The sequence below is a fragment of the Agromyces sp. GQ35 genome, from assembly GCF_059758475.1.
This window is the reverse complement of the sequence record NZ_JCAXEO010000003.1, coordinates 1-54412: the sequence shown is the minus strand read 5'-3', so window position 1 is coordinate 54412 and position 54412 is coordinate 1. Positions and strand designations below refer to the sequence as shown.

Annotated in this window: 58 protein-coding genes, 1 tRNA gene and 1 riboswitch (1 of these 60 cut by a window edge); of the genes, 18 read left to right on the top strand and 41 right to left on the bottom strand. The window is 70.1% G+C overall.

What is annotated here, in order from left to right:
* Positions 1-308, top strand: partial view of an RNase H family protein gene (locus tag AC6CH0_RS15355; protein ID WP_498102404.1) — the 3' portion only. Its footprint begins 385 nt before the window's first position; 308 of the gene's 693 nt are visible here — the last part of the coding sequence; its start codon lies off the left edge, out of view; the stop codon is at positions 306-308.
* Between the two features lie 30 nt (positions 309-338).
* Here the strand turns inward: AC6CH0_RS15355 and pth are convergent, their stop codons facing one another.
* Entirely contained in the window at positions 339-923 is a 585-nt protein-coding gene (gene pth / locus AC6CH0_RS15350; RefSeq protein ID WP_498103280.1) for an aminoacyl-tRNA hydrolase, read from the bottom strand.
* A gap of 164 nt (positions 924-1087) precedes the next feature.
* Positions 1088-1723, bottom strand: coding sequence for a 50S ribosomal protein L25/general stress protein Ctc (locus tag AC6CH0_RS15345; RefSeq protein WP_498102402.1), 636 nt, complete (start codon positions 1721-1723; stop codon positions 1088-1090).
* 363 nt (positions 1724-2086) lie between these two features.
* Here AC6CH0_RS15345 and gnd point away from each other — a divergent pair, with 363 nt between their 5' ends.
* From gnd to AC6CH0_RS15325, 4 genes are read left to right on the top strand one after another with little or no spacing between them, the layout of a single operon-like run.
* Positions 2087-3547, top strand: a complete 1461-nt coding sequence (gene gnd / locus AC6CH0_RS15340) for an NADP-dependent phosphogluconate dehydrogenase (RefSeq protein ID WP_498102400.1) — start codon at positions 2087-2089, stop codon at positions 3545-3547.
* Positions 3548-3574: 27 nt separating this feature from the next.
* The gene (locus AC6CH0_RS15335) at positions 3575-3928 is read left to right on the top strand and encodes a YidH family protein (RefSeq protein ID WP_498102398.1); all 354 of its coding nucleotides are present in this window, start codon (positions 3575-3577) and stop codon (positions 3926-3928) included.
* The gene (locus tag AC6CH0_RS15330) at positions 3925-4263 is read left to right on the top strand and encodes a DUF202 domain-containing protein (RefSeq protein ID WP_498102396.1); all 339 of its coding nucleotides are present in this window, start codon (positions 3925-3927) and stop codon (positions 4261-4263) included. Before AC6CH0_RS15335 ends, AC6CH0_RS15330 begins: the two co-directional genes overlap by 4 nt.
* Positions 4260-4628 (top strand): hypothetical protein, encoded by a 369-nt coding sequence (locus AC6CH0_RS15325; protein WP_498102394.1) that lies wholly within the window; start codon positions 4260-4262, stop codon positions 4626-4628. Before AC6CH0_RS15330 ends, AC6CH0_RS15325 begins: the two co-directional genes overlap by 4 nt.
* Positions 4629-4663: 35 nt before the next feature.
* On the opposite strand, the gene AC6CH0_RS15320 is transcribed toward AC6CH0_RS15325, so the two are convergent.
* The 5 genes from AC6CH0_RS15320 to AC6CH0_RS15300 form a co-directional block, all read right to left on the bottom strand.
* Positions 4664-5164, bottom strand: coding sequence for a hypothetical protein (locus tag AC6CH0_RS15320; RefSeq protein WP_498102392.1), 501 nt, complete (start codon positions 5162-5164; stop codon positions 4664-4666).
* A 10-nt stretch (positions 5165-5174) separates the two neighbouring features.
* Positions 5175-6875 carry a long-chain-fatty-acid--CoA ligase gene (locus AC6CH0_RS15315; RefSeq protein WP_498102390.1) on the bottom strand — a complete coding sequence of 567 codons (1701 nt, stop codon included), beginning with the start codon at positions 6873-6875 and terminating at the stop codon, positions 5175-5177.
* 13 nt (positions 6876-6888) lie between these two features.
* Positions 6889-7866, bottom strand: coding sequence for a ribose-phosphate diphosphokinase (locus tag AC6CH0_RS15310; RefSeq protein WP_498102388.1), 978 nt, complete (start codon positions 7864-7866; stop codon positions 6889-6891).
* A gap of 32 nt (positions 7867-7898) precedes the next feature.
* Complete coding sequence (gene glmU, locus AC6CH0_RS15305) at positions 7899-9344, bottom strand: bifunctional UDP-N-acetylglucosamine diphosphorylase/glucosamine-1-phosphate N-acetyltransferase GlmU (RefSeq protein ID WP_498102386.1); 1446 nt, start codon at positions 9342-9344, stop codon at positions 7899-7901.
* A 53-nt stretch (positions 9345-9397) separates the two neighbouring features.
* Positions 9398-9469: transfer RNA gene (locus AC6CH0_RS15300), tRNA-Gln, on the bottom strand.
* A gap of 107 nt (positions 9470-9576) precedes the next feature.
* On the opposite strand from AC6CH0_RS15300, the gene AC6CH0_RS15295 reads away from it, so the two are divergent.
* A complete protein-coding gene (locus tag AC6CH0_RS15295; RefSeq protein WP_498102384.1) occupies positions 9577-10068 on the top strand; it encodes a MarR family winged helix-turn-helix transcriptional regulator in 492 nt (163 codons plus the stop codon).
* Between the two features lie 56 nt (positions 10069-10124).
* Here AC6CH0_RS15295 and aztD read toward each other — a convergent pair whose 3' ends face one another.
* From aztD to aztB, 4 genes are read right to left on the bottom strand one after another with little or no spacing between them, the layout of a single operon-like run.
* Positions 10125-11354 (bottom strand): zinc metallochaperone AztD, encoded by a 1230-nt coding sequence (aztD, locus tag AC6CH0_RS15290; protein WP_498102382.1) that lies wholly within the window; start codon positions 11352-11354, stop codon positions 10125-10127.
* Between the two features lie 26 nt (positions 11355-11380).
* Positions 11381-12322, bottom strand: coding sequence for a zinc ABC transporter substrate-binding protein AztC (gene aztC, locus AC6CH0_RS15285; protein ID WP_498102380.1), 942 nt, complete (start codon positions 12320-12322; stop codon positions 11381-11383).
* Positions 12319-13557, bottom strand: coding sequence for a hypothetical protein (locus AC6CH0_RS15280; protein WP_498102378.1), 1239 nt, complete (start codon positions 13555-13557; stop codon positions 12319-12321). The genes aztC and AC6CH0_RS15280 overlap by 4 nt, the downstream gene beginning before the upstream one ends.
* 9 nt (positions 13558-13566) lie before the next feature.
* Complete coding sequence (gene aztB / locus AC6CH0_RS15275; protein ID WP_498102376.1) at positions 13567-14484, bottom strand: zinc ABC transporter permease AztB; 918 nt, start codon at positions 14482-14484, stop codon at positions 13567-13569.
* Between the two features lie 54 nt (positions 14485-14538).
* On the opposite strand from aztB, the gene aztA reads away from it, so the two are divergent.
* Entirely contained in the window at positions 14539-15213 is a 675-nt protein-coding gene (gene aztA, locus AC6CH0_RS15270) for a zinc ABC transporter ATP-binding protein AztA (RefSeq protein WP_498102374.1), read from the top strand.
* A gap of 28 nt (positions 15214-15241) precedes the next feature.
* Here the strand turns inward: aztA and AC6CH0_RS15265 are convergent, their stop codons facing one another.
* The 5 genes from AC6CH0_RS15265 to AC6CH0_RS15245 all read right to left on the bottom strand — a co-directional run bounded on the left by AC6CH0_RS15265 (position 15242) and on the right by AC6CH0_RS15245 (position 20626).
* On the bottom strand, positions 15242-15901 hold the full coding sequence (locus tag AC6CH0_RS15265) for a methionine ABC transporter permease (protein WP_498102372.1): 660 nt from the start codon (positions 15899-15901) through the stop codon (positions 15242-15244).
* Entirely contained in the window at positions 15901-16929 is a 1029-nt protein-coding gene (locus tag AC6CH0_RS15260) for a methionine ABC transporter ATP-binding protein (protein WP_498102370.1), read from the bottom strand. Before AC6CH0_RS15260 ends, AC6CH0_RS15265 begins: the two co-directional genes overlap by 1 nt.
* A gap of 122 nt (positions 16930-17051) precedes the next feature.
* Positions 17052-17966 carry a MetQ/NlpA family ABC transporter substrate-binding protein gene (locus AC6CH0_RS15255; RefSeq protein WP_498102368.1) on the bottom strand — a complete coding sequence of 305 codons (915 nt, stop codon included), beginning with the start codon at positions 17964-17966 and terminating at the stop codon, positions 17052-17054.
* 184 nt (positions 17967-18150) lie between these two features.
* The gene (locus AC6CH0_RS15250; RefSeq protein WP_498102366.1) at positions 18151-20004 is read right to left on the bottom strand and encodes an ABC-F family ATP-binding cassette domain-containing protein; all 1854 of its coding nucleotides are present in this window, start codon (positions 20002-20004) and stop codon (positions 18151-18153) included.
* 46 nt (positions 20005-20050) lie between these two features.
* Positions 20051-20626, bottom strand: a complete 576-nt coding sequence (locus AC6CH0_RS15245) for an ArsR/SmtB family transcription factor (RefSeq protein ID WP_498102364.1) — start codon at positions 20624-20626, stop codon at positions 20051-20053.
* Positions 20627-20693: 67 nt separating this feature from the next.
* On the opposite strand from AC6CH0_RS15245, the gene AC6CH0_RS15240 reads away from it, so the two are divergent.
* On the top strand, positions 20694-21764 hold the full coding sequence (locus AC6CH0_RS15240; RefSeq protein WP_498102362.1) for an aldo/keto reductase: 1071 nt from the start codon (positions 20694-20696) through the stop codon (positions 21762-21764).
* 62 nt (positions 21765-21826) lie between these two features.
* Here the strand turns inward: AC6CH0_RS15240 and AC6CH0_RS15235 are convergent, their stop codons facing one another.
* The 6 genes from AC6CH0_RS15235 to rsmI form a co-directional block, all read right to left on the bottom strand.
* Complete coding sequence (locus AC6CH0_RS15235) at positions 21827-22759, bottom strand: 4-(cytidine 5'-diphospho)-2-C-methyl-D-erythritol kinase (protein ID WP_498102360.1); 933 nt, start codon at positions 22757-22759, stop codon at positions 21827-21829.
* Between the two features lie 9 nt (positions 22760-22768).
* Complete coding sequence (rsmA, locus tag AC6CH0_RS15230) at positions 22769-23653, bottom strand: 16S rRNA (adenine(1518)-N(6)/adenine(1519)-N(6))-dimethyltransferase RsmA (RefSeq protein WP_498102358.1); 885 nt, start codon at positions 23651-23653, stop codon at positions 22769-22771.
* Positions 23650-24591: a TatD family hydrolase gene (locus AC6CH0_RS15225; protein WP_498102356.1), complete on the bottom strand. Its 942-nt coding sequence runs from the start codon at positions 24589-24591 to the stop codon at positions 23650-23652. The genes rsmA and AC6CH0_RS15225 overlap by 4 nt, the downstream gene beginning before the upstream one ends.
* Positions 24592-24613: 22 nt before the next feature.
* Complete coding sequence (gene metG / locus AC6CH0_RS15220) at positions 24614-26173, bottom strand: methionine--tRNA ligase (protein ID WP_498102354.1); 1560 nt, start codon at positions 26171-26173, stop codon at positions 24614-24616.
* Between the two features lie 9 nt (positions 26174-26182).
* The gene (locus tag AC6CH0_RS15215) at positions 26183-27295 is read right to left on the bottom strand and encodes an NADP-dependent oxidoreductase (protein ID WP_498102352.1); all 1113 of its coding nucleotides are present in this window, start codon (positions 27293-27295) and stop codon (positions 26183-26185) included.
* A gap of 102 nt (positions 27296-27397) precedes the next feature.
* On the bottom strand, positions 27398-28222 hold the full coding sequence (rsmI, locus tag AC6CH0_RS15210; RefSeq protein ID WP_498102350.1) for a 16S rRNA (cytidine(1402)-2'-O)-methyltransferase: 825 nt from the start codon (positions 28220-28222) through the stop codon (positions 27398-27400).
* Between the two features lie 52 nt (positions 28223-28274).
* Here rsmI and AC6CH0_RS15205 point away from each other — a divergent pair, with 52 nt between their 5' ends.
* Together AC6CH0_RS15205 and AC6CH0_RS15200 are read left to right on the top strand one after the other, a co-directional pair.
* The gene (locus AC6CH0_RS15205) at positions 28275-29969 is read left to right on the top strand and encodes a dolichyl-phosphate-mannose--protein mannosyltransferase (protein ID WP_498102348.1); all 1695 of its coding nucleotides are present in this window, start codon (positions 28275-28277) and stop codon (positions 29967-29969) included.
* A 9-nt stretch (positions 29970-29978) separates the two neighbouring features.
* Positions 29979-30959 carry a YeiH family protein gene (locus AC6CH0_RS15200; RefSeq protein ID WP_498102346.1) on the top strand — a complete coding sequence of 327 codons (981 nt, stop codon included), beginning with the start codon at positions 29979-29981 and terminating at the stop codon, positions 30957-30959.
* Here AC6CH0_RS15200 and AC6CH0_RS15195 read toward each other — a convergent pair.
* The 7 genes from AC6CH0_RS15195 to AC6CH0_RS15165 all read right to left on the bottom strand — a co-directional run bounded on the left by AC6CH0_RS15195 (position 30935) and on the right by AC6CH0_RS15165 (position 35670).
* Positions 30935-31933: an NAD(P)-dependent alcohol dehydrogenase gene (locus AC6CH0_RS15195; RefSeq protein ID WP_498102344.1), complete on the bottom strand. Its 999-nt coding sequence runs from the start codon at positions 31931-31933 to the stop codon at positions 30935-30937. The genes AC6CH0_RS15200 and AC6CH0_RS15195 overlap by 25 nt on opposite strands.
* Positions 31930-32928: an NAD(P)-dependent alcohol dehydrogenase gene (locus AC6CH0_RS15190; protein WP_498102343.1), complete on the bottom strand. Its 999-nt coding sequence runs from the start codon at positions 32926-32928 to the stop codon at positions 31930-31932. The genes AC6CH0_RS15195 and AC6CH0_RS15190 overlap by 4 nt, the downstream gene beginning before the upstream one ends.
* The gene (locus AC6CH0_RS15185; protein ID WP_498102341.1) at positions 32925-33167 is read right to left on the bottom strand and encodes a helix-turn-helix transcriptional regulator; all 243 of its coding nucleotides are present in this window, start codon (positions 33165-33167) and stop codon (positions 32925-32927) included. The genes AC6CH0_RS15190 and AC6CH0_RS15185 overlap by 4 nt, the downstream gene beginning before the upstream one ends.
* Positions 33161-33592 carry a hypothetical protein gene (locus AC6CH0_RS15180; protein ID WP_498102339.1) on the bottom strand — a complete coding sequence of 144 codons (432 nt, stop codon included), beginning with the start codon at positions 33590-33592 and terminating at the stop codon, positions 33161-33163. The genes AC6CH0_RS15185 and AC6CH0_RS15180 overlap by 7 nt, the downstream gene beginning before the upstream one ends.
* A gap of 137 nt (positions 33593-33729) precedes the next feature.
* Entirely contained in the window at positions 33730-34059 is a 330-nt protein-coding gene (locus tag AC6CH0_RS15175) for a DMT family transporter (RefSeq protein ID WP_498102337.1), read from the bottom strand.
* Positions 34060-34073: 14 nt separating this feature from the next.
* Positions 34074-34139, bottom strand: a riboswitch (guanidine-III (ykkC-III) riboswitch).
* Positions 34140-34196: 57 nt separating this feature from the next.
* Positions 34197-35357 (bottom strand): FAD-dependent oxidoreductase, encoded by a 1161-nt coding sequence (locus AC6CH0_RS15170; protein WP_498102335.1) that lies wholly within the window; start codon positions 35355-35357, stop codon positions 34197-34199.
* 10 nt (positions 35358-35367) lie between these two features.
* Positions 35368-35670: an antibiotic biosynthesis monooxygenase family protein gene (locus AC6CH0_RS15165; RefSeq protein ID WP_498102333.1), complete on the bottom strand. Its 303-nt coding sequence runs from the start codon at positions 35668-35670 to the stop codon at positions 35368-35370.
* 113 nt (positions 35671-35783) lie between these two features.
* Between AC6CH0_RS15165 and AC6CH0_RS15160 the strand changes: the two genes are divergently transcribed.
* Positions 35784-37079 carry an O-acetylhomoserine aminocarboxypropyltransferase/cysteine synthase family protein gene (locus AC6CH0_RS15160; RefSeq protein WP_498102331.1) on the top strand — a complete coding sequence of 432 codons (1296 nt, stop codon included), beginning with the start codon at positions 35784-35786 and terminating at the stop codon, positions 37077-37079.
* The gene (locus tag AC6CH0_RS15155) at positions 37076-37687 is read left to right on the top strand and encodes a CoA-binding protein (RefSeq protein ID WP_498102329.1); all 612 of its coding nucleotides are present in this window, start codon (positions 37076-37078) and stop codon (positions 37685-37687) included. The genes AC6CH0_RS15160 and AC6CH0_RS15155 overlap by 4 nt, the downstream gene beginning before the upstream one ends.
* 15 nt (positions 37688-37702) lie before the next feature.
* Here the strand turns inward: AC6CH0_RS15155 and AC6CH0_RS15150 are convergent, their stop codons facing one another.
* Genes AC6CH0_RS15150 through AC6CH0_RS15135 form a run of 4 tightly spaced genes read right to left on the bottom strand, consistent with a single transcriptional unit; the run spans position 37703 to position 40206 of the window.
* Positions 37703-38548, bottom strand: coding sequence for an ABC transporter permease (locus tag AC6CH0_RS15150; RefSeq protein WP_498102327.1), 846 nt, complete (start codon positions 38546-38548; stop codon positions 37703-37705).
* Positions 38545-39459 (bottom strand): ABC transporter ATP-binding protein, encoded by a 915-nt coding sequence (locus tag AC6CH0_RS15145; RefSeq protein WP_498102325.1) that lies wholly within the window; start codon positions 39457-39459, stop codon positions 38545-38547. Before AC6CH0_RS15145 ends, AC6CH0_RS15150 begins: the two co-directional genes overlap by 4 nt.
* A 29-nt stretch (positions 39460-39488) precedes the next feature.
* Complete coding sequence (locus AC6CH0_RS15140) at positions 39489-39977, bottom strand: Clp protease N-terminal domain-containing protein (protein WP_498102323.1); 489 nt, start codon at positions 39975-39977, stop codon at positions 39489-39491.
* On the bottom strand, positions 39970-40206 hold the full coding sequence (locus AC6CH0_RS15135; RefSeq protein ID WP_498102321.1) for a helix-turn-helix domain-containing protein: 237 nt from the start codon (positions 40204-40206) through the stop codon (positions 39970-39972). Before AC6CH0_RS15135 ends, AC6CH0_RS15140 begins: the two co-directional genes overlap by 8 nt.
* Positions 40207-40330: 124 nt before the next feature.
* Between AC6CH0_RS15135 and AC6CH0_RS15130 the strand changes: the two genes are divergently transcribed.
* Positions 40331-40786 (top strand): GNAT family N-acetyltransferase, encoded by a 456-nt coding sequence (locus AC6CH0_RS15130; protein WP_498102319.1) that lies wholly within the window; start codon positions 40331-40333, stop codon positions 40784-40786.
* An 18-nt stretch (positions 40787-40804) separates the two neighbouring features.
* On the opposite strand, the gene AC6CH0_RS15125 is transcribed toward AC6CH0_RS15130, so the two are convergent.
* Positions 40805-41875 (bottom strand): GNAT family N-acetyltransferase, encoded by a 1071-nt coding sequence (locus AC6CH0_RS15125; protein ID WP_498102317.1) that lies wholly within the window; start codon positions 41873-41875, stop codon positions 40805-40807.
* Between the two features lie 192 nt (positions 41876-42067).
* Here AC6CH0_RS15125 and AC6CH0_RS15120 point away from each other — a divergent pair, with 192 nt between their 5' ends.
* The gene (locus tag AC6CH0_RS15120) at positions 42068-43453 is read left to right on the top strand and encodes an L-serine ammonia-lyase (protein WP_498102315.1); all 1386 of its coding nucleotides are present in this window, start codon (positions 42068-42070) and stop codon (positions 43451-43453) included.
* 122 nt (positions 43454-43575) lie between these two features.
* Positions 43576-43770 (top strand): hypothetical protein, encoded by a 195-nt coding sequence (locus AC6CH0_RS15115; protein WP_498102313.1) that lies wholly within the window; start codon positions 43576-43578, stop codon positions 43768-43770.
* 80 nt (positions 43771-43850) lie between these two features.
* Here the strand turns inward: AC6CH0_RS15115 and AC6CH0_RS15110 are convergent, their stop codons facing one another.
* Positions 43851-44378 carry a rhodanese-like domain-containing protein gene (locus AC6CH0_RS15110; RefSeq protein ID WP_498102311.1) on the bottom strand — a complete coding sequence of 176 codons (528 nt, stop codon included), beginning with the start codon at positions 44376-44378 and terminating at the stop codon, positions 43851-43853.
* A 124-nt stretch (positions 44379-44502) separates the two neighbouring features.
* On the opposite strand from AC6CH0_RS15110, the gene AC6CH0_RS15105 reads away from it, so the two are divergent.
* Positions 44503-46167, top strand: coding sequence for a cation:proton antiporter (locus tag AC6CH0_RS15105; RefSeq protein ID WP_498102309.1), 1665 nt, complete (start codon positions 44503-44505; stop codon positions 46165-46167).
* Between the two features lie 52 nt (positions 46168-46219).
* On the opposite strand, the gene AC6CH0_RS15100 is transcribed toward AC6CH0_RS15105, so the two are convergent.
* Together AC6CH0_RS15100 and AC6CH0_RS15095 are read right to left on the bottom strand one after the other, a co-directional pair.
* Positions 46220-47494: a M18 family aminopeptidase gene (locus tag AC6CH0_RS15100; protein ID WP_498102307.1), complete on the bottom strand. Its 1275-nt coding sequence runs from the start codon at positions 47492-47494 to the stop codon at positions 46220-46222.
* A 27-nt stretch (positions 47495-47521) separates the two neighbouring features.
* Positions 47522-48454 carry a DnaJ domain-containing protein gene (locus AC6CH0_RS15095; RefSeq protein ID WP_498102305.1) on the bottom strand — a complete coding sequence of 311 codons (933 nt, stop codon included), beginning with the start codon at positions 48452-48454 and terminating at the stop codon, positions 47522-47524.
* A 161-nt stretch (positions 48455-48615) separates the two neighbouring features.
* On the opposite strand from AC6CH0_RS15095, the gene AC6CH0_RS15090 reads away from it, so the two are divergent.
* Positions 48616-49047 carry a DUF1761 domain-containing protein gene (locus AC6CH0_RS15090; protein WP_498102303.1) on the top strand — a complete coding sequence of 144 codons (432 nt, stop codon included), beginning with the start codon at positions 48616-48618 and terminating at the stop codon, positions 49045-49047.
* Positions 49048-49101: 54 nt separating this feature from the next.
* Here AC6CH0_RS15090 and AC6CH0_RS15085 read toward each other — a convergent pair whose 3' ends face one another.
* Positions 49102-50673 carry a DUF7059 domain-containing protein gene (locus AC6CH0_RS15085; protein ID WP_498103278.1) on the bottom strand — a complete coding sequence of 524 codons (1572 nt, stop codon included), beginning with the start codon at positions 50671-50673 and terminating at the stop codon, positions 49102-49104.
* A gap of 245 nt (positions 50674-50918) precedes the next feature.
* Here AC6CH0_RS15085 and AC6CH0_RS15080 point away from each other — a divergent pair, with 245 nt between their 5' ends.
* Positions 50919-51251 (top strand): hypothetical protein, encoded by a 333-nt coding sequence (locus tag AC6CH0_RS15080; protein WP_498102301.1) that lies wholly within the window; start codon positions 50919-50921, stop codon positions 51249-51251.
* On the opposite strand, the gene pnuC is transcribed toward AC6CH0_RS15080, so the two are convergent.
* Genes pnuC through AC6CH0_RS15065 form a run of 3 tightly spaced genes read right to left on the bottom strand, consistent with a single transcriptional unit; the run spans position 51202 to position 54247 of the window.
* Complete coding sequence (gene pnuC, locus AC6CH0_RS15075; protein WP_498102299.1) at positions 51202-51885, bottom strand: nicotinamide riboside transporter PnuC; 684 nt, start codon at positions 51883-51885, stop codon at positions 51202-51204. The two genes, AC6CH0_RS15080 and pnuC, sit on opposite strands and share 50 nt — an antisense overlap.
* The gene (locus AC6CH0_RS15070; protein WP_498102297.1) at positions 51882-52298 is read right to left on the bottom strand and encodes a DUF3054 domain-containing protein; all 417 of its coding nucleotides are present in this window, start codon (positions 52296-52298) and stop codon (positions 51882-51884) included. Before AC6CH0_RS15070 ends, pnuC begins: the two co-directional genes overlap by 4 nt.
* Positions 52299-52354: 56 nt before the next feature.
* A complete protein-coding gene (locus tag AC6CH0_RS15065; RefSeq protein WP_498102295.1) occupies positions 52355-54247 on the bottom strand; it encodes a thioredoxin domain-containing protein in 1893 nt (630 codons plus the stop codon).
* Positions 54248-54412 lie beyond the last annotated feature (165 nt).

The following is a 54412-nucleotide window of genomic DNA, read 5'->3' as shown; positions in this document are numbered from 1 at the left end:
ACGTGCGTGCCCGAGCGGTCGCCGAGGCGTATCAGCGGGGTACCGCGATTCCCAGCGGGCCTGGCTGGCACGGTCGGGCGGAGTCCGGCACCGCGGCATCCGCTGCCCCGGAGACGACGGTGCTCGAGCCTGAACTCGGCGCGAGTGCGCCCGAGGTCGACGACGATGCCCTGTTCAGTCTCGACGAGGACGCCGAGGCGTGGCACAGCATCACCCTCGAGCTCTCGACCGAAGAGCTCGATCGGCTCCGGCTTCGGGCCCAGGCCGAGGGCGTGTCGCCCGAAGACCTCCTCCGCGGCCTGATCTGACTCGCTCGCGCGGTCGGCCGCTTCGTCGGTTCAGTTCGGCGCGTGGAACCGCTGCTGCGCTGCGACGAGACCGTCGCTCGCGACGGTCTCGACCGCGTCCGCGGCATCCGACAGCAGGTTCGGCAGTGCGGCACGCTCGGTGCCGGTGAAGTCTTTGAGCACGAAGTCGGCCGGATCCTGACGGCCGGGTGGTCGGCCGATGCCGACCCGCACGCGCAGGAACGGCGCCGCATCCGTCGCCTTCTGGATGTCGCGGAGCCCGTTGTGGCCGCCATGACCGCCGCCCTGCTTCAGTCGCACCGTGTCGAAGGGCAGGTCGAGTTCGTCGTGCACGACGATGAGTCGCTCGGCGTCGAGGGAGTAGAACTTGAGCAGCGCCGACACCGGTCCGCCCGAAGTGTTCATGTAGCCGTTGGGCTTCGCGATGACGAGCTTCGGGCCGCCGGGGCGGAGGAATCCCTCGGCGACCCGAGACGGCGTCTTGTGGCTCTTGAACGAGGCTCCGATGCGCGCCGCGAGCTCGTCGGCAACCATCTGGCCCACGTTGTGGCGGTTGCCGGCGTACTGCGCGCCGGGATTGCCGAGGCCGACGACGAGCCAGGTGTTCTCGGCCATCGCGGTGTCCTTCCGGCGGGGGTGCAGCAGGTCGAGGAGTCCCATGCGACCTCCGTCTGAGATGGTGGAACGAGCTCGGGGGTGAAAACGGTCAGAGCCCCGCACCCCGCATTCCGAGCGTACCCGGATGCAGGGGGCGAGGCCCCGACGCGGTGGTGCGAGTGCTACTCGGCCGACTCTGCTTCAGCTTCGGCGGCGGCTGCGTCTTCGGCGGTCTCGCCCTCGGCGGCCTCTGCGGCGGCCTCTTCGCCCAGGTCGACCTTCTGCGGCGTGTGCACGTTGATGACGAGCGCCTCGGGGTCGGAGAGGAGGGTCGAGCCCTTGGGCAGCTCGACGGCGCCCGCAAGGATCTGCGTGCCCTCTTCGAGGCCCTCGACGTTGATGATGACGCGCTCGGGGATGTGCGTGGCCTCGGCCTCGAGCGACAGCGTGTGCTGGTCGACGTCGGCGATCGTGCCGGGAGCGGTCTCGCCCTCGACGTGCACGGGCACCTCGACCTGGACCTTCTCGCCCTTGCGGATCACGATGAGGTCGAGGTGCTCGATGACCTGGTGCACGGGGTCCTTCTGCACGTCCTTCACGAGGGCGAGCTGGCTCTTGCCGTCGATCTGCAGGTCGAGCACGGCGTTCGCCTTGCGCAGGATCAGGCCGATCTGGTGCGCGGGCAGCGCGATGTGCTGGGGGTCCGTGCCGTGGCCGTAGACGACCGCGGGGATCTTGCCGGTCGCGCGGAGCTTGCGGGCAGCGCCCTTGCCGAACGACTCGCGCGTGTCGGCGACGACCTTGTTGTCTTCATCCATGATGTCTCTCCTTGCGGGCTCGCGGCCCAGATCGTGTGTCTGTTGTTTTCGACTCGAACGCGCGCAGCCGATGTGCGCAGAAGCGTGAGGAAAAGCCGTGGAGCCTGCTCCTACCGCGTCGATCACGGATGCCCTCGCGCCCGCTCTCGCGGACGAACCCGGGCTTCCCTCGCCGAAGTTCACGACCATCGCCCCCCGGAGGGAACAGATGACCGACCATGAAGTCTACCAGCCCCACTCCGGCATGACGTGCAGGGCACCGGCACACGGAACGCACGGCGGCTCACAGCAACAACGCGCAACGGTGAGGGCGGCTCACACTACGCTGGAGGACGAACCCCACCCCTTGTCGAGGAGATATTCGTGCCTGTCACCCCTTCAGCAAACATCGGCGTCGTCGGCCTCGCGGTCATGGGGTCGAACCTCGCGCGAAACCTCGCGAGTCGCGAGGGCAACACGGTCGCCGTGTTCAACCGCTCGCCCGAGCGCACCACGACGCTGACCTCCGAGCACCCCGAGGCCGGGTTCGTCGCCTCCGAGAGCTACGACGACTTCGTCGCCTCGCTCGCCAAGCCCCGCACGGCGATCATCATGGTGCAGGCCGGCAAGGGCACCGACGCGGTCATCTCCGAGCTCGTCTCCCGCTTCGAGCCGGGCGACATCATCGTCGACGGCGGCAATGCGAACTTCCACGACACGATCCGCCGTGAATCCGAGATCAGCGGCACCGGCATCCACTTCGTCGGCACCGGCATCTCCGGCGGCGAAGAGGGTGCGCTGAACGGCCCGTCGATCATGCCCGGTGGCAGCGTCGAGTCCTATGAGACGCTCGGCCCGATCCTCGCCTCGATCGCCGCGGTCGCCGAGGGCGAGCCGTGCGTGACGCACGTCGGCACCGATGGCGCCGGCCACTTCGTGAAGATGGTGCACAACGGCATCGAGTACGCCGACATGCAGCTCATCGCCGAGGCCTACGACCTCATCCGCCAGGGCACCGGCAAGAGCCCGTCCGAGATCGCCGACATCTTCGCCGAGTGGAACACCGGCGAACTCGAGAGCTACCTCATCGAGATCACGGCCGAGGTGCTGCGCCAGACGGATGCCGCGACCGGCCAGCCGCTCGTCGACGTCATCCTCGACGAGGCGGGCGCCAAGGGCACCGGCGCATGGACCGTGCAGAACGCCCTCGAGCTCGGAGTTCCGACCTCGGGCATCGCCGAGGCGGTCTTCGCGCGCAGCCTCTCCTCGAAGCGCGCACAGCGCGAGGCGGCATCCGACCTGCCCGGCCCCTCGACCGAGTGGAAGGTCGCCGACGCCGACGCCGACGCCTTCATCGAAGACGTGCGCCGCGCACTCTACGCGTCGAAGATCATCGCCTACTCGCAGGGCTTCGACGAGATCGTCGCCGGCGCGGAGCAGTTCGGGTGGGACGTCAAGAAGGGTGACATCGCCAAGATCTGGCGTGCCGGCTGCATCATCCGCGCCCGCTTCCTGAACCGCATCGCCGACGCCTACGCCGACGACCCGGCGCTCGTCGCCCTCGTCACGGCGCCCTACTTCCGCGATGCCGTCGCCGGCGCGCAGGAGAGCTGGCGCCGCGTCGTCGCGATCGCCGCCCAGGCCGGCATCCCGACGCCCGCGTTCTCCTCGTCGCTCGCCTACTACGACGGCCTCCGCGCGCCGCGGCTCCCCGCAGCGCTCATCCAGGGCCAGCGCGACTTCTTCGGTGCGCACACGTACAAGCGGGTCGACCGGCCCGGCGTGTTCCACACCCTCTGGTCGGGCGACCACTCGGAGATCGAGACCACGCCGTCCTCGCACTAGCGAGCGGCCATCGGGCGGAGCACGAACGTGGGCGAACCGAAGTGGCGTGAAGAAGGCGAGGAGCCGGACTACCGGTTCACGCTCGCGAACGAGCGCACCTTCCTCGCCTGGATCCGCACCGCGCTCGCCCTGCTCGCCGGCGGAGTGCTCCTGCACCAGTTCGCGACCGAGCTCGACCCGCGCCTCGTCGTCACCGTGCTCTCGGCGGGGCTCGGGGTCGTCGCTGCTGTGCTCAGCGTCATGTCGTACACGAGGTGGCGCGCGAACGAGATCGCGATCCGGCGCGGCCGGCCGCTGCCGTTCAGCTGGGTGCTCCCGGGGCTCGCCGCGGTCTGCCTGATCACGAGCGCCGTCCTCGTGGTGCTGCTGCTGGTCGCGTGACCGTCTACAGCGTGCCGGCCACCGGCGATCCCGGACTGCAGCCCGAGCGCACGGCGCTCTCGTGGAGCCGAACGGCACTGGCTCTCGCGGTCAATGCGCTCCTGTCGATGCGCGCCGGGCTGGTCGCCGGCGAGCCGTGGCTCGTCGTCGTCGGGGTGCTGCTCTTCGCTGCATCCGGAGCCGCCATCGCGATCGGCACGATGCGGCGGCGGCAGCTCGCCGGTGACCGGCTCGTGATCACTCCCCCGCGCGGCGCGCTCGCCGGCGTCGCACTCGCCACGCTGCTCGCAAGCATCGGCGGGATCGCCTCGATCTTCCTGGGAGACGCGTGGTGAGTGAATCGCATCCCGAGTTGCACGGCTTCGACGATGACGACGCCCGCGGTCCCGTCTACGGTGAGCGTCGCCGCCGTGCCATCCGCATCACCGTGCTCGTCGCGCTCGGCGCGCTCGTGCTCCCCCTCGTGCTCTCGGTGTACGGCGTCGCGCATTCGGCGGCGCAGCGCGCGTGCGCGGTCTACGTCTCGCAGTTCGACACGGATGCCGCGAGCGCCCGTGTCTCGTTCGACCTCTTCGGTCGTGGCGGCGCGGGCTGGCAGTGCTACGCCGTCTCGCCGAGCGGAGGCGAGACGCTCATCGCCGGGCTCGGGCTGCTGCCCGGCGCACCTCGACCCGTCGACCCCGACGAACTCGACGCCTGACCCACGCCGCCTGACGCACGCCGAGACCGCCAGGTCTATTCGACGTCGTCGCGCGGCTCGTCGGGGAACACCCGCTTGTAGCTGCGCCCATCGGGCAATTCGATCGTCTCGGCGCGCAGCAGCCCCCGGGTGACGCGCTGGTAGATCGCCTGCGGCGTCACGCCGAGCTGCTTCGCCGCCTCGGCGACCGACCGGCCCGGAAGATCGGTCGGCACGCTCGAGGGTCGATCGCGCTTGCGCTTGCGGCTCGCCTCGTGCCGATCGGCGATCTCGGCGTCATCGCCCGCCCAGCGGTACTTCGCGGCAGACGGGCTGAGGCCGGCGGCATCCGCGATCTCGTCCCAGGAACGGCCGACCCCGATCGCCTCGCGCGCGGAGGCGAGCAGCGCAGGGTCGGCCTCGAGCGCCGTGATGAGCGAGCGGATGCCGCGGAGCCGCTCGAGCGGCGAGGCATCCGTCGCATCGGCGTCGTGGAGCGCGTCGAGCGCCACGAGCTCCGCGAGTGCGCGGGCGGAGTCGGCGGAGAGGAAGGACATGCGGCGCCGGTCAGCCGTTCAGCAGGCCGTTGCGCACCTGACGGCGCAGCACCTTGCCGATGAGCGACTTCGGCAGTTCGTCGGCCTGCACGATGCGCCGCGGCACCTTGTACGGGGTGAGACCGCCGCGCACGAAGTCGCGCAGCGCGGACTCGTCGAGCGTGGCGCCGTCGCGCAGCACCACGACGGCGACGACCTCTTCACCGGAGTGCTCGTCGGGAAGCCCGACGACGGCGACCTCGACGACGTCGGGGTGGCCGCGCAGGGCCTCTTCGACCTCGCTCGGGGCGACGTTGAAGCCGCCCGTGATGATGAGCTCCTTGATGCGGTCGACGATGCGCACGAAGCCGTCGTCGTCGATCGAGACGATGTCTCCGGTGCGGAACCAGTCGGCGCCGCCGTCGGTCGCCGGAACGAAGACGGCCTCAGTCTCTTCGGGCTTCTGCCAGTACCCCGAGAACACCTGCGGGCCGCGCACGATGAGTTCGCCCTCGGCGCCGGTCGCGACGTCCGTGCCGGGCGACTCGGGGTCGACGACGCGAACCTCGGTCGATGGCAGCGGCAGGCCGACGGTGCCGGCCTTTCGGTTCGGCGCGACCGGGTTCGCCATGAGCACGGGCGAGCACTCCGAGAGGCCGTATCCCTCGACGAGGTAGCCGCCGGTCTCGGCCTCCCACGGCTCGACGACAGCAGCCGAGAGCGGCATGGCGCCCGAGATCGCGATGCGGATGCCGTCGAGCGAGACGCCCTCGGCGACGGCCGCCTTGGTGAGCCGGTCGTAGATCGGCGGCACGGCGGGCAGGAAGGTCGGCGGATGCCGCTTCACGACCTTCAGCACGAGATCGGGGTCGAACTTCGGGAACAGCACGAGACGCGCGCCCATGCTCATCGCGAAGGTGAGGCAGAGGGTGAGCCCGTAGGCGTGGAACATCGGGAGCACGGCGTACACGACGGCGGTGCCCCGCTCGATCTCGGGCACCCACGCACGCGCCTGTGCGGCGTTCGCGCTGAGGTTCTCGTGTGTCAGGGTGGCGCCCTTGGGGCTGCCGGTCGTGCCGCTCGTGTACTGGATGACGGCCACGTCGGCGACCTCGGGTCCGATGATGTGGGCATCGATCGGGTCGGCTCCGACGACCTTCTCCCACGTCGTCGTGCCGCGCACGCTCGTGGTGAGCGCTGCCCGTGACTCGCGGGCCTTCGCGATCGGCAGCCGCAGCATCGCGCGCATCGAGAACGGCATCGCCCGGGTCACGTCGACCGAGATGATCGCCTGCACCGCGACATCCGCCGGGAACGCCTGGATGGTCTCGACGACGTTGTTCCAGGCGATGACGACGCGGGCGCCGTGATCCTCGAACTGGTGCCGCAGTTCACGCGGGGTGTAGAGCGGGTTGTGCTCGACCACGATCGCGCCGAGGCGCAGCACGGCGTAGAACGCGACGATGTGCTGGGGGCAGTTCGGCAGCACGAGCGCGACCGGATCGCCCTTCTGCACGCCGAGGAGGCGGAGACCCTCGGCGGCACGCTCGATCTGCTCGCCGAGTTCGGCGTAGCTCGTGGTGCGGCCGAAGAACTCGAGCGCGACGTTGTCGGGGTAGGTCTCGACCGAGGTGCGGATGAGGTCGGCGAGCGACCCCGTCTCGGCGGGCAGGTCGTTCGGCACGCCCTCGGCGTAGCTCGAGAGCCAGGGACGAGGCGTGGTGATCGCCATGGTGTCGGCCGGCCTACGCCGCGCCGTCGAACATGCTCGTGACCGAGCCGTCTTCGAACACCTCGTGGATGGCGCGGGCCAGCAGTGGCGCGATCGGCAGCACCGTCAGGCGGTCCCATCGCTTCTCTTCGGGGATCGGCAGGGTGTCGGTGACGACGACCCGGTCGATGAACTCGCTCTGCAGGATCTCGGTGGCGGGGTTGGAGAACACCGCGTGCGTCGCGGCGACGACGACGCCGATCGCACCGTTGGCCTTCAGTGCCTCCGCCGCCTTCACGATCGTGCGACCGGTGTCGATGAGGTCGTCGACGAGGAGGCAGACGCGGCCGTTCACGTCACCGACGATCTCGTGCACCGAGACCTGGTTCGGCACGAGCGGGTCGCGCCGCTTGTGGATGATCGCGAGCGGCGCGCCGAGCTTGTCGCTCCAGATGTCGGCGACGCGCACCCGGCCCATGTCGGGCGAGACCACGGCGAGCGTGGTGGGGTCGAGCTTCTCCTTGAAGTACTCGAGCAGCACCGGCATGGCGAAGAGGTGGTCGACGGGGCCGTCGAAGAACCCTTGAATCTGTGCGGCGTGCAGGTCGATGGACATGATGCGGTCCGCGCCGGCGGCCTTGAAGAGGTCGGCGACGAGGCGCGCAGAGATGGGCTCGCGGCCGCGGCCCTTCTTGTCTTGCCTGGCATACGGGTAGAACGGCGCCACGACGGTGATGCGCTTGGCCGACGCACGCTTCAGCGCGTCGATCATGATGAGCTGCTCCATGAGCCACTCGTTGATCGGCGAGGTGTGCGACTGGATGACGAAGGCATCGGAACCACGCACGCTCTCGTCGTAGCGGGCGTAGATCTCACCGTTGGCGAACGTGCGCGCGTCGGTGGGCACGAGCTCCGCGCCGAGCTCTTCGGCGATCTCGATCGCGAGCGAGGGATGCGCGCGACCCGACACCAATACGAGGCGTTTGGATCCGGTGGTTTCGATTCCCGACATTTCTGTCCTCTCCACCCGCCTCGGCCGGTGCGTCAGTCGGCGGCGGGGCCGGATGCCTCTGCGGCGGCCCCAGCTGCGTCAGCAGCCGCGGTGCCGGCTCGGTGCGTCTGGACCCATCCCTCGATGTTGCGTTGCGGGGCCACATTCACGGCGAGCGCGCCCGCCGGAACGTCTTTGCGGACGACGGTGCCGGCGCCCGTGTAGACCCCGTCAGCAATCCTAACGGGCGCGACGAACACCCCGTGCGACCCGGTTCGCACGTGCGAGCCGATCTCGGTGCGGTGCTTGTTCACCCCGTCGTAGTTCGCGGTGATGGAGCCGGCGCCGATGTTCGACTGCTCGCCGACCGTCGTGTCGCCGATGTACGAGAGGTGCGGTACCTTGCTGCCCGCGCCGATGTTCGCGTTCTTCGTCTCGACGAAGGCGCCGATCTTGCCGTCGGCGCCGAGCACCGTGCCCGGGCGAAGGTAGGAGAACGGGCCGACGGAGGCCCCGGCGTCGATGACGGCCAGCGTGGCATCCGTGCGCTTCACCTCGGCGTTCTCGCCGATCTCGCAGTCGACGAGCGTCGTGTCGGGGCCGACGATCGCGCCGGTGGCGATCGCGGTCGCACCCTTGAGCTGCGTGCCGGGTCGGATCGTCACGTCGGGTTCGATGCGCACCGCGAGGTCGATCCACGTCGTCGCGGGGTCTTCGATCGTGACGCCGTTCAACTGCCAGCCGCGCACGATGAGGGCGTTCAGGCGCGCAGCGGTCTCGGAGAGCTGGGCGCGGTCGTTGATGCCGGCCACGAGCCAGGGCTCGGAGACGGGCACCGCCTCGACCTCTGAGCCGGCGGCGCGGAGCAGGCCGATCACGTCGGTGAGGTACTTCTCGCCCTGCGCGTTGTCGGTCGTGAGGTTCGCGAGCTGGTCGCGGAGCGCCGCCGCGCCGAAGGCGTAGATGCCGGCGTTGATCTCGGCGATCGCGCGCTCGTCGTCGCTCGCGTCCTTCTGCTCGACGATGCGGTCGAAGAGCCCGGCGGCGTTGCGCACCACGCGACCGTAGCCGCTCGGGTCGTCGTAGAGCGCCGAGAGCACGGATGCCGCCACGGCATCGGCACGGTGCTGGCTGAGGAAGGCGGCGAGGGTGTCGGCGTTGAGGAGCGGCACGTCGCCGTTCAGCACGAGCACCTCACCGTCGAAGTCGGCGGGCAGCGCTGCGAGCGCCTGCTCGACGGCGCGGCCGGTGCCCGGCACCTCGTCTTGGTCGACGATGATCGTGCCGGGCAGCTCCGCCTCGACCACCGCGGCGACGAGGTCGCGCTCGTGGCGCACGACCGCGACGATGTGGGTCGCGTCGAGCGCGCGTGCGGTCGCGAGCACGTGTGCGACGATCGGGGCGCCGGCGAGCGGATGCAGCAGCTTCGGCACCGCTGATCTCATGCGCGTGCCCTGGCCGGCGGCGAGAACGATGATGGCGAGGTTCTGGTCGGTCATGCGCGCGTCTTCCTATCGATGCAGTCTGTCGGGTGCGTGGGTGGCCGTTCCGGCTCCGCCACCAGGATTCGAACCTGGACCGAACAGCTCCAAAGGCTGCCGTGCTGCCGTTACACTATGGCGGATCGCTCGGGGCCGACGCCCGTCTGCGACCTCCAGTCTGCCATGAGCCGGAGGGCAGTTCGTGGCATCGAGCGAGTCTCGGAGGCATCCGCCACGCGATAATGACTGGATGACGGATGCTGACGAGGTCGACCGGATCGTCGACGACTGGGAACGCGAGCGCCCCGACCTCGACTTCTCGCCGCTGCAGGTGCTCTCGCGCGTCGCGAGACTCTCGAAGCACCTCGACCGGGCCCGGCGGCAGGCGTTCACGCGCTCCGAGCTGGAGTCCTCGGAGTTCGACGTGCTCTCGGCGTTGCGCCGGGCCGGCTCGCCGTATCGCCTCTCGCCGAAGCAGCTGCTGCAGCAGACGCTCGTCTCGAGCGGCACCATGACGAACCGCATCGACCGGCTGGTGGAGCGCGGTCTCGTGCACCGACAGACCGACCCCAACGACGGGCGGGGCATCCTCGTCGAGATGACGCCGGCCGGGCTCACCAGGGTCGACGCGGCGATCACGCGACTGGTCGACGCCGAGGCGGAGCTTCTCGGCAGCCTGCCCGCAGCGGAGCAGAAACGGCTCGCCGGGCTGCTGCGCAAGCTCAGCCTCGGCTTCGACTGAGACGCGACCCCGGTCGTGCGCCCGACCCGGCGATCGGGGTCGGGCGCACGGCGCCGCTAGTCTCCGGTCGCGACGGCGATCTCGTTCGGCGCGTGTTCGAGCTCGGCCGACGCGATGATCTCGCCGGTCGTCACGTCGATCGCGTGGATGGCGTTCGCCGCCGGCTCGGTGACGTACGCGACCTGGCCCACCACGACGATCGCCGGATGCGGCTCCTGCCACTCCGCCGGGCTCTCCCATGGGGCGATGACCTCCCAGGAATCGGTGATCTCACCGGTCGCCGGGTCGAGGACGTTGAGCGATCCATCGGCTGAGAGGATGAGCGCCTCGTCGTCGGGGCCACGGGCGATTCCGCGCCAGGTGTACTCGACGCCCTCGGGCAGCGTGACGACCTCGTGGGTGCGCGCCTCGGTGTCGACGAGCACGACGCTCTGCAGGAGGTAGCCCTCGGCGTCGGGATCGTTCTTGTAGTCGCCGACCATGATCGGGCCGGCCTCGCTGACGTAGGCGTTGCCGGTGCGGCCGTAGGCATCGGGCGCGTCGAGCTTCACGATCTCGCCGTCGTCGTAGACGAGCACGCCATCGTCGCAGCCGAAGACGACGACCTCATCGGCGAGGGTGCCCTCGCCGTGCACGCCAGGGCACGCATCGCTCGTCGCGACCTCGTGGCCGTGGTCGTCGACCACGCGGATGCCCGTGCGGCCGTCGGCGTTGCCCACCGTGGTGAGCAGGGTGCCGTCCTCGAGCACGACGGAGACGCCGTGGTGCGCCTCGATGCCCGGCACGACGTCTCCCTCGGGGAGTGTCTCCTCGGCCTCGAGGAGGTCGGCGGAGTCGAAGATCGTCGTGTCGCTCGTGGCGTCGTCGTAGAGCACCGTGCGCCCGCCGTGGCGCACGACGTGACCGGCGGCTCCGGCCTCGACGACCAGCTCGGTCAGCTCGGGCTCGGTGGTCCGGGCCTCGCCCGAGGCATCCGTCCAGGTGCCGGCGTCGAGCAGCTGGAATCCCTTCGAGGTCGTGAGGAAGAGGTGACGGCCGTCACCGGCGGGGTTGAGCCGCGTGAAGCTCTCGGCGTCGAACTCGCCCTCGACCTCGAGCGAGGTGCCGTCGAGCACGAGCACGCCGCCCTCGTACGTGACCGCGACGCGCGGTTCGGGGGTGGTCGACGCGGCTGCGGCGTCGGGTGCTCCTGCTTCGCCGGATGCGTTCGAGGCGCATCCGGTGAGCACGAGGGCTGCGGCGAGCGGCGCGATGAGCGCGACGCGGGCTGCGGGCAGAACCTTCATGGGATTCCTTCTTGGGTTGGGGGCGCTCACGTGGAGAGCCCGGTGGCGATGCGCTCGGTGTTGCCGCGCATCAAGTCGAGGTAGGTGGGTGCGGCGCCGTCCGGCCCCGTGAGCGACTCGGTGACGAGCTCGACCACGTCGACCTCGCGGCCCGCCTCATCGGCGAGCACTTGCACGAGACGGTCCGGTTGGGAGGACTCCGCGAAGATGGTGGTGACGCCGGCCCCGTCGATAGCGGCGACGAGGTCGCGCAGGTCGCTCGCGCTCGGTGCAGCGAGGGTCGTGCCGCTCGGGATGACCGCCCCGATCACGCGGAAATCGAATCGGTCGGCGAGGTAGCCGAAGACGTGGTGGTTCGTGACGAGCGCGCGCCGTTCGGCCGGGATCCCGGCGAACGTCTCGGTCATGTCGGCGTCGAGCGCGCGGAGCTCGGCGAGGTACGCGTCGGTCTTCGCCGCGATCACGTCGGCATCGACACCCTCGATCTCGGCGAGACGGTCGCCGAGCGCGGTGACGACGTCGATCATGCGGGCCGGATCGGTCCAGAAGTGGGAGTCGGGCTGACCGGCGGAATCCCCGTCGGCGTACTCCAGCACGTCGAGGTGGTGCCCCGCCAGGAATGCGGGAACTCCGTCGGACTCGGCCGCGTCGACGTGCGCGATCAGGCCCTCTTCGAGCCCGAGTCCGTTGGCGACGATGAGCTCCGCACGTCGAAGCTCCGCTGCGGTGCGGGCGGAGATCTCGAAGGAGTGCGGGTCGGCCCCGGGAGGCATCATCGTGAGCACCTCGGCCTCGTCCCCGACCAGCTCGCCGACGACATCGCCGAGGATGTTCGTCGTCACCGCCACGAGCGGCCGATCGGAACCGGGCGCACTGCATGCAGCCAGCGGAATGACGGAGAGCGTGCCGGCGATGAGGACGGCTGCCGCGCGCAGCGTGCGCCGGGATCGAGGGACGCGGCGGATCATCGGCCCGTCTCCACGAGGAACCGGGGTTCGCCCGGCGTCTCGAACGTGCGGGCGACGCGGGCGCCGTCGGCGAAGTCGATCTCGAACAGTCGATGCTCCGTGGGCGCATTGAGGTAGGCGCGGTGCTGGTCGGCGATGAGCTCGACTCCCGTCGCAAGCGGGTCCGCCGTCGAGGCGGTGACGAGCGGACCGGTCGTGGCGAGCCGCTCGCCGGTATCTCCCGAGAGCACGAGCACGCGTCCGTCGTGCGTGAGGGCCAGCACGTGCTGCTCGGCGTCGTCGACGGCTGTCGCCTGCACGATCGGCTCGCCCGCATCGAGGAGGCCCCACGCGCGTTCGCGCGTGTCGAGCAGCCAGATCGCCGATGCGCCACCGACGGCGGCGACGGTCGGGCGTCCCTCACGGGCGCGGAACTCCTGCGCCGGCTGCGCGCTCGTTCCGGTGGGATACGGGATGTGCTCGAACGCGATGGCACCGTTCTCGTCGATCGTCGCGAGCAACGCGCCGTCCCGGCATCCGACGACCACACCGACGACGGTCGTGATCGTGCCACGAGCCTCGGTGCAATCGGCCGCGCCGAGGGGGGCGCCCGTGCGGTCGAGCGCCCGCAGCCGCGAGGTGATGCCGTCAGCGCCCGGCTCGGTGACGAGGGCGCGTTCGCCGATCGGCACGATGAGCCCATCGTGGGGGGTGACGTCGATGCGGAAACGTTCGTCGATGGAGCCGTCTCCGAGTGTCTCGGCGGCGAGGAGCACGGCTTCGCCCGACTCCGGGAAGAAGAGCCCGGCGCCGGCGTCGTTCGCCGACACCGTCGCGCGTCCGCCTCCGGCGACATCGCCCAGAACAGACGCTTCGGCGCGGTAGTAGTGGAAGTGGTCGACGTGGCTCCACGTCCAGACGCCGCTGTCGATGACCGTCACCGCGCCGGCGTCCGGCCGCACCGCGTACCCGTAGCGCCCGTCGGTGACCAGGTCGCCGACCGCGTCGAGGTCGCCGAGTTCATCGACGGATTCGTCGAGCAGGTCGAGGTGGCTCACCGCTCCGCGCTCGTCGACGGTGAGCAGGTGCAGTTGCGGTTCGGCGAGCTCCTGTGCGCCGGCGATACGGCCGTGACCATCACCGAGCGCGGTGGCATCCGAGGGTGCGGTGACACCGTCACCGGTCGCCTGGGCGCAGGCGGCGAGTGCGACCACCGTCGCGATGGCGAGGAGGGATGAGGAGGAGCGGCGGAGCACGGGTGCCTTTCAGTCGGTGGTTGCGGAAACGGGGATCGGTGCGTGCGCCGGGGCCGGCGACGTCGGCGAGGGAGATGGCGGCTGCGCCGCCGACCGGGACCGGCGGTTCGCGATCGAGTCCGCGCCCGCGCGCACGGCGGCCGAGAGCGGAGCGGCAGCGACCGCGACGAGGGCGATCGTGGCGCCCGCTGCCGTGGCGCCGTGCCAGGAGATCAGCAGCCCGGCCCAGACGGCCACCGACCCGATGGCCGCGGCGAGTGCCATGGTCGTCGGGATGCGCCGGGTCCAACGCGCGGCCGCGACCGCCGGGCCGAGCAGCATGCCGAGCACGAGCAGTGAGCCGACCGCCTGGTACGCCGACACGACGGCGAGGGCGACGAGGCCGATGAGCAGGGCCTGCGCGAGGCGCGGCCGGAGATGCAGCAGTTGCGCCTGCCGCGGGTCGACGGCGAGGGCGACGAACGCCCGATGCCATGCGAACGCGAGGATGGCGGTGAGTGCGGTGGCGCAGGCGAGCATGACGAGCTGTCCCGCCTGGACGGCGAGGATGTCGCCGAACAGGATCGCGGTCGCGTCCGTCGCGAAGCTCCGCGTGCTCGAGATGATCACGACGCCGAGTGCGAGGCTCGCGACGAAGAGCAGGCCGATGCTGGTGTCGGCGGAGAGCCGCCAACGGCGTTGCACCAGGCTGACCCCGACCGACATCAGGGCGGCACTGGCGGCGGCACCCGCGAGCGGAGGGAAGCCGACGAGGGTCGCGACGGCCACGCCGGGCAGCACGCCGTGTGCCATCGCCTCCCCCAGGAATGCCATGCCCCGCGTCACCACCCAGGTGCCGACGAGCGCGCACAGCACCGCCACGAGGACGCCGCCGGTGAGGGCGCGCAACATGAAGGCCGTGGTGAAGGGGTCGGTCAGGAAGGTCACGATCGATGACCGTAGCATTAAATGAGAATGATAATCATTTGCTACAGTCGGGGCGTGTCGTCACACCAGCGCCCCGAGCAGATCCCCCGCACGCCCTCCGCCACCGATGCGGTCGTGGTGCGCGCGACCGGCGTGGAGGTGGATCTGGAGGGGCATCCGGTGCTCCGCGGCATCGACCTCACCGCCCACGCGGGTCAGGTCACGGCCATCGTGGGGCCGAACGGATCCGGCAAGTCGACGCTCATCGGGGTCCTCGCCGGGCTCATCCGGCCGCGCGCCGGCCAGGTGGAGCACGCGTTCCCCGGCGACGTGGCGCTCGTGCCGCAGGACAGTCCGCTCTCCGGCCCGTTACCACTCACCGTCGGCGAGCTCGTCGCGATGGGCCGCTGGCGTCGCGCAGGGTTCTGGCGCCGCTTGTCGCAGCACGATCGCTCGATCGTCGATGAGAGCCTCGAGACCGTGGGGCTCTCGGATTTGAGACGCCGACCCGTCGGGGCCCTGTCGGGCGGCCAGCGCCAACGTGCGCTGCTCGCGCAGGGCCTCGCCCGGCGCGCCCCGCTGCTCCTACTCGACGAGCCGATGTCCGCCCTCGATGAGGCCTCCGTCGTGGGCGCCAATGCCGCTCTCGCAGCGGCGACGACGGCAGGCGCCGCCGTGGTCGTGGTCACCCATGACCTGGGCGAGCTGAACGACGTCGACACCGTCGTGCACCTGGCGTCGGATCGATAGGTGCGACGACGGCGCCGTGGAGCAGCCCCTACCGCCGAAGCACCCTGCGCGCGAGCCAGTTGCCCAAGAACTGCGCGCCCTGTACGAACACGACGATGAGCAGCACGGCGGCCCACGTGATGACGGGCTCGAACTGACGGTATCCGTACACCTGCGCGAAGTTGCCGAGACCGCCGCCGCCGATGAGTCCGGCCACAGCGGTCATGTCCACGATCGCGACGAGGACGAAGGTGTAGCCGAGGATGAGCGGCCCGAGCGCCTCGGGAAGAACGACGGTACGGAGGATGCGGATGGGCCCTGCGCCCATCGCCCGCGCCGCCTCGATCACGCCGGGCGAGACCGTGAGCAGGTTCTGCTCGACGATGCGGGCGATCGCGAAGGATGCGGCGATCGACAGCGCGAAGACGAGGGCATCGTTGCCGATGCCCGTGCCGATCACGAGCCGTGAGAGCGGCTGCACCGCTGCGATGAAGATGATGAACGGGATCGGCCGGAAGAAGTTGATGACGACGTTCACGACGTTGTAGACGGTGCGGTTCGAGAGCAGGCTCCCCGGCCTGGTCGTGTACAGCACGGTGCCGAGCAGGAGGCCGATCAGACCACCGATGAGCAGCGTGAGGCCCACCATGTACAGCGTCTCGACGGCGGCGACCCAGAACTCGCCCTGCAGTTCGTAGAGGCGATCCATCACGACACCTCCGTCACGTCGACGCGCGAGGAGATCTCTGCGAGGACAGCGTCGATCGCGACATCCGTGCCCCTGATCGCAAGGGTGAGGTGCCCGAATGCGCGCCCCTGAATGTCGTTGATGCCGCCGTAGACGAGTTCGAACTCGACGCCGGCCGTCGCGAGCGCGACGAAGACCGCGGCTTGCGATGCATCGCCGTCGCGGAACGAGATCGTGACGATCCGTCCCTCGTGCCGCTCGCGCAGCACGGCGAGCTCGGCGGGCGAGGGGATGCCCTTCACGACGGTCGCCACGAAGCGCTGCGACGACGGGTTCCGCGGGTTCGAGAACACGTCGAACACGCCGCCGGCCTCGATGACGCGGCCACCGTCCATGACGGCGACCTTCGTCGCGATCGACTGGATCACGTCCATCTCGTGCGTGATGACGATGATGGTGACGCCGAACTCGCGATTGATGCGCTTCAGCAGTTCGAGCACCTCCTGCGTCGTCTCGGGGTCGAGCGCGCTCGTCGCCTCATCGGCGAGCAGCAGCCGGGGCGAGGTGGCGAGCGCCCGGGCGATGCCGACCCGCTGCTTCTGCCCGCCCGAGAGCTGGTCGGGGTAGTTCTTCGCCTTGTCGGTGAGTCCGACGAACTCGAGCAGCTCGGCGACGCGCGCCGAGATCTCCTGCTTCGATGCGCCGGCGACCGTGAGGGGGTAGGCGATGTTCGCCCACACCGTCTTCGAGTTGAAGAGGTTGAACTGCTGGAAGATCATGCCGATGCCGAGGCGGATGCCGCGGAGCTCGCGCTCGGGCATGGTCGTGATCTCGTGGCCGTCGACCTCGATCGAGCCGGAGGTCGCGGGTTCCAGGGCGTTCACGAGCCGCACGAGCGTGGACTTGCCGGCTCCCGAATAGCCGATGATGCCGAAGACGTCACCGGACTCGACCTCGAGGCTGACGTCGTCGATCGCGACGACGGGTGCGGCGCCGCGCTCGGATGCCGGGTAGGTCTTGGTGACGTTTCGCAGGGCGACGAGCGCCATGGTGCTCTCCTCTCAACGCCGAGTTCGGCGAAGCCGAACGTCGGCGACGCCGAACCGGGCGGCGAACACCGAGTCCGGTGCTCGCCGCCCGTGGCCGCGGATCATCGATCGCGCGCGGGCGATCAGCCCTTGGCGGCCTTGGTGTCGGCCTCGACCTTGGCGAGCGACTTCTCGAGGTCTGCGACCGGGGTCGTCACCGCGACAGCGGTGTTCCCCGAGGCCTCGAGGAGGCCTGCCTGCACCTCGGGGTCGGTCTGGAAGATCTCCACGAGCTTCAAGTAGGTCTCGTTGTCCGCATCTTCGGCGCGTGCGGCGAAGATGTTGACGTAGGGCAGCGCGTTCGGGTCGCTCGGGTCGTCCTGCGCGATCGCGTCCTCGAAGGTGAGACCGGCGTCCTGAACGAAGTCGTTGTTGATGACCGCCGCGGCGAGGTCGGGCAGCGAGGTCGGCGTGAGCGAGGCCTCCAGTGCGGTGACCGCGACCTTCGACTTCGCCTCGTCGATGTCGGCGAGGTCGGAGAAGATCGTGCCGCCGCTCTTCAGTTCGATGAGTCCGGCCGACTGCAGTACGAGCAACGCACGTGCCTGGTTCGAGGCATCGTTCGGCACCGCGACGGTCTCGCCCTTGGGGATGTCCTTCACCGAGTCGTACTTCGTCGAGTAGAGCCCGAGCGGGTAGATCGCGGTCGAGCCGATCGGCGCGAGGTCCTCACCGCTCGAGACGTTGTAGTCGGCGAGGTAGACGATGTGCTGGAACTGGTTGAGGTCGAGCTCACCCTCGGTCGTCGCCGGGTTCGGCTGCGCGTAGTCGGAGAAGTCGACGATCTCGATCTCGATGCCCTCGTCGGCCGCGGCCTCTTCGAAGGCCGGCCACTGCGGGTCGGCCTTGCCGACGACGCCGATCGTGATGACCTCGTTCGAGGCCCCGGACCCCTCACCCGCGGCGGGTGCCGCGCACGCGGCGAGGGTGAAGACGAGCGGCACTGCGGCGAGTGCGGCGATGAGCTTCGTCGGGCGTGACGAGTGCAGACGTGACATGGTGATTCCCTTTCGCTGTCGGCACTCGCGACCAGGTGCGGATGGCGTGGAGCAGGCATGGCTCCGCCACGGTTGGTGAACGGTGGGGGCTTCGATGCCGCGATCGCGGGTGCATCACCACGCTAGGCGAAGATTCTTTACCCGATCGCCAACCGGGTCACAGTGCGTCACAGCTTCTGCGACGTCACACCTCGAGCGACTCGGAAACTTCGAGCCAGCGGGTCTCGAGGTCGGCGACGGATGCCTCGAGCTCGCGCAACCGGTCGCCGAGCGACGTCAGGCCGACGTAGTCGCCCTGGTCGTGCACGGCGAGCTTCTCGTGCTGTTCGGCGATCTGCACCGCGAGCTTCTCGAGCTTGCGGTCGATCGAGCCCAGCTCCTTCTCGGCGTTGCGGCGGTCGGCGCCGGCGAGCGCTGCGATGGCGGGAGCGCTGCCCGCCGGCTTGGTGGTCGTGCCGGAGCCACCTGCCGGGGGCACGGCCGCTGCCGCGGCATCCCCCGCCTTGCGCAGTTCGAGGTACTGCTCGACGCCGCGGGGCAGGTCGCGCAAGTGCCCGTCGAGGATCGCGAACTGTCGATCGGTGACGCGCTCGATGAGGTAGCGGTCGTGGGAGACGACGAGCAGGGTGCCGGGCCACGAGTCGAGCAGGTCTTCGATCGCGGCGAGCATGTCGGTGTCGAGGTCGTTCGTCGGCTCGTCGAGGATCAGCACGTTGGGCTCCTGCAGCAGGATGAGCAGGAGCTGCAGTCGCCGCTTCTGGCCACCCGACAGGTTCTTGACCGGCGTCGACAGCTGCGCGGTGGTGAAGCCGAGCCGCTCGAGCAACTGGCCCGGCGTCATCTCCTTGTCGCCCACCTGGTAGCTCGTGCGCTGCTCGGCGACGACCGCGGAGACGCGCGAGTCCGCCCACTCGGTGAGCTCGTTCAGCTCCTGGCTGAGCGTGGCGATGCGCACCGTCTTGCCGCGCTTCACCCGTCCGCTCGTCGGCTGCACCGCGCCGGTCACGAGCCCGAGCAGCGTCGACTTGCCGGCGCCGTTCACGCCGAGGATCCCGGTGCGCTCACCGGGCGCGATGCGCCACTCGATGTCGCGCAGCACCGTGTGCGTGGCCGGCCCGGCATCCGTCGTCTGCCCGCTCTCGCGCGACGGGTAGGCGACGGTGACGTCGAGGAGGTCGACGACGTCTTTGCCGAGGCGCGAGACTGCGAGACGGTCGAGCTCCACCTTGTTGCGCACCGGTGGCTCGTTCTCGATGAGCTCGTTGGCGGCGTCGATGCGGAACTTCGGCTTCGAGGTGCGGGCCGGTGCGCCGCGGCGCAGCCACGCGAGCTCCTTGCGCATGAGGTTCTGGCGTTTGGCCTCGGATGCCGCGGCCGAGCGATCGCGCTCGACCCGCTGCAGCACGTAGGCCGCGTAGCCGCCCTCGAAGGGCTCGACGATGCCGTCGTGCACCTCCCAGGTGTTCGTGCACACCTCGTCGAGGAACCACCGGTCGTGGGTCACCACGACGAGTGCGCCCGAATCCGACGGCCAGCGCCGCTTCAGGTGCCCGGCGAGCCAGGCGATGCCCTCGACGTCGAGGTGGTTGGTCGGTTCGTCGAGGAAGACCACGTCCCAGTCGCCGACGAGCAGCGAGGCGAGTCCGACGCGACGACGCTGCCCGCCCGAGAGGTTCGCGATCTGCCCGTGCCACGGCACGTCGCCGAGGAGGCCCGCGATGACGTCGCGCACCTTGGCATCGCCCGCCCACACGTGCTCTTCGATTCCGCCGACGACGAACTCCGCGACGGTCTTGCCGGGGTCGACGACGTCGGCCTGGTCGAGCGTGCCGATGCGGATGCCCCGACGATGCGTCACACGGCCGCCATCGGGTGAGAGCCGACCGTCGAGGAGCTTCAGGAGCGTCGACTTGCCGTCGCCGTTGCGTCCGACGACGCCGATGCGGTCGCCCTCGTCGATGCCGAGGGTGACCTCGTCGAAGACGACGCGCGTCGGGAATTCGAGGTGCAGGCGCTCGGCGCCGAGGAGGTGTGCCATTTCCCTCCGAGCCTAGTCGCCGTGTCTCCGCGCTCCCTGCGGTCGGTCAGGGTCGCGAGGGGAACACGCGTGCGAAGCCGTGCACGGAGCGACGATCCGTGTCATCGTCGGGAATCTCACGCCGCCGCCAGGCCAGGAAGAGCTCGTCGAGCTGCCGACCGAGCTGCGCGAGCTCTTCGGGGTTCAGCCTGAGCCAGTAGTGCCCCGAAACCGCGACGTCGTCCCACGGCGGCTCCGCGGACTCCTGGAAGGCACGCGCCCGGTCGAACTGCCGCTCGAGCATGACGGCGTCCGCCGATGCCGCTGCGGCTTCGGCGGCCGGCCGGTCGCGGAACTGACCGGCGGACCAGCGCATCCCGCGCGTCACGAGCTTCCAGCGGCGCTCGCGGAGATCGGACGGATCCTGTGGAGCACGGGCGACGAGCCCGGCGTCGACGAGCGTCTTCAGATGGTGCGAGACGCTGCCGGTCGCCACGCCGAGCGCACTGGCGAGCGCGCCCGTGGTCGACTCTCCGTCGATCGCCAGTGCGTCCATGAGTCGCGCCCGAACGGGGTGAGCGAGTGCTGCGAGCGCCCGCACCTCGTCGATGGTCCGCACATCGTCTGGCGCACTTTCCTGCATTGCTCGAGTCTATCGAGTTTTCGCAAGCATATTTGCGCAATGTTCCTTGCGGAGATATCGTCCTCGCATGAGCACCACGGAGACGACCGCGCCCGGCCTCGAATACGCCCCCCTCGGCAGAACCGGGATGACGGTATCGCGCTTCGCGCTCGGCACCATGATGTTCGGGGCGGCCGGCAACACCGATCACGACGACTGCGTTCGGATCATCCATGCCGCGCTCGACCGCGGGATCAACTTCGTCGACACCGCCGACATGTACTCGGCCGGCGAATCCGAGATCATCGTCGGCGAGGCGCTCCGCGGTCGACGCGACGACGTGATCCTCGCGAGCAAGGGTCACTTCGCGCTCGAGGAGGGGCGCAATCGCAGCGGCAACTCCCGCCGCCACCTGCTTCGCGCGGTCGACGCGACCCTGACCCGTCTCGGTACCGACTACCTCGACCTCTACCAGGTGCACCGCCCCGATTTCGAGACCGACATCGAGGAGACGCTCGGCGTGCTCACCGACCTCGTCCACCTCGGAAAAATCCGCGCCTTCGGCTGCTCCACGTTCCCCGCCCACGAGATCGTCGACGCGCATCGGGTCGCCGAGTCACGCGGCCTGATGCGATTCCGCACCGAGCAGCCGCCCTACAACCTCCTGGCGCGCGGCATCGAGCGCGACGTGCTGCCCGTCGCCGAGCGCTGGGGAATGGGAGTGCTCACCTGGAGCCCACTCGCGTTCGGCTTCCTCACCGGACGCTACCGACGCGGCATGGGCACCCCGGCGCCCGAGGGCCGGGTCGCGCTGCGCCCGGCCTGGTTCGACCCCGGCGACCCGGTCACCGCACGCAAGCTCGACGTGGTCGAACAGCTGATCCCGATCGCCGAAGAGTTCGGCGTCTCGCTGCCCGCATTGGCAGTCGCGTTCCCGCTCAGCCACCGCGCGGTGACCTCCGTCATCATCGGGCCGCGCACCATGCCGCAGCTCGAATCGCTGATCGCCGCCGCCGCGGTCGCCCTCGACGACGAAGTACTCGATCGCATCGACGAGATCGTGCCGCCCGGAACCGATGTCTACGGACCCAACGCCGCCTTCGCCGTCCCGTGGCTGGTCGATCCGACCCTGCGACGCCGCGCCAGAACTCGAGGCTAGGCTCCGGCACCGGTGGGCCGGTCAACCGCATGGTCGACGGTCGAGCGCAGGCTGCCCCCGCGTCAGCCCGAGATGACGCGAGCGCCGTGCACCGGGCCGTGCACGTGCACGGCGTGCAGCCGAGCGGCCGACAGCGCCACCTGCAGCTCGAGCGCCGAGTCGGTGTCGTCGACGAGGAAGGCGACGGTCGGACCCGAACCCGAGACGAGTCCGGCGAGCGCGCCGTGCGCTCGGCCGAGGTCGAGAATGCCGCCGAGTCCGGGGGCGAGGCTCAGCGCGGCAGCCTGCAGGTCGTTGTGCAGGGATTCCGCCAGCCGCCGCGCGTCGCCGGCGCGAAGCGCCTGCAGCACTGCGGTGTCGACGACCGGCGCGGTGCCGTCGGGCACGAGGCTCAGGCGGGATTCACGCTGGCGATCGAGCTCGTGGTAGACCGCCGGGGTCGACAGGCCGAACTCGGCCACAGCCAGCACCCAGTGGAACGAGCCCGTCGCGAGCGCCGGACTCAGCCGGTCGCCGCGGCCGGTGCCGATCGCCGTGCCGCCGGACAGCGCGAACGGCACGTCGGCGCCCAGCTTGGCCGCGAGCGCGAGGAGCTCTTCTTTCGGAAGCGCCGTGCCCCAGAGGGCATCACAGGCGACGAGGGTGGCCGCAGCGTCGGCCGAACCGCCGCCCATGCCACCCGCGATCGGCACGTGCTTGTCGATCTCGAGCTGCACGCCCCCCGGCACGCCGGCGGTGCGGGCGAGGAGCCTCGCCGCCTTGATGGCGAGGTTCGAGCGGTCGGTCGGCAGGGCGGAGGTGTCGACGGTACCGCCGAACGAGACGCTGAACTCGTCAGCGGGCCACGCACGCACGTCTTCGTAGAGCGAGACGGCCTGGTACGCGGTCGCGACGTCGTGATACCCGTCGGCCTGCACCGCTCCGACGCGCATGAACAGGTTGATCTTGCCGGGCGCCCGAACGTGCACTGCCTCGTCGGTCGCCGCGATCGTCATGAGTCCACGCTAACCGACGGGTGGTGGGGCCGCGCGGGCGATGCGGAGGAAGTCCGCCATCGTGAGCTGCTCACCGCGCTCCTGCGGGTCGACCGCGGCCGCCTCGAGCACGGCCGTCGCCCGCCCGGAGGTGCCCAGCACGCTCGACAACGACTGCCGCAGCATCTTGCGCCGCTGCTGGAACGCCGCATCGACGAGGGCGAACGTGGCGAGGCGTTCGGCCTCGGTGCCCGGGGCATCCGCTCGCTCGAAGCCGACGAGCACCGAGTCGACGTTCGGCACCGGCCAGAACACCATGCGCGAGACCTGGCCCGCGGTGCGCCACCGCCCGTACCAGGCCGCCTTGACGCTCGGGGCGCCGTAGACCTTCGAGCCGGGTTCGGCGGCGAGCCGATACCCCACCTCGGCCTGCACCATGACGATGCCCGACTGCAGGGAATCGAAGTGCTCGAGCAGGTGCAGCAGCACGGGCACCGAGATGTTGTACGGCAGGTTCGCGACGAGTCGCACCGGTGCACCGGGCAGCTCGGTCACGCGCATGGCGTCTTCGGTCACGACGGTCAGCGAGGTGCCCGGTTGCATGATGTCGGCGGTGTGCGGCAACTGGGCCGCGAGCCGCTTGTCGATCTCGACCGCGATGACGGTCGCCCCGGCCTCGAGCAGGCCGAGCGTCAGCGAACCGAGCCCGGGGCCGATCTCGAGTACCGTCTCACCGGACCGCACTCCGGCGGTCTGCACGATGCGCCGCACGGTGTTGGCGTCGTGCACGAAGTTCTGGCCGAGCTTCTTCGTCGGCGTGACGTCGAGCAGCTCGGCGAGGTCGCGAATCTCGGCGGGGCCGAGCAGGCGCGGCGAGACCTCGACGCCCTCGGCCTCATGCCGATGCGCGTTCACGCCTCTGCGCCCGGTTCTGCCGCCGCGATCACGGGCTCATCTTGCCACGAGCCGTACACGGCGACCGTGTTCGACGCGAGTTGCGCGCAGAACTCGTCGAGCGGAGCAGCGAGCACCTCTGCCATGAAACGCACGGTGTGCGGCACGAGATACGGCGCGTTCGGGCGACCGCGGAGCGGCACGGGCGTGAGATATGGGGCATCCGTCTCGACGAGGATGCGGTCGCGCGGCGCGACCCGGAGTGCCTCGCGCAGGTTCTCGGCGTTCTTGAACGTGACGTTGCCCGCGAACGAGAGGTACCAGCCCGCTTCTGCCGCGAGCCGCGCGAGTTCCTCGCCGCCGGAGAAGCAGTGGAAGACGGTGCGCTCGGGCGCGCCCACGCGGCGGAGCGTCGCCACGACGTCGTCGTGGGCGTCGCGATCGTGGATCTGCAGCGCGAGCCCGTGACGCTTCGCGATGTCGATGTGCGCCTCGAAGGAGCGGAACTGCGCGCCACGCCCGCCTTCGCCGGTGCGGAAGAAATCGAGTCCGGTCTCGCCGATCGCCCGCACCCGCGGGCGCGCCGCGAGCTCGTCGATCACCGCGAGGGCGTCGTCGAGCCTGCCCGCCTGCTCGAGCTCCGGCGCCTCGTTCGGATGCAGGGCGACCGCCGCGAGGAGCCGGGGCTCCCGACCGGCCACCTCGGCCGACCATCGACTCGTCGCGACATCCGTGCCGACCTGCACCGCGCCGGCGATGCCGACGGAGGCCGCGCGCTCGAGGTGCTCGTGAACGTCGAGCGGCAGTGCGCCGTCGGCGATCTCCAGATGCGTGTGGTTGTCGTAGACGGCCACCGGCAGCGCTTCGGGTGCCGGTGGGTATTCGACGGCCCGGCCGCCGTCGGATCGGGTGCGGAGATGCTGCGGCGCCTCGCCCGGCCCCGGTGCCGGTCGGGTCACGCGCGCGACGCTCCGAGGCGCGTCACTCGGCCACCTCGACCCGCGGGAAGAGCGCCTCGAGAGGAGCCACCCGTTCGCCGGTGGTCCACTCGTGGGCGCGGTCGATGCGCTGCTCCTGCACGGAGCCGGGCGCGCCCAGCGCGGTCCAGAGCTTCGCCGTCGCCACCGGCAGCACCGGCGAGAGCAGCACGGCGAGCGTGCCGAGCCCGTGATACGCGGTCGCGAGCACCGTCTCGAGGCGGTCGCGCTGGTCAGGGTCTTTCGCGAGGGTCCACGGTTCCTCGATCGTGAGGTAGCCGTTGAGGGCGTCGACGAGCTCCCACGCCGCGCCGATCGCCTCGTGGATCGCGAGGCGCCCGATGGCCTCCCACGAGGCATCCGTCGCCCGGCGTTCGACCGCCGCGATCTCGATGTCGGCGGCGGTCGGCGTGCCAGCGGCCGGCACCACCCCGTCGCAGTAGCGGGTGACCATGGCGACGACGCGCGAGGCGAGATTGCCGAATCCGTTGGCGAGCTCGGCCTGGTACCGAGCCGCCAGGTCTTCCCATGAGAACGAACCGTCTTGCCCGAACGCGATCGCGCGCAGGAAGTAGTACCGGAACGCGTCGGAGCCGAACGTCTCGGTGATCTGCTCGGGCGCGATGCCCGTGAGCTTCGACTTCGACATCTTCTCGCCGCCGACGAGCAGCCAGCCATGGCCGAAGACGCCCTTCGGCACCTCGAGGCCGGCAGCCATGAGCATGGCCGGCCAGATCACGGCATGGAAGCGCAGGATGTCTTTGCCGATGAGGTGTTGGGCGGGCCAGCGGCGCGCGAACTCCTCATCGTCTTGGCCGTAGCCGACCGCGGTGATGTAGTTGAGCAGCGCGTCGAACCACACGTACACGACGTGCGATTCGTCCCACGGCACCTTCACGCCCCAGTCGAAGGTGGACCGTGAGATGGACAGGTCGGCGAGCCCGGACTTCACGAAGGACACGGCTTCGTTGCGCGCCGACTCGGGCTGCACGAAGTCGGGGCGCTCCTCGTAGAGCGCGAGCAGCTTGTCGGCGAACGCGGACATGCGGAAGAAGTAGTTCTTCTCGTGCAGGAGCTCGACGGGCTTCGAGTGGATGGCGCAGACGAGCTGGCCCTCGTACTCCCCCGCACCGGGAACGAGCTCGGACTGCTGCTTGTACTCCTCGCAGCCGACGCAGTAGTAGCCCTCGTACTCGCCCGTGTAGATGTGGCCGTCGTCGTAGAGCTTCTGCAGGAACTTCTGCACGTTCGCCTCGTGCCGAGCGTCCGTCGTGCGAATGAAGTCGTCGTTGGCGATGTCGACGGTCGCGAGCAACGGCTTCCACGCCTCGTCGACGAGCTTGTCGGCCCACTGCTTCGGGGTCACGCCGTTGGCCGTCGCCGTGCGCAGGATCTTCTGACCGTGCTCGTCGGTACCGGTGAGCATCCACGTGTCGTCGCCCGCCTGGCGGTGCCAGCGTGCGAGCACGTCGGCAGCGACCTCGGTGTAGGCGTGCCCGATGTGGGGCACGTCATTCACATAGAAAATGGGCGTGGTGATGTAAAACGAGGAGCCGTCGGCCATCCCCCAATCTTATGGGCGGGCGGATGGCCCGGCGTTCCGGTTACGACGCCGACGCCGCACGCTCCCGTCGCCGATGGCGGGCGGTACCGCCTCCTCGACATCGAGGTGCTCGTGCGGGGTCGGCACACCGAGCGTCACGTCCTGTTCCTTGACCGCCGGCTCCTGCACGCGCTGCCCGGCATAGCCCACGATGCGCAGCCCCAGCACGATCTTGCCGGGAGCCTCGCGGCGATCGAGAGCCCGATAGGCGTCGGCGACCGATTCGAGCGGGAAGATGTCGGCGATCGGCAGGCGGATCCGGCGGGCCGCGGCGAGCGCGGCGACGCGTCCGAGCGCGACGACGTCGCCGGCGTACAGCTTCACGGCGGCCTGCTCCTCCACGGCGTCCCAATCGAGCACCGTGAGGACCCTCGATCGCGGCACGCCGAGCGCGAGCGCCGCCTCGGTCTCGCCGCCCAGGAAGTCGAGGAATCCCGTGATCGGTCCGGGAGCCATCGGCCGCAGGCGCTCGGCGAGTTCGGGGCCGTACGCCACGGGCAGCACTCCGAACTGGCGGAGGAAGTCGAACCGCATCTCGGCGCACGTGCCGATCACGGTGGCGCCGCGCATGCGGGCGAACTGCGCCGCGAGGCATCCGACGCCGCCCGCCGCGGCGGTGACGACGATCGTGTCCGACGGCGCGAGCGCGAGACTCTCCACGGCGGTCCACGCGGTCGTGCCTGCCACGTACAGCGACCCGGCCACCTCCCAGGTCAGCTCGGGCGGCTTCGCCAGCAGTTGGCGCTCGGGCACGACGACGTGGCTCGCGTGCGCACCGCGGTCCACGAACCCCATGACTTCGTCGCCTCGGGAGAACGCCGAGACTCCGGGCCCGGTCGCGACGACGATGCCCGCGAGGTCCGTGCCCTGCGACGACGGGAAGCTCACCGGCCAGCGCTCGGAGTGTTCTCCGCGCCGGATCGCGCTCTCGACGGGGTTCAACCCCGTTGCGAACACTTCGACGAGCACCTCTTCGTCGCCCGTCTCCGGCATCGGCACGTCGACGATCTCCAGCACTTCGGGTCCGCCGTACTCGGAGAATCGCACGGCACGAGCGGGATCGTGGATCACGTCGTGAGTCATGTCGTACCTCCACCGCTGCGGGGATACTGCCATTCTCCGCCTGTGCCGCGGATTCCGACAGGGCGGAACCGTTGGCGAGCGCGCGCGTGAGCGACCTCGTGCTCAGCTGCGCTTGCGCGCTTGCAGCGCCGCCTCGTAGAGATCGCGAGTGCTGAGCCCGCTCTCGGCGGCGACGAGGGCGGCGGCGTCTTTCAAGCGGGTTCCGGATGCCGCGAGCTCGAGCACCCGTTCGAGCGCGTTCTCGGGGTTCGACTCCTGCTCGGGCGCACCTCCGACGACGATCACGATCTCGCCGCGCACCCCACCCTCGGCCCACGTCGCGAGTTCGCCGAGCGGGCCCCGACGCACCTCCTCGAAGAGCTTCGTGAGCTCTCGGCAGACGGCCGCCGGCCGGTCGGCTCCGAACGCCTCGGCGAGCGCGACGAGGCTCGCCGCCAGACGCGACGGCGACTCGAAGAAGAGCAGCGTGCGGCGATCACCGGCGAGCTCGGCCAGCCGACGACCGCGCTCCCCCGCCTTGCGCGGCAGGAAGCCCTCGAACGCGAACCGGTCTGTGGGCAGGCCCGAGACGGCGAGCGCCGTCACCACGGCGGACGGCCCGGGGATGACCGTGACCTGCACGCCCGCGGCGGCTGCGGCGGCGACGAGCGGGAAGCCAGGGTCGGAGACCGTCGGCATGCCGGCATCGCTCAGCACCAGCAGGTCGGCATCTCGGGCGAGCTCGACGAGTTCATCCGCCTTCTGTCGCTCATTGTGTTCGTGCAGGGCGATGAGCCTCGGCCGGTTCGCGATTCCGAGCCCGGCGAGCAGTCGCTGCGTCACCCTCGTGTCCTCGGACGCGATCACGGTCGTCGTCTCGAGCGCATCGCGGAGGCGCGCCGAGGCATCGCCGAGGTTGCCGATGGGCGTGGCCGCGAGGATGATCATGCCGTCAAGCATGACACTCGGGTGGTCGCTCGCGACTCGTTAGGGTGGGCGCATGGGAGTGGAGCCGGAGATCGTGCGCACGCGCGATGAGCGAACGGATGCGGCATCCGCCCACGGGGAGTACGTCGACGAGCCGAGCGGCGAGGTCGACGAGATCGACGAGGTCGACGACCTGGAGCCCGAACGGCGCGGCACCCGGCTCGACGACTGGTGGACCAACGTGCTCGCAACGCCGCGGCGGCGCGCCCTCTGGTACTGGGGCGGGCCGATTCTCGTCACGCTCATCGCGGCCGTACTGCGGTTCTGGAACCTCGGCCACCCGCAGTCGATCGTCTTCGACGAGACGTACTACGTCAAGGACGCGTGGACCCTGCTGCAGAACGGGTACGAGTCGAGTTGGCCGGAGGGCGCCGACGCCGACTTCGCAGCGGGCGACACCGGCATCTTCGAGGACGCGCCCTCCTACGTCGTGCATCCACCGCTCGGCAAGTGGATGATCTCGCTCGGCATGGCCGCCTTCGGCGCCGGCGACCCGTTCTGGTGGCGCGCCTCCACGGCGCTCGCCGGCACCATCGCGGTCCTCCTCATCACGCTCGTCGCGCGTCGCCTCTTCGCCTCGACGATCCTCGCGGTCATCGCGGGCCTGCTGTTCGCGGTCGACGGCAATGCGATCGTGATGTCCCGCGTTGCGCTGCTCGACAACTGGCTCATGCTCTTCGCCCTGCTCGGGTTCTGGTTCGTGCTGCTCGACCGCGAGCAGACCGAGCGTGCGCTCGGGTCGCGGCTCGACGCGTTGCGCCACGACGGTCGCGAACCGCACTACGGGCCGGCGCTCTGGGCGCGGCCGTGGATCATCGCCGCCGGTGTCGCACTCGGCGCGGCCTGCGCGGTGAAGTGGTCGGGCGCCTGGTTCCTCGCGGCGTTCGGCATCTACCTCGTGGTCGTCGACGCCCTCGCCCGGCGCCGAGCCGGTGTGCCATTCTGGCTCACCGCGGCACTGCTGAAGCAGGGGCCGGTCACCTTCCTCCTGCTCGTCCCCGCCGCGGCCGCCGTCTACCTCGCGTCATGGACGGGATGGCTCGTCACCGACAACGGCTACTACCGGCACTGGGCCGAAGAAGCCGGCAACGCCGCGACGGGCTGGTTCTCCTGGGTTCCCCTCGCCCTGCAGAGCCTCTGGCACTACCACGAGGCCGCATACGGCTACCACGTCGGCGTGCACAGCCCGCACCCGTGGCAGTCGAACCCGCTCACGTGGCTCTTCATGATCCGGCCGACGAACATGTACTACTCAGCGACGGACGACGGCTCGGGCGGCTGCGGCGCCGACACGTGCTGGGCCTCGATCATCGAGGTGGGCAACCCGCTCATCTGGTGGGCGGCCGCCGCGGCATCCCTGTACCTCGTCTACCGGCTGGCGCGCTACCGCGAGTGGCAGGTCGGGGCGATCCTCGTGGGCCTCGCCGCCGGGTACCTGCCGTGGCTCGGGTACCTGAACCGCACGGTATTCCAGTTCTACTCGATCGCGTTCGAACCGTTCATGGTGCTCGCGCTCGTGTTCGTGATCGGCCTCGTGCTCGGGCGACGCGACGACCCGCAGTGGCGGCGCCAGCGCGGCATCGCGATCGTCGCCATCTTCCTCGCGTTCGTGCTGCTCGTCTCGGCCTTCTTCTTCCCGATCTGGTCGGGTGTGCCGGTGACCCCGACCTTCCGGCAGCTGCATTTCTGGCTGCCGAGCTGGGGATAGCGTAGAAACATGCGTGTTCGGATGCCGGGACTGCTCGTCGCGGCATCCGCCGGCCTCATCGCGTGGCTCGCCCACTTGGCGGTCCCTGCAGTCCCGATCCTCACCGCCGCGGTCGCGCTCGGCATCGTCGTCGGGCAGATCCCGGGCCTGCAGCCCGCGCTCGCCGGAGTGCTCGCACCGGGCCTGAGGATCGCCGCTCGCAGCCTGCTCAGGGTGGGCATCGTGCTGCTCGGCCTGAAACTCAGCCTCGTCGACATCGCCGCGCTCGGCTGGGTCTCGATCGCGACGACCGTCGGCGTCGTCGTGCTCACCTTCGTCGGCACGATCGGGCTCGGGCGGGCGCTCGGCCTGCCGGGGCACCAGCCGCTGCTCATCGCGAGCGGCTTCTCGATCTGCGGTGCCTCCGCGATCGGTGCGATGGGGGCCGCCGTACGCGCCCGCGATGAGGAGCAGGCCGTGCCCGTCGCCCTCGTCACCCTGTGCGGCACACTCGCGATCGCGGTACTCCCGGCCCTCTGGCATCCGCTCGGACTGTCGAACGCCGGGTTCGGCCACTGGGTCGGCGCCGGGGTGCACGATGTCGGCCAGGTGGTCGCGACCGCGCAGATCGCCGGCACGACGGCGCTCGCAGTCGCGGTCGTCGTCAAGCTCACCCGGGTGCTGATGCTGGCGCCGATGGTCGCGATCACCGCGGCCGTCGAGCGACGACGAGCGACGGATGCCGAGGGCCCGCGCCCCGCGATCGTGCCGCTGTTCGTGGCGGGGTTCCTCGTCGCGGTGGTGCTGAACACCGTCGTACCGCTGCCCGAGCCGGTGCTCTTCGCCGCCGATCAGCTGCAGACCGCACTGCTGGCCATGGCGCTCTTCGCGCTCGGGGCGTCGATCCGCCTCGCCGAGCTCACGAGTACCGGGTGGCGGTCGCTCGTCGTCGGGCTCACCTCGTGGGCGCTCGTCGCGGCGCTCGCCTACGGCGCGGTGCTGCTCGGCTGACGGTCACCGCTCACCTGGATCACGAGTTTGCCGCGCACCCTGCCGGCCTCGAGCCGGGCGACGGCATCGGCTGCGCGCTCGAGCGGGAAGACCTCGTCGACGACCGGGCGCACCTCGCCGACGTCGATGCGACGGGCGAGCTCGACGAGGTCGTCGCCGCTGCGCGTGGCCGCGAGGGTTCGGAGCCGCTGCGGCACGAACGGCGAGGTGACGGCTGCCGCGGCCATGCGCGCCATCGGTCCGAAGACCGCGCCGCCCCGACCCGAAGACAACACGAGCATTCCCCGTCGGGTGAGCGAGCGACGCACCCGATCGAGCGGGTGATCGGCGACGGAGTCGAAGATGACGTCGTAGCGCGGCCCACCCGCGGTGTAGTCCTCGGCGGTGTAGTCGATCACGTGGTCGGCGCCGAGCGCCCGAACGTGCTCGGCCTTCGACCCCCGGCAGACACCCGTCACTTCGGCGCCCATGGCCTTCGCGAGCTGCACTGCGAATCCGCCCACGCCGCCGGATGCGCCGGTGACGAGCACGTGCTGCCCGGGCGCCACACCTGCCAGGCGCAGCCCCTGGAGCGCCGTCGTGCCCGAGACGACGACGGCTGCGGCGTGGGTCGCGTCGACCGAGACCGGTCGCCTCGCGACGAAGCGCTCGGGAACCGCGACGAACTCGGCGTATCCGCCCTGGTCGGACTCGCCGTACACGGGGTCGCCGACGCGGAATCGGGTCACCCGTGAACCGATCGCGGCGACCTCGCCCGCGACGTCCCGCCCGATGGTCGGCCGTTTCGGTCGGCGGAGCCCGAACGCGAGACGCACCGCGCGAGGCTCCCCCCGCATGATGAGGGCGTCGCCCGCGCTCACCGCGACGGCGTGCACCCGGATGAGCACTTCATCGTCGCCCGGCACGGGTGGCTCGACCTCGGCGAGGGACAGCACCTCGGGCCCGCCGTAGCTGGACTGCACGATCGCCCTCACGACGACACCTGCCGCGCCGGGCTCATGGCCACGACGACGCTGCCTGCCTTGCGCCCGGTGTCGACTCGCCGATGCGCCTCGACGATGTCGTCGAACGGCACGATCCTGTCGATGACGGGCACGATCGCGCCCTGCTCGATGAGGTCGATGAGCAGGGCGAGGTCGGCGGCCTTCTTCCGCGCGTCGCGAAGCCCGGTGAAGGCGATCGCCGCTCGACGACCCCGACTGAACCATCGCGTGAACACGGTCTGCAGCAGGATCGCACCCGAGGGCACGGTCGTCAGGTAGATGCCGTGCGTGGTGAGTGCGGCCCGGCATCGGCCGAATGAGCGCTTGCCGACGGCGTCGAAGATCACGTCGTAGCCGCCGCGGGCGTCGGTGAAGTCTTCGAGAGTGCGATCGATGACGCGATCGGCGCCGAGCGCACGCACGAGCGGCTCCTTCTCGGCGCTGCAGACCCCGACGACGGTGGCGCCGAAGTGCTTCGCCAGTTGCACGGCGGCGGAGCCGACCGTGCCAGCGGCACCGTTCACGAGAACCACCTGACCCGGTCGCACGTTCGCGAGGTCGCGTAGGAACGGCACGGCGGTGAAGAAGCCGTCGACGATCGCCGCGGCCTCGGCCTGGTCGAGCCGCTCGGGTACGAGCGCGATCGGACCGTCGTCGGCGGTCGTCAGCAGGTCGGCGTGCGCCCCGCTCGACGGAGCGATCGTGCCGAAGACCCGGTCGCCGGGCGCGAAGCGCTCGACCCTCGAGCCGATGCGTTCGACGACTCCCGCGAAGTCCGAGCCGAGCACCGGATGCTTCGGCTTCACGAGCCCGAAGAAGAGGCGCGCGAATCGCGGCGTGCCGCTGCGCCCGGCGCTGTCGGAGACGCCGACGACGCTCGCCTCGACGCGCACGAGCACCTCGTGCTCGGCGATCTCGGGAGCTTCTGCCTCGACGATGCGCACCACCTCGGGTGCCCCGTATCGTTCGTACACTGCCGATCTCATGATGCCGACTCCTCTGAGCCTGATGATGGGTACTGGAACACGTCGTCGAGCGGTACGCCGAAGACGTGCGCGATCTGGAAGGCCATCTCGAGCGACGGCGAGTAGCGGCCCTGCTCGATCGCGATGACGGTCTGGCGGGTCACGCCGACCGCTTCGGCGAGTTCGGCCTGGGTCATCTCTCCGTGCCGGAAACGCAGCGCGCGGATATCGTTCGTGACCCTCGTCGGCGGCTTCACCATGTCGGCACGCCCCTGCGGTAGGCGATGAGCTTCGTGACGCTCGAGAGGATGCCCGAGATCACGAAACCGAGGTAGAGGACGTTGGCGATCCAGAAGGTGTCGACATCGAGCATCGCGAGCACGAGCGCGCTCACTCCCCCGATCATGACGAACGAACCGCCGACCCGCTCGCCGAGCCGATCGATCTCCTTGTCGCGGATGTCGCCCTTCGTGCTGTCGCTCGGCGAGATGATCTCCACGAGGATGCGGCCGACGATGCCCGCGACGATCGCGCCGCCGATGGTCCAGAGCATCGGCGTCACCCAGTCGGCCTCGCCGACCGGCGTGCCCGCAGCGAGCTGGGGCAACACGAGGCAGAGGTACACGACGTAACCGCCCACGGCGATCGTGAGCAAGACCCACACACCCTTCTCTTCGTATGACATGACCGCTCCGATGCATCCGTTGAATGTCAAAAACCTTTGACATCATGAATGTAAAGCACGGCAGACGTCATGTCAATGATTTTTGACATGACGTCTGCCCTCGGAGAACGCGAAGGGCGAGCGCGGCGCGCGTGCGCCTAGTGCCCGGCGCCGCCGTCGACGAACTTCAGGCCGATGACGCAGCCGATGAGCCCGACGAGCAGGGCGATCTTGATCCACGAGACATCCGTGTCACCCGTCACCATCGCCCAGATCACCGTGAGCGCCGCGCCGATGCCGACCCAGACGGCGTAGGCCGTACCGGTCGAGATGTCGCGCATCGCCCAGGCGAGGCCGGCCATCGAGAGCACGAGCGCGCCGAAGAAGACGACCGACGGCCAGAGCTTCGTGAAGCCCTCCGACTTGCCGAGCGCAGTTGCCCAGACGGCCTCGAGCACACCCGAGATGATGAGGATGATCCACGCCATGACTGTTCACTCCCAGTGGCCAGTCTTGTCGCGTTCCGGGTACTGATCCCTCGTCCGGGGCCCCGTCATGGTGGCCTGATCTCGATCGTAGCAACGCGCACTGGGCAGGGCCTGTGCAGCGACGGCACCGCGCAAGCTCAGCCGCGGAGACCCGTCGGCGACGCCGCCTGCCCGCTGACCCCGCGGCCGGCCGCGAAGAGCGCGGGCGCCGGGCCGGAGCCGTCGGTGAGATCGGCGAGGATGCGCCCCACGACCGGCACGAACTTGAAGCCGTGTCCCGAGAACCCGGCGCCGACGACGACCGGGCCGATGCGGTCGAGCACGAAGTGCTCGTCGGGCGTCGTCGTGTACGTGCAGCTGATCGGGGTCGCGAGGTCGGCGTCGACGCCGGGCAGCCATTCGCGGGCGTACCGCTGCAGCGCGGCGAGTTGCTCGGGCACCGGCGCGAAGTCGCGTGCATCGGGGTCGACGACGGGCCCGACTCCGTGCCAGCCGGCCTTCACGCCCTCACCGGGCGTGAGCATGCCGTAGACCGGCGATCGCCAATAGTCGTAGCCGTCTCCGCCCGGGAAGTGGTTGAAGCTCGGCCACGCGACCCTGTCGTCGCGCACGGCGAAGTGGGCGGGCTGCTCCTGCGTGACGATGAGCCGGGGCAGCCGAACACCGGTGAGCAGCTTCATGGTCCAGGCGCCGAGCGTGACCACGGCGGTGCGCGCCTCGAACACCTCGGCGACGCCGGAATCGGTGACGGATGCGACGCGCACCAGTCCGTCGTCGACCACATCGATGCGCATGGCCCGGGTGCCGTGACGCATGTCGGCTCCGGCAGCGGCGGCGGTATCGTGCAGCGCCTGCACCGTGGCATCCGCGTTCACCCGTCCGGCCCGCTCGTTGAACAGCACCCGGGTGTCGAAGCGGACGCCCGGCCAGCGCTCACCCGCCTCGACGATGCTCAGGAACTCGGCTGGAATGCCCACCCCGGCGAGCGCCGCCTGCACGTCGTCGAAGGCACCGCGTGGTCCGTGGTTCGCCACTCCGACGAGATCGAGGAGGGCCGTGCCACTCTCGGCCTCGAGCTCGCGCCAGAGCGGCAGCGCCTCGACGAGCATCCGCACGTATGTCAGGTCGGAGTACGCGACGTTGAAGTTGCGTGAAGCGCCGTGCGACGCGCCCATGCGATGGCCGGGCTCCCAGCGTTCGAGCACGACGACCTCGCGACCGCGCCGGGCCAGCTGCCATGCGGTCGCCGCACCCATGGCACCGCCGCCCACCACGATCGTCTCGACCCGCGTGACCATGCCGTTCAGCCTAGGGCTGGACCGAGAGCACCTCGGCGAAGTGCTCGACGACCGGGAACGGCTCGTAGAAGTCGTGGAGCAACTCGCGCCAGCGGCCGTACCCGGGCGAACCGCGGAATCCGACGGCGTGCGCCGCGACGCTCTCCCAGTGCACGAGCAGCAGGTATTCGTTCGGTGTCTCGATCGATCGCGAGAGTCGCAGATCGACGAACCCGGGCATGGCCGCGATGATGGCCTTCGCCTCGGCGAACGCGATCTCGAAGTCGGCCTCGCGGCCGGGCTTCACGGGCAGGACGGCATGTTCGAGGATCACCGCCCCAGCGTATCCGTCGCGGATCTCTCGGATGCGTGTCGAGCGCGCGGCATCCGTTGCCCCGCGTTACGCGGCGGAGCGACCACCTCCCCGGACGGCAGTAGCGTTGCCGCATGGCAGACCGCGAATACGGCTTCAAGACCCGCGCCATCCACGCGGGCAACATCCCCGACCAGGTGACGGGCGCCCGAGCGCTGCCGATCTACCAGACGAGCGCCTACGTCTTCGACGACACCGCCGACGCGGCCGCACGATTCGCCCTGCAGAAGTACGGCAACATCTACTCGCGGCTCGCGAACCCCACCGTCGCGAGCTTCGAGGAGCGCGTCGCGAGCCTCGAGGGCGGCCTCGGCGCCGTCGCGACGGCGTCGGGACTCTCGGCGCAGTACATCACCTTCGCGAGCCTCGCCGGCACGGGCGACCACATCGTCGCCTCGGCCAACCTCTACGGAGGCTCGATCACCCAGCTCGATGTCACGCTTCGCCGCTTCGGCATCGAGACCACCTTCGTGCAGTCCGCCGACGCAGCCGACTACGCCGCGGCGATCACCGAGCGCACCAAGGCGCTGTTCGTCGAGACGATCGCGAACCCGTCGGGCGAGATCGCCGACCTCGAGGCGCTCGCCGATGTCGCGCACGCGCACGGCATCCCCTTCATCGTCGACTCGACCATCGCGACGCCGTACCTCAACCGGCCGATCGAGTGGGGCGCCGACATCGTCACGCATTCGGCGACGAAGTTCCTCGGCGGCCACGGCACCACGCTCGGCGGCGTCGTCGTCGAGTCGGGCCGATTCGACTGGCACTCGGAGAAATTCCCGCTCTTCGGCCAGCCCGTGCCGAGCTACGGCGGCCTGCAGTGGTCAGGCAACTTCGGCGAATACGCCTTCCTCACACGGCTCCGCGCCGAACAGCTGCGCGACATCGGTCCGGCGCTCGCCCCGCACTCGGCGTTCCTGCTCGCCCAGGGCGTCGAGACCCTGCCGTACCGCATCCAGGCGCACATCGACAACGCGCGCGCCGTCGCCGAATGGCTCGACGCCGATCCCCGCATCGAGCACGTGTGGTGGGCGGGCCTGCCGAACCACCCGCACCACGACCGGGCGCGCAAGTACCTGCCGACAGGGCCCGGCTCGGTGTTCAGCTTCGAGGTCAAGGGCGGTCGCGCCGTCGGCCAGGCCCTCATCGAGAACGTCAACCTGGCGAGCCACCTCGCGAACATCGGCGATGCCAAGACGCTCATCATCCACCCCGCTTCGACGACCCACGCGCAGCTGACCGAGCAGCAGCTCATCGATGCCGGCGTGCTGCCCGGGGTTGTGCGACTGTCGGTGGGCATCGAAGATGTGGAGGACATCATCGACGACCTCGACCAGGCACTCACGACCGCGACGGGAGCAACACGATGACCCTTCTTGAGGCTCAGGACGGAACGGAAGCCGCAAGCATCGAAGAGGCCACGGAGACCGTGCGCCTCGTCAACGGCCTCTCCTGCGAGCTGCCCGCGAACTCGCCGCTCGCGAAGCTCCTGAAGTCCCAGCGCACCTGGACCGGACCCGACGCGAAGCAGCGACTCCGCATCCTCAACGCAGCGAAGTCCGTCGCGATCGTCGGCGCGTCGCCGAAGCCCCAGCGCTCGAGCTTCTTCGTCGGCACGTACCTGCAGCAGTCGAGCGACTACCGGCTGTACTTCGTGAACCCCATGGCGACCGAGATCCTCGGCCAGCCGGCCTACGCGAGTCTCAGCGAGCTGCCCGAAGTGCCCGACATCGTCGTGGTGTTCCGCCGCGGCTCCGACATCCCGCAGGTCGTCGACGAGGTCGTGGCATCCGGCGCGAAGACGATCTGGGTGCAGCTCGGCATCTGGAACCAGGAGGCCGCATACGACGGCGAGGCGAAGGGCCTCACGGTCGTCATGGACCGCTGCATCAAGGTCGAGCACGCGCGATTCCACGGCGGATTGCACCTGCTCGGCTTCGACACGGGGCAGATCACGTCGCGCAAGACGGTGCGCTGAGCGCCCCCGCGGGCACTACCCGACCCGTTGCAGCGCTCGCTCGCGACGCTGAGCGACGCTCGAACCCGACTCCCGTCGCGCCATCCGTCGCAGCACGATCGGGGCGAAGACGAGTCCCGCGATCGCCCACGCGCCGAGCACCGCGGCGGTCTCGAGCAGCCGCCACGATTCGCCGATCTCGACGACGACCGCATCATCCGGAAGGAGCGACGCGCGCATGCCGAGCCCGAGCCAGTAGATCGGGAAGATCTGGGCGATCCACTGCGCCCATTCGGGCAGACCGGTGATCGGAGCGAAGATGCCCGAGATCGCGATCAGTCCGAGCACCGGAAGCGAGAGGTAGCCCGCGCCGCGCGGGGTGGCGATCATGGAGCCGAGCATCGCGCCGATGGTCTGCGTCGCAACAAGTCCCAGCAGCAGCACCCAGGTGAACGTGATCCACGACATCGGGTCTGAGATCTCGAGGCCGTCGACCAGAACGAGCCCCGGGATCAGGAGGATGGCGAGATACGCGAGGATCGTCGCCGAGATCTGCACGATCTTGCCGATGAGGTACGTGCGGATCCCGTTCGGGGTCGCCTTGGCGCGCAGGAGTGTGCCGTCTTCGCGATCGGCCGCGAGTTGCTGCACGACGAGGAGGAGTCCGAACGAGATGAACATGCCGAGCGCGCCCGGCAGGATGATCGTGCCGAGCGAGTAGCCGGTCGCTCCGATCGGCACGTCCCGGAGGAAGAAGACGGCCACGAGCGTGGCCACGGGCCAGAGCAGCTGTGCCACCAGTTCCATTCCGGTGAACGCCTGCCGGAGTTCGATGAGACCGCGCCGGATGCCGGGGCGAAGAGCGGTGGTCGTCGCGGTCATCGGGATTCCTCGGCAAGCTCGGCCTCGGAGATCTCCGCGTTTCTGACGAGCGTCAGGTACGTGTCCTCCAGCGATGCGCGGCGCAACTCGAACTCGCTGATCTCGTGCCCGTGGAGAGCGAACAGTTCGCGAGCGAACGCCGTCGAGTCTGGAACGGACCGCTCGAAGCGCGCTCCTTCATGAACCCAGCGCACTTCGTCATGTCCCACGATCTGCCGCGAGAGTTCCTCGGCGGTGCCGTTCGCGACGATGCGTCCGCCGGTCAGGATGATGATCCGGTCGGCGAGCTTCGCCGCTTCGTCGAGGTCGTGCGTGGTGATCAGCACGGTCACGTCGAGTTGATCGCGGATTCGTCGTACGAGGCCGTGGAAGTCGCGTCGCGCCTTCGGATCGAGCCCCGTCGTCGGTTCATCGAGGAAGACCAACTCAGGTCGACCCACGAGCCCGATCGCCACATCGAGGCGACGCCGCTGCCCGCCGGAGAGCAGCTTGATCGGCTTCTCGGCGTGCTCGGTCAATCCGACCGCCGCCAGCAACTCGTCGACGTCCCATGGGCGGCGAATCTGCGCTGTCGAATACGGCGCGTACAGCGATCCTTGAAACGCGAGGAGCTCACGGACTCGCCATTTCGCATGGTCGCGCCACGATTGCAGCACGACTCCGATGCGGGCTCGCCAGTGCTCGCCGCCTCGCGCCGGGTCGACCCCCAGCACCTCCACCCGGCCGGCCGACCGCATGCGGAAGCCCTCGAGTATCTCGATCGTCGAAGTCTTGCCGGCCCCGTTCGGGCCGAGGAGGGCGAGCACCTCTCCACGCGGCACCTGGAACGACACGTCGTGCAGCACGTCATTCGTGCCGTAGCGCATTCGAAGCCCTTCGACCTCGATCGAGATGTTGCCGGCCATCGTCATGTCCTGTCCCTCCCGTCGGCGTTCCGTGCTCAGAGCTGTTCGAGTCGGGTGATGAGCGCTGCGCGGTCGACTCCCGCGTACGCGAGCGCGCGCGGCACGGTGCCGAGGTCGGCGCGCAAGACGCCGATGAGCGCGTCAGCGACGGCGAGGCGCTCGCGATCGGCGCGGCTCCGGTCGCGGCGGGCCGTGAAGTTGCCCCGCTTCAGCGCCTCGCGAATCGACGAGCCCCAGCTTGGGCGTGAGTTCCCGGTGGCCTGCAACCGCTCCTCGGCGACGGGCTCGATGCCTGCAGCTCGGAGCGCGTGTTCGCGTTCGCCGCGGAGCGCCGCCTCGACCCCGGCGTAGTCGAGTCCGGCGTCGGCGAGCGCGATCGCCGAGACATCCCTGCTCGCCGCGATCGAAAGCAGGAGGTGCTCCGGCTCCACCTTGGCCGCGCCGCGACGTGCGGCTTCGTCGATGGAACGCACGATGACGGCCTTCAGTCCCACCCCGAGATCTTCATGCAGGTGCTCAGACATTGCGTCTCCTCAGTTCGATGCCGGCGGTCTCGAGTCGGCGATGATGCTTCTTGTGCACGGCCTGCCGAGTCACGCCGAGTGCTTCGGCGACCTGGCTCCAGCTCCAGCCGGCGCGCATGGCACGTTCGACGGCGGCGTCTTCGAGTCGGTCGGCGAGGTCGCGCAGTGCGACGACCGCGGCGAGGTCGTCGGCCTCGGCTCCGATCGGTTCCGGCAGGTGAGGGGTCATGTAAGCAACCTAGGTTGCTAGGTTGCTGTTTGTCAACTGCGGTTGCTTATCGCCGGGTCGCGCAAAGGCCACCGGTCTCGAACTGGCCGTTGCCTCCTGCACCCCGCTGCGATTGCATCGAAGGATGTCCGACACCGCCGACCCCGAGCTCTCCCCCGATCTCGAGTTCTCCGACGACCCCGCCCGCCTCGACCTCGATCGGGTGCACGGCTGGCTCGCCGACGAGTCGTATTGGGCGCTCGGCCGATCGCGTGCGGCGCACGACGCGGCGGTCGCCGCCTCGCGCAACTACGGCATCTACGACCGGGCCAGCGGCGCGCAGCTCGCCTACGCGCGGGTCATCACCGACGGCGTCACCTTCGCCTGGCTGTGCGACGTGTTCGTCGGCACGGAGGCACGTGGTCGCGGCATCGGCGTCGCGCTCATCGAACAGGTCATGGCGTCGCTCGAGCCGCTCGGCCTGCGGCGCATCGGCCTCACCACCGCCGATGCGCACGGGCTGTACGGGCGCTTCGGCTTCCGCCCGCTCGATCAGCCCGAGCAGTGGATGGCGCGCATGGCGCCCATCGTCACGCCCTGACGTCGCCGCCGATTCCGCTCACGCCGCGCCGGACTCGCGACGACCGGCGTCGACAGCGCCGTCGACACCGGCCTCGCCGGAGTCCCGCCCGTAGGCGAGCATCAGGAAACCGGTGCCGTCGGGCCGCACGAACGTGAATTCCCGCTCGTTGAGGCGCTCGAACCCCAAGCGCTCGTAGAGTCGCTGCGCCGCGACCATGTCAGGGCCGGTGTTCAGCACCACCCGGTCGAGCCCTCGGATGCGGGCGAGCCCGAGCACGTGCTCGACCAGCAGCTCGCCGATGCCGCGACGCCGCGCGGCGGCGGCAACCCCGAGGAACCGGAAGTCGAGCTCCCCGGAACGCGCGAGCGGCGAGATCGCGGCTCCCGCCGCGGGCGTCGATGCCGTGCCGAGCAGCGCACCGCTCGAGACATCCGTCGCCACCCAGACCTGATGGTCGCGTGCTCGCTCGGCGACCGCGACGATGTCGGCTCGGTAGGCGTCGCTCAACTCGAAATCGCTCGCGTACGCCGCCTCGACGAGGCCGGCGACGGCATCGGTCTCGCCGGTGCGCATGAGGCGCACGCGCACATCGCCGCGCTGCTGCAGTGTGAAGCGATAGGCGCAGGCGATCACCTCGCCGAATCGCTCGTCGCGCCCGGGCAGTCGTGCGAAGCCGAGACGGGCGTACAGCGCCTGCGCCCGAACGTTGCGATCGCCGGTGTCGAGCACCAGCGCGTCGGCGCCCCAGCCGAGCGCCACCTCGAGGCTCGCCCGCATGAGGGCTTCGCCGACACCGATGCCTTGCGCCGTCGGCGCCACCGCGACGAGGCGCACTTCTGCCTCGCCCGCCGACGCCACCCTCGCGTACGGCGTTCCGGCGCGGAGCACGCTCGACGTGCCGAGCAGCTCGTCGTCGCGCACGGCGACGAGCACGGTTCCGGATGCCGCGCGGCCGCGCACGTCCCGCTCGAAGGCACGCCGTTCGGCGCTCACGGGCAGGTGCCCGTACGGACCCGACGCGAACGCCTGCTCGATGAGCTGGGGTTCGAGGGCGGCCTCCTCCTCGCGGATCGGACGAATCGTGAAGGGGGTGTCGAGGTTCTGCATGATCAACATCAAGCCTATGGCGACCCGGGGACCGCAGCGCCGACGCCCCGCTCGCGGCGGCGGTACCCGGTTCAGTCGCGTCTGCGCGAGAACCGCCGATCGTGCGCCGAACGCGCGTCGACAGCCTCGCACGCGCACGATTCTGCGACCGAGCGCCGCAACGCTGCGCGACGCTCGGCGTAGCCTTGAGGGGTGACAGCGTTCGTCTCCGCCCTCGATCTCTTTTCGATCGGTATCGGCCCCTCGAGTTCGCACACCGTCGGCCCGATGCGGGCAGCACGTGTGTTCGCCGAACGACTCGTCGACGACGGTGTGCTCGAGCAGGTGCGGCGCATCACCTGCTCGCTCTACGGGTCGCTCGGCGCCACCGGCCTCGGTCACGGCACTCCTGACGCGGTCGTTGCGGGCCTCGCCGGCCTCGAGCCGCAGCAGTGCGATCCCGACGACGTGCGCGGCGCCTGGTCGCGCCTCGGCGACGACGGTGCCGAGGTACGCGTCGCCGGCGTCCGGCCGGTGCGGATGCTCCGCAGCGACGTCTCGCTGGAACCCCGAACCCGCCTCCCGGGCCACCCCAACGCGATGACGCTGCAGGCCTGGGGCGACGGCCCACTGCCGCTCGCCGAGGAGACCTACTACTCCGTCGGAGGCGGTTTCATCCGCCGTGAGGGCGAGGCCGCTTCCGAGGCCGAGGCGCTGCGGCATCCGCTGCCCTACTCGAGCGCCGACGAGTTGCTCGCGATCTGCGAAGAGCACGGGGTCTCGTTCTGCGACGTGGCCCGACACAATGAGATCGCCGTGCACGGCGAGCAGGCCATCGATGCCGGCCTCGACGCCATCTGGACGGCGATGGCCGACTGCGTCGCGCACGGACTCGAGACCGAGGGCACGCTGCCCGGCGGCCTCGGCGTCAAGCGCCGGGCGCCGCAGGTTCGCCGTCGCCTCGAGGAATACGACCGGGACGATGAGCACAACGCGCAGCACCGCGACACTTCGACCGAGTGGCTCCACGCATTCGCCCTCGCCGTCAATGAGGAGAACGCTTCGGGCGGGCGGGTCGTCACGGCGCCCACGAACGGCGCGGCCGGCATCATTCCGGCGGTCGGCCACTACTACCTGCGGTTCGTGCCCGGTGCGGATGCCGCCGGCATCCGCCGCTACCTGCTGACCGCCGCGGCGATCGCCTCCCTCGTGAAGAAGAACGCCTCGATCTCGGGCGCCGAGGGCGGTTGCCAGGCCGAGGTCGGCTCCGCCTGCGCGATGGCGGCGGGTGCGCTCTGCGCCGTGCTCGGCGGCACGCCGCGTCAGATCGAGAACGCCGCCGAGATCGCCATGGAGCACCACCTCGGCCTCACCTGCGACCCCGTCGCCGGCCTCGTGCAGGTGCCGTGCATCGAGCGCAACGCGATCGCGTCGTCGACCGCGGTGTCCGCCGCCCGGCTCGCACTGCACGGCGACGGCACCCACCTCGTCTCGCTCGACACCGTGATCGAGACGATGCGGCAGACCGGCCTCGACATGATGACGAAGTACAAGGAGACGAGCGAGGGCGGTCTCGCGGTCAACGTCGTCGAGTGCTGAGCACCCGGTCGAGCTGAGCACCCGTTCGGAGCAGCCCATGGCAGCGACCGACAGCGCCTGAGCCCGGGTGTCCCCCGCACTGGACCCTCGCGCCGGCGCCGCCGGAGTGCCATCCTGTGCAGATGGACACTCCCGAACCCGCCATCGACCAGCTCTGGGGCGTCGGCCTCATCGGGCTCGTCATCGGCCTCCTGGTCTACCTCGCCGTGCTGGGGCTCATGCTCTGGATCGGCTACCTCATCATCAAGGCCGCGGTGCGCAACGGTCTCCGAGAGCACACGATCTGGCTCGAAGGGCGTCGCGGCCCGCTTCGCTGACGCAGCGCGAGGCCACCGCCGGCCGCCCGGGCGGATGCCGGTGTCCCGGCCGGCACCCACCCGAGCGCGGTGCCCCTGCCTCAGCAGGCGCAGCTGATGGCGCCGTTCGAGACGGCGTGTCCGCCGAGCCCCGACTCGGCGACGTTCGTGAGGGCGTCGGGTGCGAGCTGGGCGGGCCCGTCGGCGGTGTCGTACGCGAAGCCCTCGCGCACCCAGTACTCGAAGCCGCCGAGCATCTCTTTGACGGGGTAGCCGAGCAGGGCGAACTCGAGAGCTGCACGGGTCGCGCCGTTGCATCCGGGGCCCCAGCAGTAGACGACGACGGGCGTGCCTGCCGGAATCCGGTCGGCCGCCTCAGCCGAGATGCGGCGCCCGGGCAGGTGCACGGCACCCGGCACATGTCCCTGCGCCCACGAGGCGTCATTCCGGGTGTCGACGAGCACGAAGCCCCGCTCCGGTTCGGCGAGCGCGGCGGCGACATCCGACACGTCGGACTCGAACCCGAGGCGGCCGCGGAAATGGGCGACCGCAGCGGCCGGGTCTGCGACGTGCTCGAACAGTGCGGGCGTCGCCAACGCGGGCGTCGGAATGGAGATCGTCTCGGTCATGCCTTCACCCTGTCAGCGACGAAGCGTTCGGAGCCGGTGAAATCACGCCGTCCTGGCGCGACATTCCGCCATGATCTCCGGCGCCGCCGTTTCCCGACGATGCTTCGCCGCCTACCCTGAATCCATGCACATCGGCGAGGTCTTCCTGTTGCTCGGCGGCTCGCTCGCGGTCACCGCGTTCGCCAGGTGGCGCGGCTGGCCCGCGCCGCTGCTCGTCATGGGGGTCGCGTTCGTCGTCTCGGTCGTGCCGGTGATTCCCGCGATCGAGGTCGACGGCGAGCTCGTGCTCACCCTCGTGCTGCCGCCGCTCCTGTACTCCGCCGCGCTCGACGTCACCTACCTGAACTTCCGGCGCAGCATCCGCCAGATCCGGCGGCTCGGCATCTTCCTGCCGATCGCGACGGCCGCAGCGGTCGGGCTCGTGGTGTGGCTCATCGCCCCCTCGCTCGGTCTGCCCCTCGCGCTCCTGATCGGCGCCATCGTGGCGCCCTCCGATGCCGTCTCCGCTGCGGCCGTCGGCCGGAAGCTCGGACTTCCTCGCCGCGTCATGACGGTCATCTCGGGCGAGAGTCTCGTGAACGACGCGACGTCGATCACCCTGTTCCGGACCTTCGCCGCGATCGTCGCGGGCGCGACCGTGACCTGGCTCGACGGCATCGGCTCGTTCCTGATCGCCGTCGTCGTCGGCACCGGGCTCGGCCTCGTCATCGGGTGGCTCGTGACGCTGCTGCGCACCCGGCTCGACGATCCCGTCGTGCTCGGCACCATCAGCCTGCTCGTGCCGTTCGCGGCGTACGCGATCGCCGAGCGACTCGGCGGGTCCGGCGTGCTCGCGGTCGTCGCCGCCGGCATCCTGATCGGCTACAACGCGCCGAAGACGAGTTATGCGACCAGGCAGCAGGAACGTCCGATGTGGCAGTCGATCGACGTGCTGCTCGAGGGGCTCGTCTTCGCGCTGATCGGGCTGCAGTTGAGCCCGGCGATACGCGACGTGCTGGCCAGCCCGCTCGGTCTCGGAGCCAATCTCGCGATCGCCGGGGTGGTGCTCGCGACCGTCATCGTCGTGCGCATCGTCTGGGTCTTCGGCGGCTACGCCGTGTCACGACGCCTCGGTGACTGGCTCGGCCCCATCTGGGCGCGGCGGGGGCGCCGCTACCACGTGGAACCGAAGCTCGCGCCGAAGGAGCTCGCCGTCATCTCGTGGGCGGGCATGCGCGGTGTCGTCACCCTCGCCACGGCGACCGCGATCCCGACGATGGCGGGCGATCCGACCGCGGCGAGCACGGTCTTCCTCATCGCCTTCGTCGTCACCGTCGGCACGCTCCTGCTGCAGTCGACCACGCTCCCGGTGCTGATCCGCCGGCTCGGGGTCGTCGCCGACGACGAACGCGAGCAGGATCGCACGGAGATCCAGGCGGTGCTCCGGCGGAGCAACATGGCCGGACTCGCCTACGTCGAGAGCCGCCGTGAGGAGTGGCGTGAGCGATTCGGAGCCGAGCTCGCCGACGAGGTGATCGATCGGTTCGAGAAGCGCATCAGCGTGGATGCCGCGAAGACCCGACAGCTCGAGAGCGACGCCGAGGCGCCGCCCGCCGGTTCGCACGCGGAGTTCGCAGAGCTGTCGCGCCACTGGATCGCGGCGCGGCGCACCGTCGTGCTCGAGGAACGCGACGCCGGCCACCTCAACGAGGAGGTCATGCGTGAGCTCTTCTTCGCCCTCGATGCCGAAGAGCTCGCGCTCGACTCACGCGCAGCCGTGCGCGCCGATGCCCGCGGCGAGATGCCCTGAGCAGAACCTCCACGCGCGTGTGCGAGCACGTGCGTGCGGGTGGGCGGACGCGCTACTCTGCAGCGGCGAAGAACGCCGTGATGCCCGCGCCGAGTGCCGCGAGATCGTCGACGTGGGCCAGCTCACGAGCCGAGTGCATCGAGAGCAGCGGCACGCCGACGTCGACCGTGCGAATGCCGAGACGGGTCGCCGAGAGCGGGCCGATGGTCGAGCCGCACGGCATCGAGTTGTTCGACACGAACGGCTGGGTCGCGACGCCGGCCGCCCGGCAGAGCCCGGCCCAGAGCGCCGATCCGGCCGCGTCGCTCGCGTAGCGCTGATTCGCGTTGAGCTTCAGCAGCGGGCCGCCGCCCAGTGCCGGCCGATTCGCGGGGTCGTGCCGGTCGGGATAGTTGGGGTGCACGGCGTGGCCGGCGTCCGACGAGACGATCCAGGATGCCGCGAACGCGCGCCGGCGCTCGACGTCACCGCCGCCGAGGCTCGCGCTGATGCGCACCAGCACGTCGTCGAGGAACGGGCCGCTCGCGCCCGACCGTGACTCGGAGCCGAGCTCCTCATGGTCGAACGCCGCAAGCACGCTGACGTGTCCGGCATCGCTCGGCGCGTCGAGCAACGCAGCCAGCCCGGCGTAGACCGAGCTCAGGTTGTCCATGCGACCCGAGGCGAACAGGGCATCGTCGAGGCCGAACCGTGCAGGAGCCTGCGTATCGGCGACGAGCACGTCGTGACCGGCGACGCGGTCGGCCGCCACACCGGCGGAGGCCGCGAGCAGGCCGAGGATGTCTCCCTCGGCGCCGACACCCCAGACGGGTTGCAGATGGCGCTGCTTGTCGAGCGTGAGCCCCTTGTTCACCTCGCGATCGAGATGGATCGCCAGTTGCGGGATGCGCAGCATCGGTCCCGAACGCACGAGGTGCTGCACCCCGTCGTCGGTGACGATGCGGCCGGCGAGCTCGAGCTCGCGGTCGAGCCACGAGTTCAGCAGGGGCCCGCCGTACACCTCGACGCCCGCCTGCAGCACACCCTCGGACGTCGACGTCGGCCGCGGCTTCAGCTTGAACGACGGCGAGTCGGTGTGCGCGCCGAGAATGCGATACGGCGTCGTCGGCCCCGCGGCGTCCGGAACCACCCACGCGATGACCGCGCCATCGCGAACGACCACGTGCCGCCCGCCGCCCGCCGGCCACTCGTCACGCTCGTCGAGTCGGTCGAATCCGGCGCTCTCGAGTCGTCGGGCAACCTCGGCGGCGGCGTGATACGACGATGGGGCGGCCTGGACGAAGTCGGCGAAGTCGGCGATGTAGGCGTCGGTGCGCGATGCGGGCATCTTCCCATCCAACACCGCCATGAGGCGCTAGGCGAACTGGACCACCGCCTGAAGGCGCGAGCGCACCTCCATGACCTCGGTGCCGCCGAGCTGCGCCGAGCCCGGCAGCCCTTCGCGCACCACGCTTGCCAGGCGTGAGCGCTGCACGAGCGCGACGACGGCCCCGCGATTGGTACCGCCGAGCTCGAGCGGCTCTGCGGCATGCTCGTCGGGCACCACGACGAGGAGGGCGGTCGGCTTGACCCGAGCAGCGCGTCCGATCGCCTTCGCCCGCGCCGCGAGCGCACGAACCGGTCGTTCGCCGGCCAGCGCCTCTCCGACGAGCTCGCCCCGTTTCATCGCCACCGAGCCGCCCCAGTCCTCGGATTGGATGGCGAAGAGCCCGCTCGGGCCGAGCACGAGGTGGTCGAGCTTCGGCGGCAGGCCGCGGCCCGCGGCATCCGTGGCGAGATCGTGCCACACCGTGTACGCGATGCCGAGCGTCGAGAGGGCCCGCGCGCTCGCCTCCTCAGCGAGGGCGTCGGCGAGCACATGACGGATGTCGCGAGGAGCGCTGCGCACGAGGGCGGGATCGTAGGGATCGCCGAGTTCGGCGCCGCGCCCGACCCACTCCCGGATCAGCTCGAGGTAGCGCTCGCGCGAGAGTCCGCCGGGATGGCCGTAGGCGCGGGCCAACGGACGGGAGTCGCGGCGCGCCTTCGGCGCAGCAGGGGCCCACGCCTCCCGTGTCGGGGCCGGTGCCCCGTTGCGAGCCCCACGGTCGAAGAGCGCCCGTGCGTCGGGTGTGCCGACGAGTTCCCACGCGAGCTGCACGGCATGGAATCGCACCACGTCACCGCCGGTGTCGGGGTGGGCCACTCGCAGCGCCCGACGGTAGGCGAGCCGCAGCGTCGTCTCGTCGGCGTCGGCGGCGACGCCGAGCACCTCGTACGGGGAGGCGGAGAGCGGACTGTCGGGCATGGGCTCGCTTTCGATGTGCGACCACGAGAATACCGCGACGCAGCTGTGCGCGGGTCTAGACTGCCGACCACAAGGGCCCGCGCGGGCCGCAGAGGAGGCCGAGATGCTCGTCGAGGTCAAGACTATGTGGACTGTCCGGACGAATCGCGAAGGAGTCTGAGATGCTCGTCGAGGTCAACTACTGGGCCGTGATCATCGCCACGCTCTCGACCATGCTCGTGGGCACGATCTGGTACACGCCGAAGGTCTTCGGCAACTACTGGATGCGCATGGCGAAGGTCGACGTCTCCGGTGACCGCGGCAGCGCGGTCGGACCGATCATCACCACGCTCGTCGTGAGTTTCATCTCCGCGTGGGTGCTCGCGATCGCGACCCAGGTCGCGTGGACGGCGCTCGGCGGCAATTACCTGCTGATGGCCATCACGACGGGCCTCATGCTGTGGGCGGGCTTCACCGCGGCCCGCTTCATCACCCACGACGCGTTCGAGGGCCGGCCGCCGGGATTGACCATCCTGAACATCGCGCACGAACTGGTCACCGTGCTCGTCATGGCACTCATCATCGGGGTATGGCCGCCTGCGGGCACCGTCTGAGCTGCCCGTCACCGTTCGAGCCGTAGCGCTCGTCGAGTCAGGCTGCGGCGCAGCTCACTCGGCGAAGCGCAGCATGCCGTCGTCGATGAGCGTCCGCACCGCCGCGAGCAGCTCGCTCGCGAGCGCCGATTCGTCGACCTCGAGAAGCTGCGCGAGCGCCGCGATGATCGCACCGACCGCGAGCTCGCCGTCGCACGCACCGACGAGCGCGGCGAGGCCGGTGTCGAGGCTGATCACCCGGCCGAAACCGCCGCCTTGGCGCAACAGCATCGCCGTCGGGTCGTCATCGCCGGGCCAGTAGTGCCGCTCCTCTGTGACGTCGCCGGCGGTCACGAGCCGCGTGCGTGCGAGCGCGGCATCGTCGAGGCCCGCCTGCCGGTCGTGCGCCACGAGGCATTCGGAGAGGTGGGCCCCGAGGCCCGCCGCGTTCGACCCGAGCGAACCATGGAGCGTCTCGAGGCGTGCGAGCCGGCCGTTCGGCACGCCCGAGGTGCCGTCGCTCGGGTTCGTGGGTGTTGCGTCGTCGCTTCGACGAAGCAGGACATACCCGAATCCCACCCGCTCGACGCCGCGTGCGGTGAAGTCGTCGAGCCACGCCCCGTAGAGCCGATCGAACTCCGCGGTGCCTGGCTTCGTGCCGCCATCTCGGATCCACGTCTCGGCGTACTCGGTGACGTGCTGCACCTCGCGCTCGATCACCCAGTGATCGAGCGTTCCCGCCCAGCGACCGACCCGTTCGAGCGCGCCGCCTCGTTCGCCGTTCCGGTACTCCCAGTTGCCGAGCAGCTGCGCGATGCCGCCGGGCTCCAGGTGATCGTGAACGCCGTCGATGACCGCCTCGACGAGCGCGTCGCCCACCATGCCGCCATCGCGATAGTCGTACTCCGGCACCCCCTCTGAGCGCGGCGTGATGACGAACGGCGGATTCGAGACGATGCGGTCGAATCGCTCCCCCGCGACCGGCTCGAACAGGCTGCCGAGCCGCAGCTCGACGCCCTCGATGCCGTTCAGCGCGACGTTCATGCCGGCGATCATGAGGGCCCGTTCGGAGATGTCCGTCGCAACGATGCGCCGAGCGAACCGAGACGCGTGCATCGCCTGGATGCCGCACCCGGTGCCGAGATCGAGCACGCTCGTCGCGGGCGTCGGCAGCATGAGTCCGGAGAGCGTCATCGACGCGCCGCCGACGCCGAGCACGTGCTGCTCACCGAGTGCATGCCCGAGCGTGAGTTCGCCGAGATCGGAGAGGATCCACCACTCGCCGCTGCCGTGGATGTCGCTGAACGCGTACGGGCGCAGGTCGAGCTGGGCGAGAACGGATGTCCCGTCATCGTCGACCTCCGCGAGTCCCAGTTCGATCGCACCGTCGACGCCGAGGGTCGGCAGCGCTCGCGCGAGCTCGGTCCGCGGCACGCGGTCGCCGAGCAGGAAGAGCTCCGCGAGGGTGGCCCGAGCGGCGGGCACGCCCTGCCCTGCTCGCTGCACGTCGAGCGCACGACGCGCGGGCACGCGCTCACCGCGGTGGAGCGCCGCTGCCGGTACCGGCCCCCAGAGGCCGTCGACGGCCGCGACGGTGAATGTTGCGGCGATGAGGTCGGCGCGGAGGCGACCGAGGAGTTCCCCCATGCGCCCGTCGACGATCGCGGAGACCGCGTGGTGGGGCGTCGGCGCAGGTTCGGTGCTCATCCGACCATTCAAGCGCACGCCGGCGGGGAGCATCGCGACCGGGCCGGACTACGAGGTGCGGCGAGTTCGCCGCTCGACCGTCATCGACTCGTCATCTGGAGTACATGTCGAATCGCGCCATGTAACCCGCGCGTCACACGGTGCGTTTAGCGTTGATTACGATCGGATGAGGCGAGGGAGGGCGCATGGCAGAGTCGACGACGCTCGAGCGTCTGCGCCAAGACGCGCGCGACGAACTCTCGGCACTCATCGAGCTGCGGTGCCGTCTGGGCGAAGACCCCTGGGTCTTCCTGCCCGACCTTCCGTCGGTCGACGAGCAGGTCGTCGCGACGCTCCGCGAAGAGCGCCTGCACTCCGAGCAGTGGCGCACCGTGCGGGCACGCGCCTACCACCCGGCTGCGCGTGAGGGTGAAGCGGCGAAGTTCGAGTTCGAGCTGCTGCGCGAGATCGCGCTCGATCATCCCGAACTCAGTTCGGCGGTGTGGTTGGTACTCGACCGGGTGCCGTCTCGCTGGTGAGCCGCTGCACCCGCATCCAGGTGATGAAGCCGAAGATCGTGAAGGCGCCGTAGAAGACGTAGAGCAGTGCCGATGCGTAGTAGCCGGCACTGATGAGCAGCGGCACGCCGACGATGTCCACGGCGACCCAGATCAACCAGAACTCGGTCCAGCCCTTCGCCATGCCCCACGTGGCGAGCAGCGAGCCCATGAAGATCCACGCATCGGCCCAGACCGGCTCGAACGATCCGAGCGCACGGAAGACGGGCGTCAGCACGAGCGTGCCGCCGACGAGCGCGACGCCCAGCAGGATTCGCGCGCGTGCACTCGCCCACCGCGGCTCGACCGCGATGGAGTTCGCTTGGCGGTGCTGCGACCAGCGCACCCAGCCGTAGATCGAGACGGCGATGAACATGAGCTGCCGACCGGCCTGCCCGAGGAGGTTCACCGGGTTCGGAGTGTCGAACACAGCGCCGAGGAAGACTGTGAACAGCAGTGCGTTGCCGACGATGCCCACCGGCCAGGCCCAGATCTTGCGGCGAAGACCGCCGAGGGCGCTCGCAAGCCCGAACAGGTTTCCGAGGATCTCTCGCCAGAGGATCACCTGGTCGCCGATCACGAGCTGGGCGTCGAACAGCCACTCGATGGGGTTCACGACGCGCTCTCGCTCCGTTCGGCGGTCCGCCCACGCGACCGACGCGTCACGAGCAGTGCGACGAGGCGCCACCCGATGAGGAACGCCGCGAGCGTCACCGTCGCGACGATGACGAATGCGAGCTGGGTGCCCTGTCCGCTCAGGAGCCGGAGCAGCATTCCTCCGGTCACCGTCACGCCCCACACGACGACGCCGGTCGGCCAGAGCGCGAACGGCCGACGCCATGCGACGGCGAGCAGCCAGCCTGCCACGAGTGCGACGAGAAACGGCCACGCGGTCCCGGCGATGCCGGCGAGATCGAGCCCTTCTGCGTGACTGCGTCGGCCGATCACGACGAAGACCGTCACGAGCAGGGCGTCGATGAGCGCGGCCATCACGACGCCGCCCAATGCGCGCCGTCCTCGCCCAGTCATAGTCTCATCGTAGGATGCACGCGGCACCCTGCAGACCGGGTCGCGATCCGGCGGCGTCACCTCCGTGCGCCGAGCGCGACGAGTTCTGACGCGTCGCTGACTGGCAGTGCGCATACGAAGGCCTCGCAGCGGTAGGCGACCGCGACGCCGTCGCTGGAACCGCGGCCATCGAACAGCCCGAAGCCTGCCTCGGCGAAGGCTCTCGACTGACGGTCGTCGACCAGCGCGGTGACGGATGTCTCGTGCGTTCGCGTGATCGCGACGAGCTCGCGCTCGGCGTCGCTTCTCGCGATGCCGCCAGGATGCCCGGCCGGGACGACGGTGACGAGCTGCACGGCGGGTGCCGCCATGCGGGCCATGAGTTGGAGTGCCCCGCCGAACGCGAGCGGTCGAGACAGGGCGAGCCCCGCGACCGACGCCATCGCTCGTTCGGCGGCCGCCCGATATCGATCGCCGGCGCCGAGCAGGTACAACCGCCACGCGGCATCGGCGCACGCCGTCGCGCCGGCAGGAACGGCGCCCTCGGCGGGGTCGTCGGGCAGCTGGAGCCCGCGAACGCGGAGCACCGGGTCCCCGCCGCCCGGCGCCGCGAACGGCTCCGACGCATCATTCGACGCCGCCATCACCGAATCGATGATCGAGCGCGCGGCGATCGCGTACCTCGACTCGCCGGTCGCCAGCGCGAGCGCCACCAGCCCGCCGGCGAACATCCCGGCGTCCTCGAGCGTGGCGACCGCCGTGGAGGCCGTGCCGTCCCGCGAGGCCCGCACCAGTGACCCGTCGTCTCGCATATGCCGGGCGAGCAGGAACTCGGCTGCGCGCCGGGCGGCCTCGACCTCGGTCTCCTCGCCACAAGCGAAGCCTTGCCCGGCCAACGCGCCGATCGCGAGGCCGTTCCACCCCGTCAGCACCTTCTCGTCGAGGTTCGGCGGCTCGAGTGCCGAACGCCCGGCGGCATCGCGTCGGTAGTAGCCGCCCTCGTCGCGCACTCCGTCGACCATGCTCTCGGAGTCCTGCGCGCTGGCGAAGCCGCCGTCGGGCAATTGCAGGCGCTCGATGAGGAACCGCGCAATGCCGTCGGCGACCAGCACGGCGGCGACATCGCCGGGGTCCGATCGGGCGAGCTCCGTGGCGACGCCCAGCAGCAGCGCGTTGTCGGTCAGCATCCGCTCGTAGTGCGGTTCGCTCCAGTCCGCTCGGGTCGCGTACCGGAAGAAGCCGCCCTCGACGGGGTCCCGAAGCGGCGACGCACCCATGAGCCGCACCGACCGTGCAGCGCGCGACCGCCCCGGCTCCCCCGAGACGACCAGGAATCCGAGCACGGGCGCCACCGGAAACTTCGGAGCACCGCCGAAGCCACCGTGCACCGGGTCCTCTTGGTCCAAGAGCGCGGTGGCCGCGGCCTGCAGTGGCTCCCAGCCGGGCAGCACGCCTGCGGTCTGCGCGGCAGATGCCGCAGCCAGTGCGTCGGCGACGGCATCGGCGGCACCCGTGAGTTCCTCGCGGCGCTCGTGCCACGCCTCGCTGACCGCTGCCAGCACCTGCCCGAACGATGGCACGCCCGTCACCGGACGCGGCGGGAAGTAGGTGCCGGCGTAGAACGTTCGTCCCTCGGGAGTGGCGAACACTGTGAGCGGCCAGCCCAGGTGCCGAGTGAACGCGGACGCCGCGGCCAGGAAGCTCGCATCGACGGCGGGATGCTCCTCGCGGTCGACCTTCACGGCGACGAAGCCCTCGTTCAGGACCTGCGCGATCGCTGCATCGCTGAAGCTCTCACGAGCCATGACGTGGCACCAATGACACGTCGCGTACCCGATGGAGATGAACATCGGAACATCACGCTCACGAGCTGCGTCGAACGCCTCCTCGCCCCACGGGTACCAGTCCACTGGATTCTCCGCGTGGGCGCGCAGGTACGGGCTCATGGCCTCGCTGAGACGGCTGCCCATTTCCCCAGACTAGTTCGGGGCGTCGAGCCCGGGGCCGTGGATTCGCGCCGGAAACGACGAAGAGCCGCCCCACCGGGACGGCTCATGTGATTCCACACTGAGAACGTGCACGAGCACGTTAACTGAGAAGAGCCGCCCAACCTTGGGCGGCTCTTCTCGAAATGA

Coding starts and splice junctions, on each gene's coding strand:
- AC6CH0_RS15160 (WP_498102331.1), top strand. CDS start 35,784: ATGGCAGACCGCGAATACGGCTTCAAGACCCGCGCCATCCACGCGGGC.
- AC6CH0_RS15245 (WP_498102364.1), bottom strand. CDS start 20,626: ATGCAGGAAAGTGCGCCAGACGATGTGCGGACCATCGACGAGGTGCGG.
- AC6CH0_RS15155 (WP_498102329.1), top strand. CDS start 37,076: ATGACCCTTCTTGAGGCTCAGGACGGAACGGAAGCCGCAAGCATCGAA.
- AC6CH0_RS15235 (WP_498102360.1), bottom strand. CDS start 22,759: ATGACGATCGCGGCGACCGACGAGGCAGTGCACGTTCGGGCGCCCGGC.
- AC6CH0_RS15065 (WP_498102295.1), bottom strand. CDS start 54,247: ATGGGCAGCCGTCTCAGCGAGGCCATGAGCCCGTACCTGCGCGCCCAC.
- AC6CH0_RS15205 (WP_498102348.1), top strand. CDS start 28,275: ATGGGAGTGGAGCCGGAGATCGTGCGCACGCGCGATGAGCGAACGGAT.
- AC6CH0_RS15260 (WP_498102370.1), bottom strand. CDS start 16,929: ATGGCGCTCGTCGCCCTGCGAAACGTCACCAAGACCTACCCGGCATCC.
- AC6CH0_RS15085 (WP_498103278.1), bottom strand. CDS start 50,673: ATGGGGGAACTCCTCGGTCGCCTCCGCGCCGACCTCATCGCCGCAACA.
- AC6CH0_RS15145 (WP_498102325.1), bottom strand. CDS start 39,459: ATGACGATGGCCGGCAACATCTCGATCGAGGTCGAAGGGCTTCGAATG.
- metG (WP_498102354.1), bottom strand. CDS start 26,173: ATGGCCGACGGCTCCTCGTTTTACATCACCACGCCCATTTTCTATGTG.
- AC6CH0_RS15190 (WP_498102343.1), bottom strand. CDS start 32,928: ATGAGATCGGCAGTGTACGAACGATACGGGGCACCCGAGGTGGTGCGC.
- AC6CH0_RS15265 (WP_498102372.1), bottom strand. CDS start 15,901: ATGGATCGCCTCTACGAACTGCAGGGCGAGTTCTGGGTCGCCGCCGTC.
- AC6CH0_RS15250 (WP_498102366.1), bottom strand. CDS start 20,004: ATGGCACACCTCCTCGGCGCCGAGCGCCTGCACCTCGAATTCCCGACG.
- AC6CH0_RS15090 (WP_498102303.1), top strand. CDS start 48,616: ATGCTCGTCGAGGTCAACTACTGGGCCGTGATCATCGCCACGCTCTCG.
- AC6CH0_RS15115 (WP_498102313.1), top strand. CDS start 43,576: ATGGACACTCCCGAACCCGCCATCGACCAGCTCTGGGGCGTCGGCCTC.
- AC6CH0_RS15150 (WP_498102327.1), bottom strand. CDS start 38,548: ATGACCGCGACGACCACCGCTCTTCGCCCCGGCATCCGGCGCGGTCTC.
- AC6CH0_RS15170 (WP_498102335.1), bottom strand. CDS start 35,357: ATGGTCACGCGGGTCGAGACGATCGTGGTGGGCGGCGGTGCCATGGGT.
- AC6CH0_RS15255 (WP_498102368.1), bottom strand. CDS start 17,966: ATGTCACGTCTGCACTCGTCACGCCCGACGAAGCTCATCGCCGCACTC.
- aztD (WP_498102382.1), bottom strand. CDS start 11,354: ATGAAGGTTCTGCCCGCAGCCCGCGTCGCGCTCATCGCGCCGCTCGCC.
- AC6CH0_RS15185 (WP_498102341.1), bottom strand. CDS start 33,167: ATGGTGAAGCCGCCGACGAGGGTCACGAACGATATCCGCGCGCTGCGT.
- AC6CH0_RS15295 (WP_498102384.1), top strand. CDS start 9,577: ATGACGGATGCTGACGAGGTCGACCGGATCGTCGACGACTGGGAACGC.
- AC6CH0_RS15105 (WP_498102309.1), top strand. CDS start 44,503: ATGCACATCGGCGAGGTCTTCCTGTTGCTCGGCGGCTCGCTCGCGGTC.
- aztC (WP_498102380.1), bottom strand. CDS start 12,322: ATGATCCGCCGCGTCCCTCGATCCCGGCGCACGCTGCGCGCGGCAGCC.
- pth (WP_498103280.1), bottom strand. CDS start 923: ATGGCCGAGAACACCTGGCTCGTCGTCGGCCTCGGCAATCCCGGCGCG.
- AC6CH0_RS15125 (WP_498102317.1), bottom strand. CDS start 41,875: ATGCAGAACCTCGACACCCCCTTCACGATTCGTCCGATCCGCGAGGAG.
- AC6CH0_RS15080 (WP_498102301.1), top strand. CDS start 50,919: ATGGCAGAGTCGACGACGCTCGAGCGTCTGCGCCAAGACGCGCGCGAC.
- AC6CH0_RS15100 (WP_498102307.1), bottom strand. CDS start 47,494: ATGCCCGCATCGCGCACCGACGCCTACATCGCCGACTTCGCCGACTTC.
- AC6CH0_RS15130 (WP_498102319.1), top strand. CDS start 40,331: ATGTCCGACACCGCCGACCCCGAGCTCTCCCCCGATCTCGAGTTCTCC.
- AC6CH0_RS15310 (WP_498102388.1), bottom strand. CDS start 7,866: ATGTCGGGAATCGAAACCACCGGATCCAAACGCCTCGTATTGGTGTCG.
- AC6CH0_RS15110 (WP_498102311.1), bottom strand. CDS start 44,378: ATGACCGAGACGATCTCCATTCCGACGCCCGCGTTGGCGACGCCCGCA.
- AC6CH0_RS15070 (WP_498102297.1), bottom strand. CDS start 52,298: ATGACTGGGCGAGGACGGCGCGCATTGGGCGGCGTCGTGATGGCCGCG.
- AC6CH0_RS15095 (WP_498102305.1), bottom strand. CDS start 48,454: ATGCCCGACAGTCCGCTCTCCGCCTCCCCGTACGAGGTGCTCGGCGTC.
- AC6CH0_RS15345 (WP_498102402.1), bottom strand. CDS start 1,723: ATGGATGAAGACAACAAGGTCGTCGCCGACACGCGCGAGTCGTTCGGC.
- AC6CH0_RS15200 (WP_498102346.1), top strand. CDS start 29,979: ATGCGTGTTCGGATGCCGGGACTGCTCGTCGCGGCATCCGCCGGCCTC.
- AC6CH0_RS15135 (WP_498102321.1), bottom strand. CDS start 40,206: ATGACCCCTCACCTGCCGGAACCGATCGGAGCCGAGGCCGACGACCTC.
- glmU (WP_498102386.1), bottom strand. CDS start 9,344: ATGACCGACCAGAACCTCGCCATCATCGTTCTCGCCGCCGGCCAGGGC.
- AC6CH0_RS15215 (WP_498102352.1), bottom strand. CDS start 27,295: ATGACTCACGACGTGATCCACGATCCCGCTCGTGCCGTGCGATTCTCC.
- rsmI (WP_498102350.1), bottom strand. CDS start 28,222: ATGATCATCCTCGCGGCCACGCCCATCGGCAACCTCGGCGATGCCTCG.
- AC6CH0_RS15175 (WP_498102337.1), bottom strand. CDS start 34,059: ATGGCGTGGATCATCCTCATCATCTCGGGTGTGCTCGAGGCCGTCTGG.
- AC6CH0_RS15315 (WP_498102390.1), bottom strand. CDS start 6,875: ATGGCGATCACCACGCCTCGTCCCTGGCTCTCGAGCTACGCCGAGGGC.
- AC6CH0_RS15180 (WP_498102339.1), bottom strand. CDS start 33,592: ATGTCATACGAAGAGAAGGGTGTGTGGGTCTTGCTCACGATCGCCGTG.
- AC6CH0_RS15320 (WP_498102392.1), bottom strand. CDS start 5,164: ATGTCCTTCCTCTCCGCCGACTCCGCCCGCGCACTCGCGGAGCTCGTG.
- AC6CH0_RS15240 (WP_498102362.1), top strand. CDS start 20,694: ATGAGCACCACGGAGACGACCGCGCCCGGCCTCGAATACGCCCCCCTC.
- AC6CH0_RS15140 (WP_498102323.1), bottom strand. CDS start 39,977: ATGTCTGAGCACCTGCATGAAGATCTCGGGGTGGGACTGAAGGCCGTC.